Consider the following 56323-nt stretch of genomic DNA (forward strand, 5'->3'; position numbering starts at 1 on the left):
CCGTGGAAGCGCGCGTGGAAGCCGTGCAGCGCTTCAAGGCCGCACTCGAAACCCGCAAGGAGGCCTTGGCCGAAACGATTTGCCGCGAAACCGGCAAGCCGCGCTGGGAAGGTCTTGCCGAAGCGGGCTCGATGATCGGCAAAGTCGGCATCTCCATCGCCGCGCAGGCCGAGCGTGCGGGCGAGAAGCATACGGACATGCCCTTCGGCCAGGCCGTGCTGCGCCACCGCCCGCATGGGGTGATGGCCGTGCTGGGCCCGTTCAACTTCCCCGGCCACTTGCCCAACGGCCACATCGTCCCGGCCCTGCTCGCGGGCAACACGGTGGTGTTCAAGCCGAGCGAAATGACCCCGGCGACCGGCGCGGCGATGGCCGAATGCTGGGCGGAAGCGGGCCTGCCGGACGGCGTGTTCCAGATCCTGCAAGGCGCACGCGAAACCGGCGAGGCGCTGGTCTCCGGCCCGATCGACGGACTGCTCTTCACTGGCTCGGCGGCGGCAGGCGCGCATTTCCGCCGCATCTTCGCGGACCGGCCCGACGTGATCCTGGCGCTCGAACTGGGCGGCAACAATCCGCTCGTCGCATGGGACGGCGATGTGGACGAAGCCGCCGCCATCGTCGTCCAGTCCGCCTTCGTCACCACCGGCCAGCGCTGCTCCTGCGCGCGGCGGCTGATCGTGCCGGACAATGATTTCGGCACTGCACTCACCGCCGCCGTCGAGGAACTTGCCGGACGGCTGGCCATCGGTGCATGGAACGAGACGCCAGAACCCTACATCGGCCCGCTGATCTCCGATGCCGCCGCCACGTCGGCCATGGCCCGCGCCGAAGCGCTGGTGGAGCACGGCGCGAAAGTGATCCGCCCCTTCACCGGGATCGAGGGGCGCAGCGCCGCCTTCGTCACCCCGGCGCTGTTCGATGTCACCGGCGTGGGCGTGCCGGACGAGGAGATTTTCGCGCCCGTCCTGCAAGTGCGCCGCGTCGCGGATTTCGATGCTGCTCTCATGGCCGCGAACCACACCCGCTTTGGCCTCTCTGCGGGCCTGATCAGCGGTGACGACGGGCTATGGCAACGCTTCATCCACGAATGCCGTGCCGGGGTGGTCAACCGCAACCGGCCCACCACCGGTGCTGCCGGATCGATGCCGTTCGGCGGCCTGGGCGACAGCGGCAACCACCGCCCCAGCGCCTATTACGCGGCCGATTACTGTGCCTATCCCGTCGCCAGCTTCGAAGCCGCGAGCGCCGCAGGCAACACCGGCGCTCTTTCGGGAAAACTGCGCGCATGAGCGGCCTGACGCCCGAAGAACAGGCCCTCATCGCCCCCATCGAGCGCGCGCCGATTCTGGAGCGCACGTTGGAATGGGCCGCCATCAACAGCGGCACGACCCATCTCGATGGCCTCGCTGCCATGGCCGCGAAGCTGGCCGAGGCCTTCGCCGTGCTGCCGGGCGAAGTGCGCCTCGCCGAACCCGTGCCGGTGGAGAAAGCCGACAGCGAAGGCCACATGCGCGCCGTCGCCCATGGCCGCCATCTCGTCGTCTCGGTGCGCCCGGAGGCCGAACGCCGGGTGATCCTGACCGGCCACATGGACACGGTCTATGCCAAGGATCACCCCTTCCAGACCTGCGACTGGCTCGACGAGGACACCCTGCACGGCCCCGGCACGGCCGACATGAAAGGCGGCCTCTCGCTGATGCTGGCCGGTCTTGCCGCTTATGAACGCGGCAATCCCACGCTCGGCTACGACGTCCTCATCAACAGCGACGAGGAGACCGGCTCGCTCTCCTCCTCAGCGCTGATCGCGCAGCTCGCGCGCGGCAAGATGGCGGCGCTGACTTACGAACCTGCCCTGCCCGACGGCTCGATGGCCCGCGCGCGGCCCGGCTCGGGCAACTATGCCGCGATAATCCACGGCAAGTCCGCCCATGCGGGCCGCAATCCGCAGGACGGGCGCAATGCCGTCGTCGCGGCGGGCGATCTCGCCCTGAAACTGGCGGCCGGACGGCGCGAGGGGCTCTCGGTCAATCCGGCGCGGATCGAGGGCGGCGCGCCCAACAACACGGTGCCCGATCTCGCCATTCTCCATTTCAACCTGCGCCCGCGCACGCCGGAACTGGCCGAGGTGGCTCAGGCGATGATCGATGCCGCCATTGCCGAAGTGGCAGCGGAACACGACGTCTCGATCCACCTTACCGGCGGCGTATCGCGCCCGCCCAAACCGATCGGCTCCGAAACCGAGGCGCTCTACGGCCTCGTCTCGCAGGCCGCCGCCGACCTCGGGCAGGCGATGCGCTGGAAGGACACCGGCGGCGTGTGCGACGGCAACAACATCGCCGCCTGCGGCGTGCCGGTGCTAGACACCATGGGCGCGCTCGGCGGCTCCATCCACTCCCCGGACGAATTCCTGCTCGCCAGTTCGCTCGACGCCCGCGCACGGCTGACGGCCCTGGTCATGCACCGTCTGGACCGGCAGGGTATCACTCTATGAGCTTTCTCCTCAGAACCGCCCGCGAAAAAGACCTCGACGCGCTCTACCGCATGGCCAAGGGCACCGGCGGCGGCTTCACCAACCTGCCGCCCGACAAACCGACGCTGCAGGAGAAGCTGCACCGCGCCGCCATGGCCTTCGCCCGGCCCGAAGATACGCTGAACAATGATCTGTTCGTCTTCATCCTCGAAGACACCGAGACCGGCAAAGTGCGCGGCACCTGCCAGATCATGTCGCAAGTGGGCACCGAGCTGCCGTTCTACTCCTACCGCATCGGCCGCATCACCCAGCATTCCAAGGAACTGGACCGCACGTTCCGCGCCGAGATGCTCACTTTGTGCACCGATCTCGACGGATCGAGCGAAGTGGGCGGGCTCTATCTCGATCCTACCGAGCGCTCTTCGGGCGTGGGCAAGCTGCTGGCGCGCAGCCGCTACCTGTTCATCCGCGCCCACCGCGCCCGCTTCGCCGACCGCACCCTGGCCGAACTGCGCGGCGCGATCGACGATGCCGGCAACTCGCCGTTCTGGGACGGCCTTGCCGGGCGCTTCTTCGACATGAGCTTTCGCGATGCCGACGAATTCAACGCAAGGCACGGCAACCAGTTCATCGCCGATCTCATGCCCAAGCACCCGATCTACACCGCGCTGCTTTCCGAAGGCGCGCGGCAAGTCATGGGCCAGCCGCACTATTCGGGCCGCCCGGCAATGCGGATGCTGGAGAACGAGGGCTTCAAGTTCCAGAATTATATCGACATCTTCGACGGCGGCCCCTCGATGATGGCCGATACCGACCGCATCCGCACTGTCCGCGAAGCCAAGGATGCAACAGTGACGGCGCTGGTCTCAGCGGAAGACGACAGCCCTACGCACATCGTCTCCTGCGGCCGCCTTGCAGATTTCCGCGCCTGCCTGGGGCATGCACGCGAAACCGAAGGCGGCGTGGCGCTCGACGAGCAGGCGGCCGGACTGCTGGGCGTGAGTGCGGGCGATATCATCACTTACGCCCCGGCCTGAGGGGCCGTCTTTCCCACTTGCAACCGTCAATCGCGCACAGCGCCTGCCAGTTCGATCAGTTCCTCGGTGATCTGCTCTTGCCGCAGGCGGCGCGAGGTGGCGGTCAGTTCGTCGAGCTTGCGGCCGACATTTTCACGCGCGGCGATCATCGCGCGCATCCGGGCGTCGTTCTCGGCAGCGTAGGACAGAGTGACCGCCTCGCATAGCTCAGCGAAGACATATTCGTCGGTCAGCCGCGCCAGCAGCAGCGGAGCGGGCAAGTGCACCAGCGGCGGCTGCGTCAGATTGGCTGGAGAAAAACGCGCAAAATCGAAGGGAAACACGGTCTGGCGCGTCACCGTATACGGTGCCGCATGCGCCTCGTCGGGCCGGGCGCTGACGATCACGACACGGCTCGCCCTCCCCTCCTGAAGGCGTGAAAACAGCCTGTCCGCCAGACGGTTGGCCAGCGCCGCCAATTGATCCGCATGCCCTGCCATCGCCATGCAATCGACAGGTTCCAGCCCGCGCTCGCGCGCTGCCCCCACGCCCCGGCTGCCGACCATCAGCAAGTCGGCCCGCTCCATGCCTACGGTTTCGACCAGTGCCTGCACCGCATCCAGAACATGGGTATTGAAGGCACCGACAAAGCCCTGTTCGGCGCACAGAGCCACGATGAACAGGCGGCCGGTATCGCTCCCGTCGCTGCCGGGACCGGCGCCATCCTCCGTATAGAGCGCCAGGGCCTGCGCAATCGCGCTGCCGATGGTGTCTGCATATTCACGGATGCCCGCCAGCCGCGCATTGGCCTCGCGGCTGCGCACGGCGGCGATGCCGCGCATGGCGGAGATCACCGAGGAGAGCTGGCGAACGCTGTCGATCCGGTCTTCGACATCGCTCAGCCGCTCAGCCATGAGCGGCCCCCGTGAGCGAGCGAACGGCGTTTGCCAGCCGCTCCAGCGCGGCATCGTCAAGCGTTTCGTTCGCTTCGACCGCCGCCACCAGATCGCCCGCCGCACCATCAAGCGCAGCCCCGATCCGGGGCCGCAACGCGGCGATGGCATCGGGCTCCAGTGCATCGAGCACCCCGGCATCGAGCGCGGCCAGCAGCGCCACCTGATCGGCCTGCCGCATTGGGCTGAAACGCGGCTGAGCCAGCACCGCGCGGATGCGCTCGCCGCGTGTCAGTGTCGCCTTGAAGCGCGGATCGGAGACGCCGCCAAGGCGGGTGAACATCTCCAGTTCGAGGAACTGCGCATAGTCGAGCCTGATCCGCCCCGAGACCTGCCGCAGCGCCCGCTTCTGCGCCTTGCCGCCAACGCGGCTGACCGAAAGGCCGACATCGACCGCAGGCCGCTGGTTCGCGGCGAACAGGCGGCTGTCGAGCACGATCTGCCCATCGGTGATCGAGATCAGGTTGGTGGGGATATAGGCAGAGAGGTTGCCCGCGTCGGTCTCGGCAATCGGCAGCGCGGTGAGCGAGCCGCCGCCCAGTTCGGGCGAGAGCCGCGCGGCGCGTTCGAGCAGGCGGGCGTGAAGGTAGAAGATGTCCCCCGGATAGGCCTCGCGCCCCGGCGGTTCGCGCGTGAGCAGGGCGAGTTCGCGGTGGGTGGCGGCGTGGCGGGTGAGATCGTCGATCACGATCAGCGCGTGCTGGCCCTTGTCGCGGAAATATTCAGCCATGGTGAAGCCCGCGAAAGGGGCCAGCCATTGCAGCCCCGGCGCTTCGGCGGCGGAGGCGACCACGAAGATGCAGCGTTCGGGGGCTCCGTGGGCTTTCACCGCCTCGATCGCGCGGTCTATGGCGCTCGCCCGCTGGCCCACCGCGACATAGACGCAGAAGACGTCCGAGTTCTTCTGGTTGATGATCGCGTCGAGCGCGACAGAAGTCTTGCCGGTGGCGCGGTCGCCGATGATCAACTCACGCTGCCCGCGCCCGAGCGCGAAGAGGGCATCGACCACCAACACGCCCGTCTCGACCGGCTGCGAGACGAGATCGCGGTCAATGATCGCGGGCGCCGGGCGTTCGACTGGTAAGCGCCCGGCCTCCTCTATTGGATCGCCATCATCGAGCGGACGGCCCAGCGGATCGACCACCCGGCCCAGCAGCCCTTCCCCCACCGGCACGCGTACCACTTCGCCGGTGCCCGAAACGCGCATCCCCGCCTCGATTCCGGCGGCATTGTCGAGAATGACCGCACTGATCGCATCGGCATCAAGCGTGAGGGCAAGGCCCATCTCGCCGCCTTCGAAGCGCAGTTGCTCGTTGAGGCGGACATCGGGCAGGCCGGAAATGCGGGCAATGCCATCGGCCACTTCTTCTACCACGCCGAAAGTTTCGGCATGGGGGGTGAGATCGACTGTCTTCAGCCGCTCGCGGCCCTGCTCCAGCCAGCGGGTGCCGAGGTCCGCCGGGAAAGCCGCGTCATCCATCCTGCTTGTCCAGCCTGGCCGTCACGCGGTTCAGATCCGCACGCAAGTTGACATCGAGCACGGCCATGCCGCCGCTCAGCCGAAGCCCGGCGATCAGGGCGGGATCGCTATCGAAGGCCAGGGCAGCCTCATGCGCCAGCGCCCGTTCGATCGTGTCGCGCGCCATGTTCTTCTCCTCATCCGCCAGTGGGCGGGCGCTGACGAGCGAGGCCGGAGATGCACTGGTGGCAAGCGTTTCGCGCGTCGCTTCGGGCAGCGCGGCCAGCGCCTGTTCCAGTTCCGGCAGGAAGGCGGACAGCGGCAATTTCGCGCCCGGCCCTTCGAGCAGGCGGGCGGCCATGTCGGCGGCCAGTTCGTTGGCATGGCGGGTCATCTGCGCCTCGGCCTGCCCGCGCGCATGGGCGATGGCCATTTCGGCATCGGCGCGCTGCCGCTGGGCCTCGGCATGGGCCGCCTCGACAAGCTTGGCGCGCTGGCCTTCCGCCTCCTTGCGCGCGGCATCCAGCGCGGCTTCGCGGGCGGCCACAGTGCGTTCACGCTCAGCTTCCGCTTCGCGGATGGCCTCTGCCGCCTTGTCTTGCACCGCCTTGGCATCATCGAGCAGCGCGTTCGCCGCAGCCTGCCGGTCGGCCACGACTTTCGCCATGGGCCGGAAGAAGAACCGCCCCAGCAGCCAGAGCAGCACCACCAGATTGATGGTCTGCAGGCCGATGGTCCACCAGTCGATGCGCATGGGCCGCGCGCTCCCGCCTTACTTCACGAAAGGATTGGCGAAGAGCACCAGCAGCGCGACCACCAGACAGTAGATCGCCATGGTCTCGATCATGGCGAGCCCCACGAAGAGCGTGCGCGAGATCGTGCCCGCCGATTCCGGCTGGCGGGCAATGGCATCGAGCGCGGCGGCCACGGCCCGGCCTTCGCCCAGCCCCGGCCCCAGCGCCCCGAAGGACACGGCGATGGCCGCCGAAAGCACGCTGATTTCTTCAATTGTCATGGAGCACTCCGTTCAGGGGAACCGGCTTCGCGGCCTTCGCTGACCGCGGCGCCGATGAAGACGCAGCCAAGAATGGCAAAGATATAGGCCTGCACCGCGCCCGTCAGCAGATCGAGCGCCATCAACGGGATCGGCACCAGCAGCCCCGCAAGCGAGAGCATGATGCCGATCACGAAGACGCCGCTCATCACATTGCCGAACAGGCGGATGATCAGGCTGAATGTGCGGGTGATCTGCTCGACGAGGTTGAGCGGAATCATCACCCAGGTGGGCTGGGCGAAAGTCTTGAGATAACCGATGAAACCATTCGAGCGCACGCCATGGTAGAGCGTGGCCACGAAGACCATGAGCGCCAGCGCGGCATCGGTTTCGAGATGCGCAGTGGGCGGCTCCACCCCCGGCAGCGCGCCCGACCAGTTGGCGATCAGCACGAAGAGGAAGATCGTGCCGATCAGCACCCGGTACGGCGCCGGATCGGACTGCACGACATCGCGGATCTGATCGTCGAGCGCGCCCGTAACCAGTTCGGCAACCACCTGCACTTTGCCCGGACGCTGCTTCAGATGGCGCTTCAACAGGAGCGCACCAAGCACCATCACCGCCATGATCACCCATGTCGCCACCACCGGCTGGGTGACCGGCACCGGGCCGATGTGAAACATCGGTTCGACGATGAGCGGAGACTTCATGGTTCCCTCCGCGCGCGGCGCAGCACCACGGCGCGAGCGATAACGATGCCCAGCGCGCCCGCCAGCAGCGGGATCGCGCCCAATTTCACCAGCGCGAACAGCACTGCCGCCATCACCGCCATGCGCAGGAGATGCACGGCCACAGCGCGCCCGGTGCGCCCGTTCAGGTAATCCTCGCTCACCGAAGCCAGCGTGCCGAAATGCACGAACCCCAGCACCAGTCCCAGCAGCAGGGCGCCCACGGCTTCGATCCAGACGAGCGGTTCGGGCATCATGATACGTTCCTGTGCATCCAACGCCATGCCAGCACGAAGCCGATCACCGCGCCCAGCATCAGCGCCGGGGCGGAAAAGAAAATGCCGGTGCCGAAATGCCGGTCAAGCCAGCGCCCGGCCAGCAGGCATAGCAGGATCGGCAGCACCACCATCCAGCCCAGCACGCCGATCTGCGCGAAACGCGTGCCCAGCGAAGGCTCGGGATCGGCCCGCCCCGCCTTCTCCCGCTCCGAGGCCTGCCGCGCGGCTTCGGCCATGGGATCGAGATCGGCGGTCATGCCTGATGCTCCTCCAGAATGGCGTTCAGGCTCTCATCCCCGGTGCGCATCAGATAGCGCATAAGCTGGCGGACGGCGCGGGCATGTGACTGGGCCTGCTTGACGCGGGCCACCCGCTCGGCCTCTTCCTCGTTGGCGCGTTCAGCCTCGATTTCGGCTTCCAGCGCATGGAGATCGTCGCCCAGCAGCGCCCTGCGGCACGCGATGGCGACGTGGGTGCCGCCCGTTACCGACAGCACTCCGCCACGCACCGCGCAATAATGCCGCACACCCTCCTCATCCTCCCAGCGCACCAGCGAGGACGGCAGCACGGTCAGCAGATCGGTATGGCCGGGCAGCATGCCGAAGCTGCCGGATTCGTCCATCGCACGCACCTTGCGGGCCGCTTCATCAACCACCTCGCTTTCGGGCGTGGCGATGGTGAGGCGCAAGGTCCGTGTCATGCGGCCTGCACTCCCGCCGCCGCCTGTTCCTTGGCGCGCGCTTCCTCCAGCGTGCCGACCATGAACAGCGAGCTTTCGCGCCAGCCGTCACACTCGCCATCGAGGATCGCGCGGCAGCCCGCAATCGTATCCTCCGGCTTCACCGACTTGCCGGGCGTGCCGGTAAAAGCCTCCGTCACCACGAACGGCTGGGTGAGGAAGCGCTGCAACCGCCGCGCCCGCTCGACGATGCGGCGGTCCTCCACGCCCAGTTCCTCGATCCCGAGCAGCGAGACCACATCCTGCAACTCGCGGTAATGCTCGATAGTGCGGCGCACTTCGGTGGCGACGCGCACGTGCTCCTCGCCCAGAATATCCGGATCGAGCAGCACGGACGTCGAGGCGATCGGATCGATCGCGGGATACATGCCTTCCGCCGCCATCGAGCGCGACAGCACGATCATCGAATCCACATGCCCCGCGATCGTGGTGACGGCGGGATCGGTGAAATCGTCGGCAGGCACATAGACCGCCTGAATCGCGGTGATCGCCGCTCCGCCCACCGAGGCGATACGCTCTTCCAGACTGGCCACTTCGCTGGCCAGCGTCGGCTGGTATCCCACGCGCGAGGGCAGACGGCCGAGCAGGCCCGAAACTTCGGCGCCCGCCTGCACGAAGCGGAAAATGTTGTCCATCAGCAGCAGCACGTTCTGGTGCTTCTGGTCGCGGAAGTATTCGGCGATGGTCAGCGCCGTCATCGGCACCCGCCAGCGCGCGCCGGGCGGTTCGTTCATCTGGCCATAGACCAGCACGGTGCGCTCCAGAACGCCGGACTCGCTCATGTCGAGCAGCATCTCGTGCCCCTCGCGCGAGCGTTCGCCCACGCCCGCGAAAACGGAAATACCCTGATAGCCCGTCACCATGGCCTGGATCAGTTCCATCACCAGCACGGTCTTGCCGACGCCCGCCCCGCCGAACATCGCCGCCTTGCCCCCGCGCGAAAGCGGGGTGAGCAGATCAATCACCTTGATCCCGGTGGTGAAAGTGTCGATCGAACCGGTCTGTTCGGAGAGCGCGGGCGGCGCGCGGTGGATCGGCCAGCGCGGCACATCGTCCGGCAGCGGCGCGCCCTTGTCGCCCAAAGCGCCCGAAACTGTCAGCAGCCGCCCCAACACGGCATCGCCCACCGGCGTAGTCAGCGAGGCGCCCATGCGCCGGGCCTCATCCCCCCGGCGCAGCCCGGAAGTCGGCTCCAGCGCAATGGCGCGAACCGTGCGGGTATCGAGATGGGCCTGAACCTCCGCCAGGATCGCGGGCCCGCCGCGCTCCTCGATCATGACGGCTTCATCTATGGCGGGCAAGCCCCCTTCGGAAAAGGCAATATCGACCACCGCGCCGCGAACGGCTGCCACTGTTCCCAAGGCTTGGCTGTGATCGTGAGTCGATGTCACCGGCGAGTCCTCTGGCCGCAGTGGGATGGTCGGTGGTCCGGGCCATCCTGTCAACCGGCTGAAATCGTTCGCCATCCGCAATTCGCCGTATGCGGCCTTGAAGGGGCGGACTCCCCCGCACCGGGCAGGCAAAAAAATTTATCCCGGCATAGTGGATCGAAATGGCCCGTTCGTTTGCAGAGGGTGAGAACCACGGCCGTCCGGTAAGTCCGCTTCCCCTGTCTGGGCGCGGGCGCGCCGTGGGGCTCTTCAACAAAACGATGTTCCACGGGAGGAACAAACGAAAACGCAATCAGACAGTGATCACTTCGCCTCGATTGCGTGCCGTGAGGAGTATAGAATGAAGTTCAGCAAAACCCTGGCCCTCGCCGCATCTGCGGCAGCATTGTCCTATGCACAGGCCGCCCTGGCGCAGGATGCCGCAGGCACAGCGCCTGACGATGAAATCATCGTGACGGGCACGCGTGTGGAAGGCCGCTCGCGTCTCGACACGGCATCGCCGGTCGATGTCATCTCCGCAAAGAGCCTGCAACAGCAGGGCACTACCGAACTGGCCACGGCCCTGGCCGCAGTGACCCCTGCTATCGACTTCCCGCGCCCCGCGGTGACCGACGGCACCGACGCCATCCGCCCTGCCACGCTGCGCGGCATGTCCCCCGACCAGACGCTGGTGCTGATCAACGGCGTGCGCGGCCACACTTCGGCGCTGCTCAACGTCAACGGCTCGGTCGGCCGCGGCTCGGCCGCCGTCGACCTCAACTCCATTCCCTCCACCGCCTTGCAGTCCATCGAAGTCCTGCGCGACGGCGCTTCGGCGCAGTACGGCTCGGATGCCATTGCCGGCGTCGTCAACCTGCGCCTGCGCGAAGCCAGCTCGGGCGGCGGCGCGACGGTGACCTACGGCATTCACGACACCCAGGTCGATACCTCGCGCGGCAATCGCCATGTCACGGGCGAAAGCACGATCACGGCAGCAGGCTGGCAGGGCATGTCGCTCGGCAGCGATGGCTTTGTCACCCTTTCGGGCGAATATACCCACCGCAACCCCACCAGCCGCGGCGGCGAGGACCCGCGCCTTGATCCCCCGGCCGTCAACAGCCGCTTCGGCGATCCGGAGGTCGATTCCTACTCGGTCTACGTGAACACCGCGAAGCCCCTCGACGATATCTGGGAGCTTTACGGCTGGGGCGGCTATCAGAAGCGCAACAGCAAGTCTGCCGCCTTCCCGCGCACGCCGAGCCGCGTCGCCGACAACGGACTGTCTTCCATCTATCCGGACGGTTTCCTTCCGCTGATCAACACCAAGTCGGCCGATCTCACGCTCACCGGAGGGCTGCGCGGCGACATCAGCGACTGGCACCTGGATTTCAACGTCAGCTACGGCCGCAACAAGCTCAAGTACTACACCCGCAACTCGGCCAATTTCTCGCTGGGCACGGATACGCCGTTCGACTTCTACGACGGTTCGCTGACCTATGACCAGCTCGTCTGGGGCGCCGATGTCACCCGCCAGTTCGACGTGTTCCAGTCCCTCAACGTCGCCTTCGGCGTCGAAGGGCGGCGCGAAGGGTACAAGATCGGAGCCGGTGAAGAGAACAGCTACTTCGGCAGCGGCGCGCAGGGCTTCCCCGGCTTCACCCCGGACAACGTTGTTTCACGGCACCGGACCAACGCTTCGGCCTATGTCGACCTCGAAGCGCAAGTGACCGACAAGTTCCTGCTCGGCCTCGCCGGACGCGGAGAACGCTATTCGGACTTCGGCACCACCGGGACCGGCAAGATTTCCGCCCGCTACGACTTCACGCCCAGCTTCGCGATCCGCGGCACCGCCTCGACCGGTTTCCGCGCGCCTTCTCTGCAACAGCAATACTTCACCTCGGTGGCATCGGTCATCGTGGACAACGAAGTTGTCCTGACCGGCACGTTCCCGGCAACCTCAGGCGTATCTCAGGCGCTCGGCGGCAAGGCGCTCCAGCCTGAAAAATCGACGAACCTGTCTGCCGGGTTCGTGTTCCGTTCGGGCAACTTCGACCTCACCGTCGATGGGTATCGCATCCATGTCCGCGATCAGCTTGGTCTTTCCGAGAACATCCGTGTGGTGGACGGCATGACCGACCATGACGCAGAGTTCCTTGGCAACTTGCTGGCCGAGAACAACGCATCGGCCGCGCGGTTCTTCATCAATGGCCTGGCCACCACGACCAAGGGCATCGATGCCGTCGCCCACTACAAGCTCGTGACTGACAAGGCCGGCGTGTTCGACTTCACTCTGGCTGGCAACGTCAACGACGTGAAAGTCACCAAGGTGCCCGAAACGACAACGGTCACTTCGCAGCTCGACAACCCTCCCACGCTTTTCGCACGCAGCCGCATCAACACGATGGAAACCGGCACGCCGGGTGAGAAGGTATCGGGCTCGATCGTCTGGTCCGGGGACAAGCTCGGCGCGACGGCGCGCGTGACCTACTATGGCAATGTCATTCAGCCCGGCAGCACCGCGGCTGCGGACAACCGGACCGGCTCGCACGCGATTACCGATCTGGAACTGCGCTATGAAGGCAAGGAAGGTCTCGATCTGGCCATCGGCGCGAACAACCTGTTCGACGTCTATCCCGATGCCATTCCGGCCGAACGCAACTCGATCGGTCTGGTCAGCTTTCCGTTCTTCTCGCCATTCGGCTTCAACGGGCGCTATCTCTACGTCCGCGCGGGCCTGAGCTGGTAATGTGGCTCCCGGCGCCGGTGCTTGCCGCGAACGCAGGCACCGGCCGCGATAGCAGGCCTTGCCATGTCAGCATGATGACAAGGATGGGCTGTTATCGCCGGTGAATTCAGGACATGCCCGGCACGGCTTGCAAACCGCGCCGGGCACGTCTCTATACGGCTTTTCTCTAATATCCGGAGGTTGCCCTTGCGCCGACTGTCCCTGTTTGCCGGTGCCGCATCGCTGGCACTCGCATCCCTTAACGGTATCGCCCCCACCGCCACGGCTGCAAAGGCAGAGGCTCCGGCCCATCCGGAAAAACAATCCGGTTTCGCCCGCCATGCGATGGTAGCCGCCGCCAATCCTCTGGCGACGCAGACCGGCGTGGACATCCTTCGAAAAGGCGGCTCCGCCGTCGACGCGGCCGTGGCGATTCAGGCGGTTCTGGGCCTTGTCGAGCCGCAAAGCTCGGGCCTCGGCGGCGGCTCCTTCATGGTTTACTACGACGCCAAGACCCACAAGGTTACGGCCTACGACGGGCGAGAAAAGGCCCCGATGGGTGCGACCAAGCGCCTGTTCGTGGACGATAGCGGCAAGCCCCTCCCCTTCTTCGACGCGGTACTGGGCGGCATCTCCACGGGCGTGCCCGGCGCCATCGCCATGCTCGACATGGCACACCACGATCACGGCAAGCTGCCCTGGGCGGACTTGTTCAAGCCCGCCGAAAAGCTCGCCTCTGACGGTTTCATCGTCAGCCCCCGCCTTGCCGGGATGATCCGGCTCAAGCAGGCACCGCAACCTTCCGCGCCCGATGCCAAGCGCTATTTCACCAAGGCCGACGGCACCCCCTATGCCGCGGGGGACAGGCTGAAGAACCCGGCCTACGCCAGCACCCTGCAGCGCATCGGCAAATTCGGGGCCTCCGGCCTGCTGACCGGCCCCATTGCGCAGGATATCGTCAACCGCGTGCACGAGGGCCCGCGCCCCAGCACGCTGACACTGGCCGACCTAGCCGCCTATCGCCCGACCAAGCAGAGCGCATTGTGCGAGCCTTTCCTGACCTATGTCGTGTGCACCCCGCAGGCGCCCTCAGGCGGTCCGGGCCTGCAAATCGCGCTCGGCGTGCTCAACCAGACCGACATCGCCAAGCGCGGGCCGGACGATGCGAAAGCCTGGTTCGAATTCGGGCAGGCCAGCCGCCTCGCCTATGCCGACCGGGACCGCTACATCGGCGATCCTGCTTTCGTGAAAGTGCCGGTCAAGGGGCTGCTCGATCCCGCCTACCTCAAGAAACGCGCCGCGCTGATCGGCGAGAAGGCCGGGCCCATAACCTTCGGGATGCCGGAAGGCGCGCCCGATGTCGGGCCGGACGCCACGGCGGAGCCGGGCGGCACCAGCCACTTCGTGATCGTCGATGCGCAAGGCAATGTCGTCTCAATGACGACCACGGTCGAGAGCATCTTCGGATCGGGCCGCATGGTCGATGGCTTCTTCCTCAACAACCAGCTTACCGACTTCTCGTTCTCCCCCAACGACAAGGACGGAACGCCCGCCGCCAATGCCCCCGCCCCCGGCAAGCGCCCGCGTTCGAGCATGGCGCCCGCCATCGTGCTGACGCCGGGCGGCAAGTTCGTGGCGGCGGCCGGATCGCCCGGTGGCTCTTCGATCCAGGCCTATAACCTCAAGGTTCTGGTCGCCCTGCTCGGCTGGAAAATGAGCCCGCAAGCCGCCGTTTCACTGCCCAACCTCGTGGCCCGGGGCGACCGTTATAGTGCCGATCCCTTCCCCGAGCCGATCATGCAGGCACTTGCCGCACGCGACATGCCGCTGTCTACGGCACGCGGGGAGAACTCGGGCCTGCAGGCCATCATCGTCAAGAACGGCGGCTATGAAGGCGGCGCCGACCCCCGCCGCGAAGGCACAGCGCGCGGGTTCTGACGTCCGGTTTTGCCTCCGCACGCTATCCCCGGGCGCACCCGCGCACCGCCTGCTGCACCAGATCGGCAACGATCCGCGCCGCAGGCGAGCGGGTGCGGCCCGCCAGCGTGATCATGCAGATGCGGCTTTTCGCGAGAGCGCGGCCTTCCACGGCCAGCGCTTTCATCCGGCCTTCGGCGAGTTCCTGCCGCACGAAAGCCGGTGCTGTGATCCAGGTGCAATCGGTGGCGAGCGCCGTTTCCCGCAGGATATGAAAATTGTCGCAGATGAAGGCCCCAGCATCGGCCTTCCCCGTGGTCATCCCGACCGGACGGGCGGCGGGATAGGCAGCGAGGTCCTCGGGCGTAACCTGGTCCAGCCGCGCCAGAGGATGATCGCCGCGCACGACATGGGCGAGATCCAGCAAGGCGATTTCCTCGATAGCGATGCCCGAAGCATCGGCCACCTGCCAATCGGTGCCGATGATCATTTCGATCGAATCGTCGTACAGATCGGGAAGCAGGTCCACCGCCGGTTTTATGAGAGTGGCGATCTCCAGACTGGGACTGGCCGCCAGCAGACGGCTGCCTAGCCCCGGCAGAACCAGACTCGCGAGCAAAGGACCGATCCCGAACGCCACCCGCCCAGCCGCACCTTGCGCATAGAGGCGCACGTTGCGCGCGAATTCGTCCGATGCCCGGATCAGCGCGCGGGCCTCTCCCACCACGAATTCCCCAGCGGGCGTGACGGTCACCCCGCCGCGCCCGCGGTCGAACAGTTTGAGGCTGTGCCGGGCCTCGAACGCGGCAATGCTGCGGCTGAGCGCGGGCTGGGTAATGTTCTGCTGCTCGGCCGCGCGCGAAAAGCTCAAGGTATCGGCAACGGCGGCGATGTGGCGGAGACGGGTGATATCCATATCATGCATCAATAGCATGGAATGATGATTTCATATGCATTGGACGTTATGCTTTATAGACCTATCCTGTCTGCGACCGAGGTGGGAAGGATTTTCGTATGGGTATGCCGACATTCCGGCCGCTGAAACTGGCCGCTGCCGGACTCGCGATCGGGACCTGCACGCCCGCGATCGCGCAAGCGGACCGCACCGTCCTGCCCATCCCGCGCGCGCCATTCACCGGCACGATGGCGGACAACGTGCTCGACGCGACTCCTTCGCCGTCCGCGCCGGTGCGGGCGCCGCAGGGCGCGCCCAACGTGCTGCTGTTCATGTCCGACGATGTGGGCTTCGCGATGTCCAGCGCTTTCGGCGGCCCGGTGCCCACGCCCAATTTCGACCGGCTTGCGCGCACCGGCGAACGTTTCAACCGGTTCAACACCACCGGCATCTGCTCCCCCAGCCGCGCGGCGCTCCTGACCGGGCGCAATCACCACAACGCGGGCGTCGGCTGGCTGAGCGACCTTTCCACCGGCTTTCCCGGCTATAACGGCCGGATGCAGCCCGACACCGCCACGGTCGCCCAGATCCTGCGGCTCAACGGCTACAACACGGCGATGTTCGGCAAGCACCACAATATCCCGGCGCAGGAACGCAGCGAGGCTGGCCCCTTCGATGCCTGGCCGACGGGTCTGGGCTTCGAATACTTCTTCGGCTTCCCCAATGGCGATAGCGACCAGTATTCGCCCGAACTCTACCGCGGCATCTCCCGCGTCGGTCCCGGCGACGGGGAAGGCAAGATGCTGGATGAGCGCCTGGCCGATGATCTGATCCGCTGGGTTCACAACCAGCAGGCCGGCGCCCCCGGCAAGCCGTTCCTCGCCTATCTCGCCCCGGGATCGGCGCACGCGCCGCACCAGGTGCCGCCCGAATGGATCGCCCGCTTCAAGGGCCAGTTCGATCAGGGCTGGGACGCGATGCGCATCGAGACATGGCGCCGCCAGCTGTCCATGGGGATCATTCCCAAGGGCACCAAGCTGACGCCTCGCCCCACAGAAATCCCCGCGTGGGACACACTTTCTCCGCAGGAAAAGGCCTTTCACGCGCGCACCATGGAAGTCGCCGCCGCGCAGCTCGCCTTTCAGGATGCCCAGCTCGGCCGCGTGATCGACGAGCTGCAGCGCATGGGGCTGCTGAACAACACGCTGGTGGCCGTCGTGCTTGGCGATAACGGCGCCAGCGGCGAGGCCGGGCCCGAAGGCACGATCGACGAACTGCGCGGCATGGACCACATTCCCGAGCGCAAGGCCTGGATGCTCGCCAATATCGACAAGCTGGGCGGACCGGAGACTTACGAAAACTATTCGGTCGGCTGGGCCTGGGCGATGAACACCCCGTTCCGCTGGGTGAAACAATATGCTGACATGCTGGGCGGCATCCGCAACGGCATGATCCTGAACTGGGCCGGGCATGTCGCTGATCCGGGATCCATCTGCGGCGAATTCTCCCACCTGATCGACATTACCCCCACCATTCTCGACGCGGCCCGCCTGCCCGCCCCCAAGGAGGTTCTGGGCACCATGCAAAAGCCGATGGACGGGACCAGCCTGCTGCCCGCCCTGCAAACCTGCGAGGCGGACAAGCCGCGCACGCAGTATTTCGAGATCGGCGGCAAGATGGGCCTCTATCACGATGGCTGGTTCCTCAGCGGCGAGGATGGCCGCACGTCGTGGGAGAACGTGCCGCCGGGCGGCCCCAAGCCCAAAATCACCTGGACACTCTACAACCTCGACAAGGATTTCTCGCAGTCCACCGATCTCTCGGCCCAATATCCGAAGCGTCTGGAAACGATGAAGGCGCTGTTCCACAAGGAGGGCGAGAAGAACAACGTCTTCCCGATCGACCACCGCTTCGGCATGGCCCGCGCCATGGCTGTGATGCACCCAGACCCGCGCAAGCATTTCGATTTCTGGGGAAAGGACGTTTCGATCCCGGCGGTCGGCGGGCCGGTGCTGATGGCTCGCCCTTTCACACTCAAGGCCGATCTCAGACTGGACAGCGCGCAGGCCTCGGGCGCGGTGGTGGCGCTGGGAAGCTGGTTTGGCGGCTGGAGCCTCTATCTCGATCAGGGCCACCCAGCTTTCGTCTGGGCCCGGTCCACCGATCCGCAGGAGACGTTCAGGGTGGTGTCGGACAAGACCCTGCCGCAAGGCGCCAGCACGCTGACCCTGCGCTTCCAAACGCAGAAGCCCGGAGGCCCGGCACAGATCGTGCTGAACGCGGACGGGCAGGACTATGCGCGGCTGGACGTGCCGGTGAACTATTTCCAGCCTGCTGGGAATGGCGAGTCACTCGACGTCGGCCGCGACCTTGGCGTGCCGGTCACGAAATACCGCACGCCGCATGGCCAGATCGAGGGCGACGTACCGCACGTAACTATCGATTACCCCTGATCCCTCCGGGTCGCCAGCCATATGGTGGGGTGGCGGTGCCGCCGGACCAGCCAGTCCGGTGGCACCGCCGCATCGCCAACCCCGCGGTTGCCGCCGGTTTCAGGCCTTCAGCCGCTCCGCGTGCCAGGCCACGTGCCCGGCCATGAACGTGGAAATGAAGTAGTAGGAGTGGTCGTAGCCCTCCTGCATGCGGATCGTCGCGGACTGCCCCGCCTTTTCGCATGCCTCGGAGAGCAAGTGCGTCTTGAGCTGCTCTTCCAGGAAGCCATCGGCCGTGCCCTGATCGATCAGCATGTCCGGCACCCGCGCGCCATCCTCGATCAGCGCGCAGGCATCGTATTCGCGCCACGCGGCCCGCTCTCCGCCGATATAGCCGGTGAGCGCCTTCTCGCCCCAAGGGCACGACAGCGGCGAGACGATCGGCGAAAAGGCACTTACCGAGCGGAAGCGCCCGGCATTGCGCAGCGCGATCGTCAGCGCGCCGTGGCCGCCCATCGAATGGCCGGTAATGCCCTGCCGCGCCATGTCCGCCGGGAACTGCTGCGCGATCAGCGCGGGCAGTTCCGTCTCGATATAGGAGCGCATGCGGAAATGCTTCGCCCAGGGCTCCTGCGTGGCATCGGCGTAGAAGCCCGCGCCCTTGCCGAAATCGTAGCCTTCATCGTCGGGCACATCGTCGCCGCGCGGGCTGGTGTCCGGCGCCACGAAGATCACGCCATGCTGCGCGCAGGCGGCACGGAACTCGCCCTTCTCGGTCACATTGGCATGCGTGCAGGTGAGGCCCGAGAGATACCACAGCACCGGCAGCTTCGCCCCCGGCGCATGATCGGGCACGAAGACGGAGAAGGCCATCTCCGTCCCCGTCTCAGCCGACTGGTGCTTGTAAACGCCCTGCATGCCGCCGTGGCTGCGATTGGTGGATACGGTTTCCATCATGAGACCCTGTAATATCCGCAAAGCTTGTTGCCCGCCGGATCGCGCAGATAGGCGAGGTAGAGGACGCGGCCGTCGGGCGGACAGCGCTCGCCCGGCGGATCTTCGATGGACGTCCCGCCATTCGCGATGCCCGCGGCATGCCAGGCATCAACCTCGTCGCAAGACGCCGCCAGGAAGCCCAGCGTGCCGCCGTTCGCTCCATAAGCGGGCTCGCCGTCTCTCGGCCGGGAGATCAGGAACCGCCCGCCGTTATGCGCATAGGACAGCCAGCCGCGCGTATCGACCTGTCCCTCGGGAACGCCCAGCGCCCCCAGCGTCGCATCGTAAAAGCGCTTGGCCGCCGCGATATCGTCGGCTCCCAGCATGACATGGCTGAACATCGATACGTCCCGGCTCAGAATACCACGACGGAGCGGATCGACTTGCCCGCATGCATCAGATCGAAAGCGGTGTTGATCTCCTCCAGCCCCATGACGTGGGTAATCATCGGGTCGATCTGGATCTTGCCCTGCATGTACATGTCGACGATCTTGGGCACGTCGGTGCGGCCCTTGGCGCCGCCGAACGCGGTGCCGCGCCAGTTGCGGCCGGTCACGAGCTGGAACGGACGGGTGGAAATCTCCTTGCCCGCCTCGGCCACGCCGATGATGATCGAAGTGCCCCAGCCGCGGTGGCAGGCTTCCAGCGCGGTGCGCATCACTTCGGTGTTGCCGGTGGCATCGAAAGTGTAGTCCGCGCCGCCATCGGTCATCAGCACGATCTTGGCGACCACGTCCTCGCGGCTCATGCCCTTGGAATTGAGGAAGTCGGTCATGCCGAACTTGCGGCCCCATTCCTCGCGGTCGCCATTGATGTCGACGCCGATGATCTTGTTGGCCCCTGCAAGGCGCGCGCCCTGGATCACGTTGAGGCCGATGCCGCCGAGGCCGAAGACGACCACATTGTCACCCACCTGCACCTTGGCCGTGTTCACCACCGCGCCCACGCCCGTGGTGACGCCGCAGCCGATGTAGCACGAAGTCTGGAACGGCGCATCCTCGCGGATCTTGGCCACCGCGATCTCGGGCAGCACAGTGAAGTTCGAGAACGTCGAGCAGCCCATGTAGTGGAAGATCGTCTGGCCCTTGTAGCTGAAACGGCTGGTGCCGTCCGGCATCAGGCCCTGCCCCTGCGTCGCGCGGATCGCGGTGCACAAGTTGGTCTTGCCCGAAAGGCATGATTTACACTGGCGGCATTCCGGGGTGTAAAGCGGGATCACGTGATCATCCGGCTTCACCGAAGTGACGCCCGGCCCCACCTCGCGCACGATGCCGGCTCCTTCGTGGCCCAGGATCGAGGGGAAGATGCCTTCGGAATCGAAGCCGTCGAGCGTGTAGGCATCGGTATGGCAGATGCCCGTCGCCATGATCTCGACCAGAACCTCGCCCTCCTTGGGGCCTTCCAGATCGACTTCGACGATTTCGAGCGGCTTTTTGGCTTCGAAAGCTACGGCGGCGCGGGTCTTCATGGGGGTAACTCCTGTTAATCGCGGCCTGTCTATCGCGGGCCCGTTGTTGTGATAAAGGGGGGAAATTGCAACTCATTATGTCAACCAGGGGATAATGGATGAGTTCCTGGGACGGGATCGACGAATTCGCCGCCGTCGCCGCGGCCGGCACCTTTCGCGGCGGCGCATCGGCGCTGGGGGTTTCGACCACGCACATGAGCCGCGCGATCATGCGGCTGGAAGCGCGCCTGCAGACGCAACTGTTCCACCGCACCACCCGCTCGGTGCGGCTGACCGACACCGGCCGCGTATTCCTCGAACATTGCCAGCGCATGCTGACGGAGCGCGAGGAAGCCTTCGCCCTCGTCAACGAAAAAGGCGAACCGCAAGGCGAACTGCGCATCACCTGCTCGACAGCCATGGGCGAGCGTTTCATTGCCCCGATCCTGCGCCGTTTCGCCCGCGCTTATCCCCGGCTACAGGTCAACATCGACCTTACCAACCGCGTCGTCGACCTCGTGGCCGAAGGCTACGACATGGCGGTGCGCACCGGCCACCTGCCCGATTCCCGCCTGATCGGCACCCGCATCGCCAGCCGTTCGCTGGTGACTTGCGCCAGCCCGGCCTATCTCAAACGGCGCGGCGCCCCGCACACCCTGGCCGATCTCGAAGAGCATGATCTGCTGGCCGGAAACGCAGGCACATGGCATTTCAGCGTGGAGGGCAAGACCCAGACCTACCGCCCCCACAGCCGCTGGCGCTGCAACAGCGGCAGCGCGGTTCTGGAAGCCGCGCTGGACGATATGGGTCTATGCCAGCTCCCCGATTTCTACGTGCAGCGGACGCTGGCGGAGGGCGCGCTGGTTCCCGTCCTCACAGATCTGCAGCCCGCCGATGAACCGATCTGGGCCGTCTATCCGGAGCGGCGGCACCTGCAGCCGAAGATCTCGGAACTGGTGAGCGTGCTGCGCAAGGAACTGCCGGAGATGCTGGGGATGGGCGGGAAGGTTTAAGGGGACTGCAACGGCGGTAGCTTTGCGCCCATTTCGCCCCTTGAAGCCCGCCGCCAATATGCCCAAGAACGGACGCCCGAAACCGCCTCATTCTGCTCTATAAACTCAACCCGACTGGCCAATCATCTTCAGGATATCCATGCGCCCTCCCGGACAACCAAAATCAGCTCCAGCTTGGTATCGAGACCGAGGTCAATCCTACATTGAGAAGCAGTTTTCAGCTGAGCTCGGCGACTTGGCTGACCTAATCGAAAGCGAGCATTGGTTCGGAGACGCTGAAAAGCACGCGCGTTACCGGGTTGATTTCATCCTGAAGGATGCCCGGCTGATCATCGAGCTTGATGGTCACGCATATCATTCAACTAAAGAGCAACTTGAGAAAGACGCGATCCGACAGAGATATCTCACGCGGGCGGGCTATTCAGTCATCCGGTTCACGGGGCGGGAGATCAATCGTGACCCCGCTGCTTGCGTGCGCGAGGTGCGAGAGATGTACAAAGAGCGCATGCAACGTGCGCCAGCGAAGTATCGCGTGCTGTACATCGACTACCAATTTCTGATCCGCCAGATGTCGAAGGCGAAGCGATTCTATCAGAATCTCCATCCTGACAAGTCTCTGCAAATGCCCAGCCTAGATGTATTCATCACTCATGCTGTGGGCTGGCTGCACGAAAAATCCTTCATCACCGCGTTTGTGTTCGTCCCGCCGGAGGAGGAATACTACATCAAGCCATCGGACGGGCAAACGACGGAGTACGACAAGGGCGAGGTCCGGATCAATGTCATGGCGTATGACCTTTATTCAGCCGAACTTGGCGTCCACATGGAGAGCTACGCGCACCTGTTCGACGAATTTTATCTAGTAGCAGATGATCCCATCTACATTCTCCCACTCCGATCGGTGTTACCCGCTAAGCTCAGCGATCGCGTTCTCGGCGGTCAGAACTTCGAGTTTCTGGCGGGGGGGAAGCTTCTGCGAAAGGGAAACGACGAGACCACTTTCGTTGGAACAGATCTCGCAAAGGCCCGCTGGCAAGATGTCTGGTACCCGATTGGCACAGCAATGGGGCTTGAGCCCTATGAACTGTGACCCACCGTAGGTTGTTTTGCCAGCTAACCTCCCTGCCTGACACAGCAGTTCTGAACGGCAGCTATCTAGAAGACGTTGCCTCAATGCTGGCAGTCAGAAACCGGCCCCTTCCAGCCTTTCCATCTGCTCCTCCCCCTAATGAAAATCCCGCGATTGCGGCAGGATGCGCACATTGCGCGGATGGCGCGAGCGCTGGGCGGGCGCGGCGCCGGCCTTTCCGCCCACCGGCGAAGTCCCGTCCAGCCGCGCCAGCAGGGCCGAGCGGTCGGTCACGCGTTTGGCCATCAGGTGCACCACGCCCTCCTTGCTGCGCTGGACTTCGCCTGCGATCTCCGCCAGCCGGGCGGACATGACGGGGCGGCGCTGCTTCTCGAAGTCGCGGGCCCAGAGCAGCGCGTTGACCACGCCGGTCTCGTCCTCGATGGTAATGAACACGGCATTGCCCTTGCCCGGCCGCTGGCGCACCAGCACCACGCCCGCGCAGCGCACCCGCGCGCCGTCCTTCGCGGCGTTGACCTCGGCGCAGCTCAGCACGCCCTCGCCCGCCAGACGGCGGCGCAGGAACTGCATCGGGTGGCCTTTCAATGACAGACGGTGCGTCTGGTAATCGGCCACGACTTCCTCCGAAAGCGGCATCGCGGGCAGTGCGGCATCGGGCTCGGCGCCGAGTTCGGGGGCTTCCATCGCCGCGAACAGCGAGAGCTGTTTGGGCGGCAGGCGGCGCACGTCCCACCCGGCCTGACGGCGGCTCTGCCCCAGCGAGCCCAGCGCATCGGCATCGGCCAGCAGCGCCATGGCCCGGGCAGGCAGGCCGGTGCGGTTCGCCAGATCCTGCATATCGGTGAAGGCCCTCTCCCCGCACGCCTTGTGCAGCGCCTTCGCCCAGTCCTCGCGAAAGCCGCCGATCTGGCGCAGGCCCAGACGCAGCACGCGCTCGCCTTCCAGCGTATTGTCCCAGCGGCTGGTGTTCACATCGATCGGGCGGACTTCCACGCCATGCGCGCGGGCATCCTGCACCAGTTGCGACGGCGCATAGAACCCCATCGGCTGGCTGTTGAGCAGCCCACAGGCAAACACCGCCGGATAGTGGCACTTCAACCAGCTTGAGACATAGGCCAGCCAGGCGAAGGCCTGCGCGTGGCTTTCGGGAAAGCCGTAGTCGCCGAAGCCCTTGATCTGTTCGAAACAGCGCTCGGCGAAATCGCGCTGGTAGCCGCGCCGGACCATGCCCTCCACCAGCTTGTCCTGATAGTAATGCATGGTGCCGTTGCGGCGGAATGTCGCCATGGCCCGGCGCAGGCCATCGGCCTCGGGCGGAGTGAAGCCTGCCGCAACGATAGCAAGCTTCATCGCCTGCTCCTGAAACAACGGCACGCCCAAAGTCTTGCCCAGCACCGCGCGCAGTTCGTTTTCGTTGCCGGGTGGGCCGGGGAATTCCACCGCTTCCTCGCCATTGCGGCGGCGCAGGTAGGGGTGGACCATGCCGCCCTGAATGGGGCCGGGCCGCACGATCGCCACCTGGATCACCAGATCGTAGAGTTCCTTTGGCCGCAAACGCGGCAGCATCGACATCTGCGCCCGGCTTTCCACCTGAAACGTGCCCATGGAGTCCGCCTTCTGGAGCATCCGGTAGGTCGCCGCATCCTCGCGCGGGACCGTGGCCAGCACGAGATCGCCCAGCCCGTGTTCGCGCATCAGATCGAAGCTCTTGCGGATGCAGGTGAGCATCCCCAGCGCCAGCACGTCCACTTTCATCAGGCCCAGCGCCTCGATATCGTCCTTGTCCCATTCGATGAACGTGCGGTCGGGCATGGCGGCATTGTGGATCGGCACCAGTTCGTCCAGCCGCCCTTCGGTGAGCACGAAACCGCCGACGTGCTGCGAGAGGTGCCGTGGGAATTCCAGCAACCCGCTCACCAGATCGCGCAGCCGGGCGAGTTCCGGATTGGCGGCATCGAGCCCCGCTTCGGCCATGCGCGCCTCGGGCAGTTCGCCGCCGCCGTAGCTGCCCCAGATCGTGCCAGAGAGGCTGGCCGTCACATCGTCCGTCATCCCCAGCGCCTTACCCACTTCGCGGATGGCGCTGCGCTGGCGGTAGTGGATCACGGTCGCGGCGATCCCGGCGCGCTCACGGCCATAGCGCTGATAGATGTACTGGATCACTTCCTCGCGCCGTTCGTGCTCGAAATCGACATCGATATCGGGCGGCTCGTCACGCGCTTCGGAGAGGAAGCGGGTGAACAGCAATTGCTGCTCGACCGGATCGATCGGCGTAATGCCGAGGAAATAGCACACCAGCGAATTGGCCGCGCTGCCGCGCCCCTGGCACAGGATCGGCGGATCGAGCGAGCGGGCATAGGCCACGACATCGTGCACGGTGAGGAAATAGGGCGCGTATTGCCGGGCGCGGATCAGGCGGAATTCCTCCGCCAGCGTGCGGCGATAGGCCTCCGGCAGGCCATCGGGGAAATGCGCCCGGGCCTTGCTCTCGACCAGATGTTCCAGCCAGCCTTGCGGCGTGTGGCCGGGCGGGACGGGTTCGTGCGGGTATTCGTAACGCAAGTCCTCCAGCGTGAACCGGACGGCGCAGAGCAGCTCCGCCCCCGCCGCCAGTGCCTGCGGACAGCGGGCGAAGAGGCGCGCCATCTCGGCGGGGGGCTTGAGATGGCGCTCGGCATTGGCGGCGAGCTTGCGCCCGGCGGCCTGCACATGGGTGCCTTCGCGAATGCAGGTCATGACATCGTGGAGCGGGCGGCATTCGGGCGCGGCATAGAGCGCATCGTTGGTGGCGATCAGCCCCGTGCCCGTTTCGGCGGAAAGCGCGATGCGCCGCGCCAGTTCGCGCGCGTCGCGCCCGCCGCGCGGCATCGTGGCGGCGAGCCACAGGTGCGGGGCGGCTTCCTGCAGCGCCCCCAGCAGGTCCGGCGTGCCATTCATGGTGATCAGCGCCAGCCCTTCGGCATGGTCCAGCAGATCGGGCAGGCACAGCAGGCAATCGCCCTTCTCCGCGCGCCGGTTGCCGAGCGTGAGGAGGCGCGTGAGGCGGCCCCATCCGGCGCGGTCCACGGGATAGGCGACGATATCCGGCGTGCCGTCGGCGAAGACCAGCCGCGCGCCGGTGAGCAGGCGAAAGCCACTGTCGCGCACGCCCGGGGCTTTCCACGCGACATGCGCGCGCACCACGCCTGCCACCGTATTGCGATCGGCCACGCCGATACCCGCCATGCCCAGCGCGTGGGCGCGCGCCACCATCTCGCCGGGATGCGAGGCGCCGCGCAGGAAGCTGTAGGCGGTGGCCGCGACAGGCTCGATCACACTCATGCGAACAGGCATGCTCATGCGAAGAGCCCGTGCATGTACCAGCGCGGTTCGCCGGTTTCTTCGTAGAGGCCGTGGCGGAACACCCAATAGCGCCCCCCCTGCGCATCCTCGATGCGGTAGTAATCGCGGGTGAGCCCGGCGGCGCCCGGCACATGGCCCTGCGGCCGGTGCCACCATTCGGACGCGATCCGCTCGGGCCCTTCGGCGCGGACGATCTCGTGCACCTGCCCGCGCCAACGCAGGCGTTGCGGCGGGCCGTCGGGCACCCCGGCCATCGCCGTGACCGGCTGCGGCGGATCGAACAGGAACACAGGGCGGGGCAGCCCATCGCCCGCATCCGGCCATGGCGCCGGGGCCGCGTGCAGGGCGGGCAGGACTTGCTGCGCGGCCTCCGGAATATGCGTGTCGCAGGGGACCGAGCGCAGGACGCCGTGCTCTCCGAAGCGCGTAGTCAGCCGGTCGATCAGCACGGCGATGCTTTCCGCCTCGGCCACTTTGCCGCCGATTTCGGGCTGGGCGGGATGCAGCGGCTCGGTGCGGCTGGCGGCGAGGGCGATCGCATCGAAGCCGAAACCGGGATCGAGCGGATCGGCCAGCGCCTCGATCCGTTCGCCGAACAGCCGTGCGAGGCGCGCCGGATCGCGGCTGGGCAGGCTGGTCTCGACGCTGAGGCGCCGCCGCGCGCCGTCGGTCCGCTCCAGCCGGACGGTAAAGCGCCGCCCGCCCAGATGGCGCGCTTCCATCTGGCGGGAGAGATCGGCGAGCAAGTCCTCGATCACTTCCAGCACATAGTCGGTGCGGGCCACGGGTTCAGCAAAACGCGCTTCGGCGCGCAGCGGAGCGGAGGGGCGCCGCGGGGCCATGGGGCTGTCCTGCTCGCCCAAGACCGCGCGCAGTCTCGCCACGGTCTCCCCGCCGAAACGCGCGGCCAGCGCCGCCATTGGCCGCGTGGCCAGATCGCCCACGGTAACGAGCCCTGCCCGGCGCAGGCCGGATTGCGCCTCTTCGGGCAGTTCCAGCGCGGCGATGGGAAGCGCGCGGATGCGTTCCTCCTCGCTTCCAACCTCGTCATTCCCACGAAAGCGGGGAGTCATCTCCTGAGCCAACGGTTCGGCGAGACGCCGGGAGCTGGATTCCCGCCTTCGCGGGGATGACGAAGGTTGGGAGAGACTAGGCTTTGCCTCGTCATGGCGAGAGGCGGAGCCGCGCGGCAATCCAGAGTCGGCGCCAACCGCTCTGGATTGCTTCGGCCTGCGGCCTCGCAATGACGAAGAGGGGGACGCCTCCCCATCCCCATCCCCATACTGCGCCAGCGCGCGGGCGGCGGCGGCGTGGACGGCGAAGGCGTGGCGGGCGGTGTAGCCCGCTTCCGTTATCGCCGCCTGCGCCAGTGCCGCCTCGCCGCCGAACAGATGTGCGCAGGCGGTAATGTCGAGCATGATTCCATCGGGCGGGTCTGGCGCGGCCATCGGGGTGAAGCGCAGCATCCGCCCGGTCAGGCGTTCCAGTTCGCGGGCATCGGCTTCGCCGTCATGCGGCAAGCTCTTCAGATCGGGGCAGCGCGCCCGGGCATCGGCGAGCGTCATCCCCACGCTCAGGCCCAGACCGCTCGCCTGCGCGTCCACCGCCGCCAGCCGCAAGGCGTTGCCCGCCCGCTCCACCAGCACCACAGGCACGGACCAGTCCTGCCCCGACGCCTTGCGGACCCGCTCGCACGGGAACCACGGGAACCACAGCGCCAGATAGCGGCGCGGCATCGATGCGTCCGGCATGGAAGCCTCCCTTGTTCGCGTCCCACTCCAGCCGCCAGCGCATTCCGGACGGGCCGCCGCGCCGCCGCTCCAGCTCCACCTCGCAGGCGGGCAGGCCCGGCGCTCCGGCAAGCCAGGGCACGGAGGCCGCGGGACGCACGATCCAGCGGCTATGCGCAGCGCTGGATCGCGCCGCAGCCTTGCCGCGCAGCACCATGACCGCCACCCCGGACTTTTCGGCGGCGAGCACCAGACGGCGGCTGGCAGTCAGATCATAGCGCGGCAGATTGCCCCAGGTTTCCAGCACCACCGCCGCCAGCCCCGCGCAGCGCGCGGCATCGAGCCCGGCCTGCAGCAGGGCCGGTTCGTCCTTCGCCTCGACAATGAGCAGCCGGGCGGGATCGATCCCCAGCCCGGCCAGCCCCTCGCCATAGATCCGCAAGGGCAGCGGCGAACGCCGTGGACAGCGGGCCAGCAGCACTGGCCTGTCACTATCCCGCGCCAGCGCCGCCAGCGTAAACGCCATGGCCACGGCCAGCCCTGCGGCATCGGCATGGATTTCATGCAGATGCCCTGGCGCAGGCCACGGAAACGCCTCCTCCGGCGGTACGGGGGAGGCGGAATGAGAATGAGAGGCGGGACTCCGGAGCATGAGGAAACAGATCTCGAATCACTTCAATGTTCCTATTATGTTCCATTTATGGCTGTCATGTCCACAGCTCTCGATGCAGGCGGGATCCATGCGGCAGCCCAAAGAAAAGCCCTCTCCCCACGAAGGGGAGAGGGCCGAGAGAGGGGGAGCCTTTATGAGGCGGGGTGGGGGGAAAGCCCCCTCTCAAATTCCATCGCCGCTCTGCATGCGCAGGCGAAACGTCCTTACTTGTTCCCGGCGAGCCCAGCGTTGAGCCAAAGTGCGATCAGCGTCGCCAGAGCGCCCGAGAGCAGATAGGCGCCCGAAGCGATCAGACCGAAGTTGACCGACAGCAGCAACGCGGCCAGCGGAGCGAAGCCTGCGCCCAGCAGCCACGACAAGTCGCTGGTGAAGGCCGAACCGGTATAGCGGTGCTCGGTCGCGAAACCCGAGGCGACGACGCCCGAGGACTGGCCGAAGGCAAGGCCGAGCAGAATGAAGCCGATCACCATGAACACGATCTCGCCCACCGTCCCGGCATCGAGAAGCTGCGGCGCGAAGCCCGAGAACACGGCGATGCCCACCGCGCAGCCGCCCAGCAGGGTGCGGCGGCCGAAGTGGTCGGCCAGACGGCCCGAGGCAATCACCGCGACCACGCCGAACGCAGCAGCCACCGCCTCGATCAGCAAGAAGGTCGTCGGCGTCTCACGCGTGAAGAGAGAAACCCACGAGAGCGGGAACACCGTCACCATGTGGAACAGCGCGAAGCTGGCGAGCGGGGCCAGCGCGCCGATGAGGATCGTCTTCCACTCGGTGCGGATCGTGGTGGAAACGCTGACGGCCTGCAGGTCGCGGCTGCGGAACAAGTGATCGAATTCCTCGGTCACAACAATGCGCAGACGAGCGAAGAGCGCCACCACGTTGATCGCGAAAGCCACGAAGAAAGGATAGCGCCAGCCCCAGTCGAGGAAGTCGGCCGCCGAAAGCGACGTGACCATGTAGGCGAACAGCAGGCTGGCCACGATCAGGCCGAACGGCGCCCCGAGCTGCGGGATCATCGCATACCAGCCGCGCTTTTCCTCCGGCGCGTTGAGCGCGAGCAGCGAAGCGAGACCGTCCCAGGTGCCGCCGAGCGCGAAACCCTGCCCCAGCCGCAGCAGCGCGAGCAGCCAGATCGAGGTCGTGCCCGCATCGGCATAAGCGGGCAGGAAAGCGATCGCCGCTGTCGAGCCGCCCAGCATGAACAGCGCGATCGTCAGCTTGGTGCCGCGGCCATAGGCCCGGTCGATCGCCATGAACACCAGCGACCCCACCGGCCGGGCAATGAAGGCCAGCGAGAAGATCGCGAAGGAATAGAGCGTGCCCGTCAGCACATCGACGAAAGGGAAGAACAGCTTCGGAAACACCAGCACCGAGGCGATGGCATAGACGAAGAAGTCAAAAAACTCCGACGTGCGGCCGATGATGACACCGATCGCGATCTCCGCCGGGGAGACTTTGTGTTCCTCCTTGAAGATCGGCAAGCCCAGGGCTTCGCGGGTCTGGGTGGTACTGGTCATCTCGATGTCGCGGCCTTCGTAGTCTGGGTCCGCGCCCGCGCGCCGCGAAGGCGCACCGGCAACGGGCGAATCACAGTGCGGGCGCGCAAACACCCGACGTCACAGCGTGGCCCTATCGTCATTGATCGCGGTCAAGGGGATTGGACAAAATGTCCTATGTTCGCATTCGCAGCACGAGCCTACCCGCAGCGCCATGCGCCTAACCGATTCCCGCCCAAAGCCGCGCCGAATGCCTGCGCTGGCCCGAGTCCTGGCTGCCCTGTCACTGACGGGAGCCTTGTCCGCCTGCAACACGGTCGTCCTGAAACCGGCCGGTGATGTCGCACAGCAGCAGGGCGACCTTGTCGTCATGTCGACCGTGCTGATGCTGATCATCATCGTCCCGGTCATGGCCCTGACACTGTTCTTCGCGTGGAAATACCGCGCCTCGAACAAGAACGCGGAATACAAGCCGGACTGGGATCACTCGACCCAGCTCGAACTCGTCATCTGGGCGGCGCCGCTGCTCATCGTCATCTGCCTGGGCGCGCTGACCTGGGTGAGCACCCACCTGCTCGATCCCTACCGCACGATCGGCCGCATCGACGGCAAGACCCCGGTCCGGCACGATGCCAAGCCGCTCGAAGTCGATGTCGTCGCGCTCGACTGGAAATGGCTGTTCATCTACCCCGAGCAGGGCATCGCCACCGTCAACGAACTGGTCGTGCCCGCAGGCCGCCCGCTCGATTTCAAGATCACCGCATCGAGCGTGATGAACTCGTTCTACGTGCCCGCGATGGCGGGGCAGATCTATGCCATGCCCGGCATGCAGACGCGCCTCAACGCGGTGATGAACAAGACGGGTGACGATTTCGTCGGCTTCTCGGCCAACTATTCGGGCGCGGGCTTCTCGGGCATGCGTTTCAAGACCCGCTCGGTCACCGAAGCGCAGTTCGCCCAGTGGGCCGACGGCGTGAAGGCCGGGGCGAAGAACGCCGGAACGCTGGACGACGCCACGTACCTCCAGCTCGAAAAGCCGAGCGAGAACGTGCCCGCCACCTATTACGCCAAAGTCGCGCCGAACCTCTACGGCAAGATCCTCGACATGTGCGTCGAGCCCGGCAAGATGTGCATGAGCGAGATGATGGCGATCGACGCGCGCGGCGGCCTCGGCAAGGAAGGCATCCGCAACGTCTCGATGCTGGCTTACGACAAGCACGGGCGCGAGGCAGCGGCCGAGGCCAATGCCAACCCGGATGCGGCCGCCCGCCGCGAGCTGGCCTGGGTGCGCGCCCTGTGCGACCAGAAGCCCGGCCAGGCGCCCGACAACATCGTCAAGGCCCCCGCAAACCAGCGTTCGCTGACCGGCGCCGGTCTTTCCGCCCCGCAGTCCATTGCTTTTGACAAGGCTCTGGAAAAGCCGGCGCACTCCCTCCTGATTTCCCGGAACTGACCAGCATGGAAACCGTAGTTCACAATCATTGGAGCCCTCTGCTGGGCCGTCTGTGGTGGGATGCGATCCCACAGGAGCCCATCGTCTGGGCCACTTTCGCCGTGGTCGCGCTGGGCGGTATCGCCCTGCTGGCCGCGCTGACCTATTTCAAGGTCTGGGGCTATCTCTGGAAAGAGTGGTTCACGAGCGTCGATCACAAGAAGATCGGCATCATGTACATGGTGCTGGGCCTCGTCATGTTCGTGCGCGGCTTTGCCGATGCGCTGATGATGCGCCTGCAGCAGGCCTGGGCCTTCAATGGTTCCGAAGGCTATCTCAACGCGCACCACTTCGATCAGGTCTTCACCGCACACGGCGTGATCATGATCTTCTTCGCGGCGATGCCGTTCGTGACCGGTTTCATGAACTACGTGGTGCCGCTGCAGATCGGCGCGCGTGACGTCAGCTTCCCGTTCCTCAACAACTTCAGCTTCTGGATGACCGCTTCGGGCGCCGTCCTCGTCATGCTCTCGCTGTTCATCGGCGAATTCGGGCAGACCGGCTGGCTGGCCTATCCGCCGCTGTCGAACATCGCCTACAGCCCGTGGGTCGGTGTCGATTACTGGATCTGGGCCTTGCAGATCGCGGGCGTCGGCACGCTGCTTTCGGGCGTCAACCTGATCTGCACGATCGTGAAAATGCGCGCGCCCGGCATGGACATGATGAAGATGCCGATCTTCACCTGGACCGCGCTGTGCACCAACATCCTGATCGTCGCTGCCTTCCCGGTGCTGACTGCGGTGCTGTGCATGCTCACCGCCGACCGCTACCTCGGCTTCGACTTCTTCACGAACGATTTCGGCGGCAACGCCATGATGTACGTGAACCTGATCTGGATCTGGGGCCACCCCGAAGTCTACATCCTGATCCTGCCGATCTTCGGCGTGTTCTCGGAAGTGACCGCCACCTTCTGCGGCAAGCGCCTGTTCGGCTACAGCTCGATGGTCTACGCCTCGCTGGTCATCACCATCCTGTCCTACCTCGTGTGGCTGCACCACTTCTTCACGATGGGCTCGGGCGCCAGCGTCAATTCGTTCTTCGGCATCACCACGATGGTGATCTCGATCCCGACCGGCGCCAAGCTGTTCAACTGGCTGTTCACGATGTACCACGGCCGCATCCGCTTCGAACTGCCGATGATGTGGACGGTGGCCTTCATGCTCACCTTCACCATCGGCGGCATGACCGGCGTGCTGCTGGCCGTTCCCCCGGCGGACTTCGTGCTCCACAACTCGCTGTTCCTGATCGCGCACTTCCATAACGTGATCATCGGCGGCGTCGTCTTCGGCACCTTCGCGGGCATCAACTTCTGGTGGCCCAAGGCCTTTGGTTTCAAGCTGCACACCGGCCTCGGCAAAATCAGCTTCTGGAGCTGGGTCGTCGGCTTCTACCTTGCCTTCATGCCGCTCTATGTGCTCGGCCTGATGGGTGTGACCCGCCGCATGCGCGTGTTCGACGATCCGAGCCTGCAGATCTGGTTCATCGTTGCCGGCATCGGCGCGGCGCTGATCGCGGTGGGCATCGCCGCCTTCCTCGCCCAGGTCGGCTACTCGATCTGGAAGCGCGACGAGCTGGCCTGCGGCGGCGATCCGTGGGATGCCCGTTCGCTCGAATGGTCGACCACTTCGCCCCCACCCGCCTACAACTTCGCGTTCACCCCGGTGGTCCACGAGATCGACGCCTGGGACGACATGAAGCGTTGCGGCGTCCCCCGCCCCACCGGCGGCTTCCAGCCGATCCACATGCCCAAGAACACCGAAGCCGGTATTATCCTGGGCGGTATCGCCACGGTCTTCGGCTTCGCGATGATCTGGCATATCTGGTGGCTGGCGGGTCTCACTTTCGCCGGGATGATCGGCTATGCGATCTTCCACACCTTCAACTACAACCGCGACTACTTCATCCCCGCCGATGAAGTGACCGCGACCGAAGCGGCGGCTATCGGCCAGTTCGCGCCTGCGGGAGCCTGAGCCATGAACGCCACGACCATGGATACCATGAACACGCCTAAAGCCAGCCCGGAGCAGCTCACCGCAGCCTTCTACGAGCTGGAGCCGCATCACCATCCCGAAGGCGCCAGCACCATGCTGGGCTTCTGGATCTACCTGATGAGCGACTGCCTCATCTTCGCGATGCTGTTCGCGGCCTATGGCGTTCTCGGCGGCAACTATGCCGCCGGGCCCAGCCCCAAGGATCTGTTCGAGCTGCCGCTGGTGGCGCTGAACACAGCGATGCTGCTGTTCTCCTCGATCACGTATGGCTTCGCGATGCTGGCCATGGCGAAGAACCAGAAGGGCGCGACGATCGCCTGGCTGCTGATCACCGCGGTGTTCGGCGCCTGCTTCCTCGGGATCGAGCTGTTCGAATTCTCCAGCCTGATCCATGAGGGCGCAACGCCGATGCGCTCGGGCTTCCTCACCGCGTTCTTCTCGCTGGTGGGCACCCACGGCCTTCACGTGACCTTCGGCCTCGTCTGGCTGTTCACGCTGGTCACGCAGATCACCCGCAAGGGCCTGATCCAGGCCAACAAGCGCCGCCTCATGTGCCTCTCGCTGTTCTGGCACTTCCTCGACGTCATCTGGATCGGCGTCTTCACTTTCGTCTATCTCATGGGGATGCTGCGATGAGCGCTGCCGACCACCACGCCCACAACGATCATACCCACGATCACGATGATCACGGCGAAAGCCACGGCTCGCTGCGCGACTATGTGATCGGCTTCGTCCTCTCGGTCGTCCTCACCGCCATTCCATTCTGGCTGGTGATGAGCGGCGCGATTGCCGACAAGCAGGCCACCGCGCTCGTCATCATGGCTTTCGCGGTCGTGCAGATCGTGGTTCACATGATCTACTTCCTGCACATGAACACCAAGTCGGAGAACGGCTGGACGGTCATGGCGCTGATCTTCACGATCATCCTGGTGGTGATCGCGCTGTCCGGCTCGCTGTGGGTGATGTATCACCTCAACCACAACATGATGCCGATGACGGCCCACGATATGGGACAACTGCCCTGACCCGCCCCACCGGGGCACCCGACACCGCAGCAGCAGGGCGGCCCTGGGGGCTGACCCTGCTGTTGCTTTTTGCGCTCATCGCTTTCGTGGCGCTCGGCGTGTGGCAGGTGAAGCGCCTGCACTGGAAGCATGACCTGATCGCCCGCGTGAACGCCCGGGTCCATGCTGCCCCTGCCACCCTGCCCTCCGCCCGGCGGCTGGCCTCGGCCCCGGCCCATGCGCTCGATTATATGCGCGTGAAGGTCTCCGGCACTTATGCCGCACCGCAGACCGCGCTGGTGCGCGCGGCGACGGAACTCGGCACCGGCTACTGGGCGATGACACCGCTGCACATCGCCGACGGGCGGACCGTCTGGATCAATCGCGGCTTTCTCCCGGCAGGCACGACGGTTTTCGAAGCCGCCAGGACCACGCCTCCCGGTCCCGTTACCGTGACCGGCTTCGTGCGCGCCAGCGAGCCGGGCGGCAGCCTGCTCCAGTCCAACCGCCCGCAGGACGATCGCTGGTACTCGCGCGACGTTGCCGCACTCTCAAAGGCGAAGCGGTCCGGCCCCGCCGCCCCCGTCTTCATCGATGCCCAAACGGAAAACGCTGCCCGGCATGCCGCAGGAAAGCCCGCGCCGGTCCCCGGCCTCACCGTGATCCATTTCCCCGACAATCACCTGCAATACGCCCTGACATGGTTCGCCATGGCGGCCCTTTCGCTCGTGGCTATTGGCGTTGTGTGGCGCCGCAGGGCATAGGGATCAGGCATGATACGCCTGATCGCCCCCATCCCCCCTTCACGCAGCGAAAGCTGGCGCAATGTGCTGCTGCTGATGCAGTTGCGCTGGATCGCGGTATTCGGCCAGCTCGCCACGATCGTGGCGGTCGTACAGATCCTGGAAGTGCGCCTGCCGCTAATGCCGCTGCTGATGGCACCGCTGCTGCTCATCCTCATCAACCTGGCGACCGCCAGCCTGCTGCGGCGGCGCGAGCACTTCTCGCAAAGCGAACTGTTCAACGCCCTGCTGATCGACGTCGCCGCGCTGGGCTGGCAGCTCTATCACAGCGGCGGCGCGACCAATCCCTTCACCTTCCTGTTCCTGCTGCAGATCGTGATCGGCGCGGTCATCCTGACCCCGCGTTGGAGCTGGGCCATCGCCGTGCTCGCCAGCCTCTCCATGCTGCTGCTGAGCTTCGTCTACGTCCCGCTGGACCTGCCCGCCCGGCACGCTGCGCACCAGTTCGACCTCTACCGGCTCGGCAGCCTGTTCTGCTTCGTGCTGGCGGCCGTGCTGCTGGTGTTCTTCGTGGTGCGGCTGGAGCGCAACCGGCGCGAAAGCGACAAGGCGCTGGAAGCCCTGCGCCAGCAGGCAGCGGAAGAAGACCACATCATCCGCATGGGCCTGCTCGCCTCGGGCGCGGCGCATGAACTGGGCACGCCGCTCTCCTCGATCTCGGTGATCCTGGGTGACTGGGCACACTTGCCCGCCATCGCCGCCAATGCCGATTTCAGCGAGGATCTCGCCGACATGCGCACCCAGCTTGACCGCTGCAAGACTATCGTCAGCGGCATCCTGATGTCCGCGGGAGACTTGCGCGGAGAGAACCCCAGCGTCTCCAGCGTGCGGGCGCTCTTCGGTGACATCGCCAGCGAGTGGCAATCGCGCATGGACGGCGAACTGCGCGTCATCGATCGTTTCGGAGAAGATGTCGCAATCGTTGCCGACCCCGGACTGCGGCAAGTCATCGGCAATGTGATCGACAATGCGCAGGAAGTCTCCCCCGGCCTTGTGATCCTTGAAATCGCGCGCGAAAACGACGATCTTCTGATCACTGTCAGCGACGAAGGCCCCGGCTTCGCTCCGGAGATGCTGCCCCGCGCCGGCCAGCCCTATGCCTCCACCAAGGGGCGCGACGGCGGCGGCCTTGGCCTGTTCCTCGTCTTCAACGTAGTGCGCAAGCTGGGCGGGCAGATCACTGTCGAAAACCGCGAACCGCAGGGCGCAACAGTCAGGCTCACGCTGCCGCTGGCGTCGCTGGCCTATACGAAGGAGAAACCGGCATGAGCGAACCCGGCCGCACCCTGCTGATCGTCGAGGACGACGAGGCTTTCGCCCGCACGCTGCGCCGCTCGTTCGAACGGCGCGGCTATGCCGTATCCTCCGCCTCCTCCGCACAGGAAGCCGAAGCACGGGCCAAAGCGGCTGATTTCGACTATGCCGTTGTGGACCTCAAGCTGGGAGCCGACTCCGGACTGGCGGTGGTGCAGTCACTCCACGCCTTGCGGCCGGATACGCATATCGTGGTGCTCACCGGCTACGCCAGCATCGCCACCGCCGTGGAAGCGATCAAGCTGGGCGCCGCGCACTACCTCGCCAAACCTTCCAACACCGACGACATCGAAGCCGCCTTCGCGAGCACGCAGGGCGATCCCGGCGTACCCGTCGACGGGCGCAAAAGCTCGATCAAGACGCTGGAATGGGAATACATCCACAGCACGCTGGTGGAATGCGACTTCAACATCTCCGAAGCCGCCCGGCGGCTGGGGCTCCACCGCCGCACGCTGGCCCGCAAGCTGGAGAAGCGGCGGATCTGATTACCAGCGCAGCCAGCGCGAGATGACGTAACGCCCCACCAGCGCGCCAATCACAACCGGCGCCATGTGCCAGATGCCCAGGTGCGCGATGGAATCGTCCGCGCAGGCCATGCCGTTCGCCACCGAGCCGAGCGCACCCGAACCTATGCCCAGATAGAGCCCGGCCAGTTTCGGCGATACCGGCGCGCCCCGGCGCAGCCAGACGAAAAGGGCCGCCGCGATCAGCACCGATGCCGCCAGGCCCATGTACATGCAGTGGATCCCCTCCACATGCAGCAGGCCAACACCATCGGGGGCCGATGCGGCCAGCACTCCGGCCGCCGGCAGCACGCCTGCCATGGCGATGGCCCATTTCGGCCCTTCGTGCCCGGTTCCGACATGCGGCGAGGCCATCGCCACCACCGTCGTCACGCAGGACAGGCCGAGCACCAGCAGCAGTCCGTTCACGACCACGAAGTAAACGGAGAACTCTCCGCTCATCAGCCCGTGCCGCGCGCCCAGCAGGAACAGCGTCGCAATGATCGTCACGACAAAGGCGAGACCGGCCAAAGCCAGCCCCCTGCCCATCCGAAACGGCCGCACCGGTGCGGCATCGGCGGAGATCCGGTCGATCAGAGCCTGGGTTGGGTCGTCCATGGGTCAGCTTGCCTTCTCGATAATCGCGGCGAGCTTTCGGATGCCGCGATGAACATTCACTTTGATGAGCGACTGGCTCTGGCCAGACCGCTCGGATGCTTCGGCGACCGAGTATCCCTCGATCTTCACCAGTTCGATCGCTTCCGCCTGCGCCGGTGACAATTGGTCGAACAGACGGTCCAGGCTGATGCGCGCCATCACGGGCTCTTCGGCACTTTCCTCGCTCGCGGTGTCTTCCAGCAGTTCCTGGGTCTGCGTGCGGTATTCGGCGCGCAGGTAATCCACCCAGCGGTAGCGGGCGATAGCCGCCAGCCAGGGATAGAACGGGCGGTCGGGATCATAGGTAGAGCGCTTGGCGTGAACCGAAAGCAGCACTTCCTGCACCAGATCGTCCAGTTTTTCCAAGGCGATGCGCCTGCGGAAATAGCGCCGCAGCCACTTCGCTGCCTGTTCCAGCAGCACGGCATAGGCCTGCTTGTCGCCATTCTGCGCCGCGCGCATCAGGCGCATCATGGTTGCATCGTCCCCGTTCATCGCGGCATCACCCGTAACCCCACAGTATCGAGCGCGAACAGCCCTCCGCCGCGCACGATCAGCGTCAGCGCCATAGCGGTCCACAGAATATGCACGCTCCACCAGGCTTCGGGAAAGACGAAAACCTGAATGACCATCGTCATTCCCAGCAGGGCCAGCGCGGAAAGACGCGTGGCGGCCCCGGCAACCAGCAGAATGGGAAACAGAGTTTCCGCGGCCACGGCCATGTGGGCCGCGAATTCCGGGGGCAGCGGCACGGCGGAATAGTCGTTCTCGAACAAGTAATTCGTCGTGTCGCTCACCTGCAGCCAAGTTCCTTCCACGACCTTGCTCCGGCCCGACCGCCAGAACACGCCCGCCAGCGCCACCCGGACGAGCAGCAGGGCAATGCCCTCGATGACCCGGCCCTGTAAAACGCCGGTGATCCTTTGCCAAAGTGCCAGAACGCCCTGCATCCGCTTGCCCCCTGCCCTTCAGATCAGCGCTTGACCGGGGTCAGCGACCCGGTGCCCTTGGGCGTCTTGATCGAAGTGCACGAGCCCTTCTTCACCAGCTTCCAGGCATCGCCCTGATAGTCACGCACGGACGTGCCCGCGCAGCTGGTGCCGGGACCGGCGGCGCAATCGTTGTGCCCGGCCTTGGACACGCCATAGCACTTTTCCATCTGCGGCTTGTCAGCGGCTCCCGCAGGCTGAGCGGCAACCACGCCAGCCAGAGCAAGGCCCGCAAGCGCGGCAATCGAACGGTTCTGCATCGGTATCTCCTGAATTTGCGTCCCGGCACCGGCCGGGGATCACACCGTCATTCGGTCCGCCGCCCCCGCTGGTTACAGTCCGCAAAATTTTCACCGCGCTGTAACCCCGCTGCCCCTGCCTTCGAATGATGCCATGCCAGTCCGGCAAAACATGCCACTCGGGCAGAACACTTCAGGAGATTATCGATGTCGATTTCGCACAAGACCGCCTTCGCGGCGATCGCCGGAACCCTTGCCCTCTCGTCCGTCACCGCGTTCGCGGCCGCCGCTCCGGCCGGCAGCAGCGGCGCCGCGCTGGGCAAGGACGACACTGTGCACTGCTACGGCGTGAACGCCTGCAAGGGCCACGCAGACTGCAAGACCACCCAGCACGAATGCAAGGGCATGAACGAGTGCAAGGGCGAAGGCTTCAAGGCCATGGCAGCGGGCTCCTGCCTGACCAAGGGCGGCACGATCGGCGATCTCGGCTGATCTGACGTCCGGCGGCCTGGCTCCTTGTTCCCACCGCCCCCTGTAAAGGGGCCAGGCCGCCTCCTTTCCCGAACCACAGGAACCGCATGATGACGCATATCGAGCCCTTCGCAGGATTTGGCCTGGGCCTTCGCCGCCCGCACTATCACCACTTCCTGGAGGAGGAGGTCGAGCTCGATTTCGTCGAAGTCATTTCCGAAAACTTCATGGTGGACGGCGGCAATCCGCTGGCCGTTCTCGACGCGGTGCGCTGCAAGCACGAAGTGGTGCTGCACGGCGTCTCACTCTCCCCCGGATCGGCGCATGGCGTGGACCGGGACTATCTCGCCCGTCTCAAGACCCTGGCGGACCGGATCGAACCGCTCTGGATGTCGGATCACTTGTGCTGGACGCGCAGCAGCGCGCACAACAGCCACGATCTGCTGCCCCTGCCCTATACGGCCGAAGCGCTCGGCGTGATCTGCGATAACATCATGATCGCGCAGGACATCCTGCAACGTCCGCTGCTGCTGGAAAACCCCTCCAGCTACATGACCTTTCCCGAAGACGAGATGCGCGAATGGGAATTTCTCGCCCAGGTCACGCAGCGCACGAGCTGCTATCTGCTGCTCGATGTGAACAACATCTACGTCAGCGCCCATAACCACGGTTTCAGCGCTCAGGCCTACGTCGCCGGGTTGCCGCTGGATCGCGTGCGCCAGATCCACCTTGCCGGGCACACCCCCGGCGAAATCGCCATAGACACGCATGACCGCGAGGTCTGCGGCGGCGTCTGGGATCTGCTCGCCCATGTGCTCGGCCGCACCGGCCCCGCCGCGATCATGATCGAGCGCGACGATGCCATCCCCCCGCTCGCAGACTTGCTGGACGAACTGGCGATCGCCCGCCGCATCGCCGCTGAAGCCCGCCAGGAGGCCGCCGCGGCATGACTCTCGCCCAGCAGCAAAGCCGGTTCATCGAGGGCCTGATGTCGAACGATGCCTCCTTGCCCGAAGGCTGGCAGGCGCGCGAACGGGCAGGCTACGAAATCTACCGCAACGCCTACCGCGCGCGGCTGATCGATGCTCTCCACGAAACCTATCCGCGAACCGCCCGTCTGGCGGGAGAGGAAGCGTTTCAGGCCGCAGCGGCCCATCATCTGATCACCCATCCCCCTGCAAGCTGGACGCTCGACGATGCCGGGCTTGGCTTTGCGCAAACGCTCGAAACCCTGTTCCCCGCCGATCCGGACGTGGCCGAACTGGCCTGGATCGAATGGGCCATGCAGGACGCTTTCACGGCCCGCGATACCGGGCCGCTCGACGGAGCGGGCCTGGTTACAGCAACTGCCTCGTTCGGCGACCGGGACTGGCAGGACATGCGCTTTGCCTTCGTGCCCGGCCTTGCCGTGCGCCTCGTGCGCCATGACTGTCTCACGCTCTGGCAATGGCTCGGCGATAGCGCCTGCGGCCAGGAGATCGCCGCGGCCCGCGATCTTTCCCCTCTCCCCGAAACGGAAGGCTGCGTGGTCTGGCGCGAAGGTCTGCGCTCCACATTCACGATGACCAGCGCCGCCGAAGCCCAAGCACTCACGGCAATGGCGGACGGGGCCGGTTACGGCGCCGCCTGCGATCTGCTGACCAGTTTACTGGGAGAGGAACAGGCTCTGCAAATGGCAGGCGAGATGCTGGCGCGCTGGCTTGCCAACGGCTGGATCGAACGCCTGCTGGCGTAAAACGGCCCTTTCACGGCTCCTCCCGCGCTTCCAGATTTCGCTGCAGCGGTTACTGCCTGCCCAGGCAATTCTAGACACTTGTTGAAAATCCCCGGGTGTGCGATCCGGTTCGCGATAGCACGCAAAGTGCACAGGGAGGGATTTGATGCTTGTGAAACGGAGTTTTCTGGCGTGTTCGGTGCTTGCCTTGACCATGGCGGCCCTGTCTCCGGCCCAGGCGCAGGAGACCCGGGACACCAGCACTTCCAGCGAGAGCGCGGGCGGCGAGATCATCGTTACTGCCCGCAAGCGCAGCGAACGCCTGCTGGACGTGCCTGTGGCGGTGTCGGCGGTCTCCAGCGAGGATCTGGCCCGCTATGCCTCGAACTCGCTGAGCGCCATCAGCCAGCAGGTTCCGGCGCTGGTGATCGGGGAATCGACCAATCAGGTAGGCGGCTCGATCAACTTGCGCGGCGTCGGTTCGGGCATTTCCAATCCCTCCACCGAAACGGCCGTGACGATGAACTTCGATGGCGTGCCGATCAGCTACGGCAATGCCGTGCGCCTGGGCCAGATCGATATCCAGCGCGTGGAAGTGCTCAAGGGCCCGCAGGCGCTGTTTTACGGCAAGAACAGCCCGGGCGGCGTGATCTCTCTGGTATCCGCCGATCCGGGATCATTCTTCGAAGCGCGGCTGCGCACCGGGTATGAATTCCAGGCCGAACAGCGCTTTGCCGAAGCCATGGTCTCCGGCCCGCTGACCGATACCGTGGGGGCCCGCATCGTCGGTTATTATTCCAAGGAAGACGGCTGGTTCCGTAACATTGCCCAGCCGATCACCGGCGTGACGGCAGGCGCAGGCGCCAAGACGCTCAATGCCGAAGATGTCTTCGTGCGCGGCACGCTGACGTTCGAGCCCACGCCCGCCACCCGCATCAAGTTCAAGATCAACTACGGCCAGCGCGACCGTGACGGCGTGGGGCCCACCGGGCTGGCACAGATCGTCGAGTGCCCCAACGGCGGCGTCAGCGTGTTCGGCGCCACCGACTGCAAGCTCAACCGCACATTCTATGACGCGGCGCTGACGCCGGGCACGATCGCCAGCGACCCCTCGTTCAAGGACGGCGTGCCTTTCGTGAAGTCCAGCCAGTTCCTCACCTCGCTCAGCGTGGATCAGGACCTGTCGGATTCCTATGGGCTCTCCTCGGTCACGGGCTATTACCGGCTGCGCGAACAGTCGATCGATTCCTTCTCGTTCTCGAACATCCCTTACTACGGCGCCTCGAACGACGTGATCGCCAAGGGCTTCAGTCAGGAACTGCGCCTGACGTCCGACCTGGACGGGCCGCTCAACTTCATGATCGGCGGCTTCTTCCAGGATGCGACGTTCACGATCGGGCAGGCCTTCACGGTCGATTTCGGCACGCCGTTCCTCGTCGGCTCGACGTTCTACGACGTACACACCACCGCCTATTCGGGCTTCGCGCAAGTGCGCTACAAGCCGGTGGAGCAGATCGAGATCGCAGCGGGCGGGCGGCTTTCGCGCGAGGACAAGAAACTGACCGGCACCTCTTTCAGCCTGCCCTTCGAAGTGCTCGATCCCAAGAAGCACTACAACGATTTCTCGCCCGACATCACCATCACTTACAAGCCGGACAGCAACCTCACTGCCTATGCCGCCTATCGCGAGGGTTTCACTTCGGGCGGGTTCAACACGGTGCCGACCGCACTGCGCACATCCGCGAACACATCGCGGCCCGCGCTGGACCTGTCCTATGACCAGATGACGGCCAAAGGCTTTGAAGTTGGCCTCAAAGGCTATCTGGCCGAACGGCAGATGCTGTTCGATCTGGTTGGATACACGTATAAATACAACGATTTGCAGCTTTCCCGCTACGACAACGCCTCGTTCTCGCAACTTACGCAGAACGCGGGCGGGGCGCGCGTGCAGGGTGTGGAATTCAATCTCACCATGCAGCCGCATGCCATTCCCGGGCTGCAAGTGCGCACCAGCCTTGCCTACAACGATGCGCATTACACGAACTTCATCGGCGGCTGTTATAACGGGCAATCGATCTCGGATGGATGCAATCTCGCGCTCCGCGACCCGTCTCAGCCTGCCTCCGCCACCAATTACTACACCGCGCAGGACCAGAGCGGCCAGCAACTGGTGCGCGCGCCCGAGTGGACGTTCAGCGCCGGGTTCAATTATGACACAGAGTTCTCCGAAAATCTCGGCGGCGGCCTCAGCTTCGATATGAACCATTCCAGTTCGTACCTGACGCAGACCGAGGCGAGCCCGGCGACGCGCCAGAAATCCTACTGGCAGTTCAACGGGACGCTTTCGCTCAACGGCGGCAAGGACAAGCCGTGGGAACTGGCACTGGTCGGCCGCAACCTCACCAACCGGCTGATCCGCGTCACCGGCGCCGTCGTCGGTTCTACCGCCGGGCAATATGGCACTGCGGCCCCGCGCCAGGGCGACATTCTCGCTTCCGTGGGAGCGCCGCGTTCGGTGCTGCTGCAACTGACGGTGCGCAGTTCGCTGTTCGGGCGGTGAGAGAGGTTCTCAAGAACCGATCAATGTGAAATCCACTATTGCTGCGTGGATCGAGGGCCGTTTGAAACTACGGCGAATAGCCCTGCCCTCGACTTCCCGCTCATTCTGTTGGGTCCAAAGCCAGCTGCTATGCAGCCACCGCTCCCCTTGATATGGCGACTCGATGCGAACTGAACAGCTTCCGGAACACCCGGGGTGTTCCAGAGGGGCAGTAATGCGACGTTCGATAGCGATTTTAATGTTACTTTCGTCAGGCTGCGTGAGCAACAGCTACATGGGAATTCCGCTCGCGCCCGGTAAAGCGGATGCTGGCGTACAAGAACTCGCAAAGCAGGCGCGCAACGGCGACAAACAGGCTCAGTTCCGCTTAGGCCTGGAATTCGAGCGCGGTTGTTTTCTGCCGAAAAACACGCACCTCGCTGAGAGATTATACCAACGGTCAATGCATCGGGACAAGATGGTCGAGGTTCCTGTCTACTTACCCGGCACGAGCGGCAATGCCGGTAGCATCTATCCAATGACCGTCGGAAGGCAGAACCCCAGTGTTTCCAAGAGCCAAATGGAATTTGAGACGATACGGTCAATAGCTGAAGCTAGCGCACGGTGCCCTAATGACCAGTAGTCGAATTGTCAAAGCAGCCGCCGTGTGCCTACTTCTATTCCAAAGCGCGAATGCTTCTTCAGCGACGACGAGCGAAGCGCCGATCGATAAAGATCAGGCGCAATCTGCTGACAGATCAGTGGAATGGCTGTCGTCTTGTGAGGACTGTCCCGATTTTGTACCAGTGCCGGCGCCGCCCAAGGGGATGCGTAGAATAGCATATGCGGCTGTCTATGAATTGACGTGGTCTCAGTATCTGGCCTCTGTTGAGGATGGAGATTGCAAGTTTCCTCTTCATCATAAAGCGGATGGCAGCGATTTTTCGCCTGACGAACGCCGTAAGTTCAATCTGAATTGGACAGCAAGCAAGTTGCGTCTGAGCGATGTCGCCTGCTTCAAGGCCTGGCTTCAGAAACGCCTTCCTGCCGGCTATTCTGTAGATACGCCAACCGCTCAGGAGTGGATTTGGCTTGCGAAGGCCGGGAGTGATAGTCCGCAATTTTCGTCAGAAAGCGCTAATCTCCTACACACGAGAATAATTGACAGCGACCCCACCCCGCCCCGGGTTCCAGTTCCGGACAGAAATTTCGCTCTCACCTGTGGCCCAGTCGGCCGCATGCCGCCGAATGCATGGGGATTATTCGACATGTTTGGCCAGCATCATGAAATCACCAGTGGAATCCGGAAGAAAGGGCCGTCAGGACGAGTGCTGGTTGTTGAGTTACGCGGAGGTTCCTGCCTCACGTCGGCTGCAAAGGTTCTCATTGATACTCCGTCCAATGCAGTGATGGAGAGCGATGGGGACAGAGTTATCGCTGAATACGCCGTCCGCCTTATTATTCTTAAAAATAATTGAGAGAAGCTAGAAAAAGTAAGGGAAGAGAACATCCTCCCCCTCCCCCCTTTTTTTCACCAACCCTCAGAACTTGCGCACTTCGATCCCGTACTTGCGGATCGCATAGCCGATCTGGCGCGGTGTCAGGCCCAGCATGCGCGCGGCCTTGGCCTGGACCCAGCCGGTCGATTCCAGCGCCCGCATCAATTCGCGCTGCCCGATCTTGACGTTGTCAGCCGGGGCGTCCTCCGGAGCGTCCCGGTCAAACACGACATCCGCCTCCTCGTCCTCCCGTTCGGAATAAGTCCGCTCGGCGCGGGGCTGAACGATCGGGAACGGCGCCGACACTGCCGATTTCCACAAAGTCGCCGAAAGGCATTCGTCATTGCGGCAGGCAAAATCCCCCTCGCCAATGCGGTCTTCATGGGCAAGCGTAGCAGTGCGGCGGACGCAATTTTCCAGTTCCCGCACGTTACCGGGGAAATAACAGCTTTCCAGCACCCGCACCGCCGATGGCGAAAGCTGGTGCTCGGTATGGTGCTCCTCATCGAACCGGCGCAGGAATTCGCGCGCAAGCTGGGGAATATCTTCCCGCCGGTCGCGCAGCGCGGGCAGGCGCACCGACACCACATTGATACGGTAATAGAGGTCCGCGCGGAATTCGCCCTTGCTGACCATTTCCTCAAGATTGCGGTTGGTCGCGCAGACAAGGCGGACATCGACCTTGATCGTCTGCGTGCCGCCCACCCGCTCGAATTCGCCTTCCTGCAGGACGCGCAGCAGCTTGACCTGGAAGGCCGAACTGGTGTCGCCAATCTCATCGAGGAACAGGGTGCCGCCATCGGCCAGTTCGAAACGGCCCTTGCGCTGGGCGACCGCGCCGGTGAAGGCGCCCTTCTCATGCCCGAACAGCTCCGATTCCAGCACGGATTCGGGCAGCGCCGCACAGTTCAGCTTGATGAACGGCTTCTTGGCGCGCGGCGAGAAGTCATGCGTGGCCCGCGCGAACAGTTCCTTGCCCGTGCCGGATTCGCCGCGCAGCAGTACAGCCGAGTGGCTCCGGGCGACACGCCGGATCTGCTGCAAGGCGTTCTGCAGCGCCGGGCTCGTGCCCACGATCCCGATGTTGGAAGCCTTGCCCTTCTTGCTGCTTCCGGAACTGGACGGATTGTCGCGGATGAGTTCCTTTTCCAGCATCCGCTGCTGTTCCATCAGCCGCTCGCGATCCCGCTGCACCATTTCCAGCAGGCGCACGGTCTGGCCGATCAGATTGGCGACCATGGTGAGGAAGCGCACATCCTCGTCCGCGGCGTGATAGGTGGTGCTTTCGTCCCAGATCTGCTCGATCGTGAGCGTGCCCACCACATCGTTGCGGTCCTTGATCGGCACGCCGATGAAGGATGCGCGGCTATGCTTGGGTTCCGGCCCTTCAAAACTCCAGCCCGGGAAGAGCGAGCTTTTCTGCATATTCTGAACGACCACCGGCATGCCGGTGGTGAAAATGCGATCCACCGCCTGTTCGGGGATGCGCCCGAACCAGGCTCCCGCGCGTTCCTCGCGCCAGCCTATGCCCACGACATTGACCGGCGTACCGTCCTCGTCGAGCAGGGTCACAAGACCGTGACGCATATCCAGAAAGCTGGAAAGCAAGGTCAGTACATTGGCCAGCGTCGTTTCCAGCCGCCCGGGCACTGCGAGCACCTTGGAAATCTCGTACACACCGCGCAACGCCATATCGGCGCGCGTGTGGCTCGGCTGCGTGCTATATGTGTTCACGTATGATCCGGGCGGTAGGCCGTTCGAAGGGCTGATCACCTGACTGTCCATGGCGGAAACCTCTCTTCCGTCAGGACATCTTCTCCCCAGGTCCTTATCGAGGATCCCGATCGCCTGCCGGGATTCGGACGTTGGAATGGAAAAGTCTCAAATTTCCGCCGATTCGACAAGCAATGAGTGCATTTCTCCGTAATTGATAACGGCTCGCAAGTGTAATTCCGCGAAGTACCGCCCTCAACCGAACTTGTAGAGGACGCCGAAACCACCGCGCGGATAGTTCCATTCGACTTCACCGGTCTTGCGCGTGACGATCCGGCAAGTGCCGCATTCCAGGCACCCGTCTGCGGCGACCTCGACCTGGCCGCTTTCGCTCTTCGAGTAGCAGCCCGCCGGGCACAACGTGACCATCGACAACAGACTTGCCGAAGGCGTCGTGTGCGGCCTGACCTTGATGTGCGGACGTCCCGCATCGACCAGATAGCGGTTCTGGAACAGCTTCTCTTCCACTTTGGCGCGCGGCGCCGTCATTACGTCACTCATCTGCCTGCTCCTTTGTTTTATCGTATTACCAAGCGGTCAGCGCCAGGCGCGGACCACCCTGAAGGCATCGCCCATCATTCCCCACAGCGTGCGGGTCTCCCGGAAATTGCGGAAGATCGCCTTTTCCTTCGAAACCTTGTCGATCCCATCAACCCGGAACCAGGTCTGCATCGCCTGGCTGATCAGCTTGGGATAAGTGCCGAAGAAATTGCCCTTGTTCTTGTGCAACAGGTCCGGAATGCCCTTGTATTTCTTGAGGTCCTTCATGACGAAGGTCTGACCCAGGCGCTTCTCGTACTCGGCAAGGTTCGCTGCGGTCATCTCTTCCCGCTTGCGGGTGAGCGAGACCACCGTCTCCGCCGCGATACGGCCCGTGGTCATCGCCAGATTGGAACCCTCGCGGTGCACGGCGTTCACGAACTGCCCGGCATCGCCAACGACAATCCAGCCTGGTCCGGTGAGTTGCGGAATCGCCTTGTAACCGCCTTCGGGAATAAGGTGCGCGGCGTATTCCTTGCACTCCGATCCTTCCAGCAGCGGCTTGATCGACGGATGGTTCTTGAAGGCTTCGAGCAGTTCGTTCGGGCTGGAATCGCTTTCCGCGAAGTCGGACACGATGCAGCCGATGCCGACCGAAATCGATTCCTCGTTGGTGTAGAGGAAGCCGGTTCCGGTCATGCCCTTGGTGATCGTGCCCATCGCCTCGATCACCACGCCTTCGTTGCCGGTGAGGTTGAAACGCGCCTCGATCGTCTCGCGCGGCAGGAAGTGCATTTCCTTCACCGCCAGCGCCACGCTTTCGGGGGCGACTTCGTTGCGCAGGCCCGAACGCTGGCCCACCAGCCCGTTCACGCCTTCGGCCAGAACCACGACATTGGCCATGATCGGCGCGCCCTGGCGATCGGTGCGCACGCCAATGACCTTGCCCGAGAGATCCTTGACCAGTTCAGTCACGGTGGTCTCGTAAAGCACCAGCGCGCCCGCTTCCTTCACCTTGGAGGAGAACCACTTGTCGAACTGCGCGCGCAGGATCGTGTAGCGGTTCGGCTTCTCCTCGTTGAAGTCGTCCGAACGGTAGTGCATGCCGGTGTGCGACTTGTCGTCCATCGTCCACATGCGCTGTTCGATCACATGGCGTTCCAGCGGCGCTTCGTCGCGGAATTCGGGGATGATCTTCTCCAGCGCATCGGCATAGAGGATCGCGCCCTGCACGTTCTTCGAGCCTGCATATTCGCCGCGCTCGATCTGCAGGACATTGAGCCCTTCCTTGGCCATCGTATAGGCAGCGGCATTGCCCGAGGGGCCTGCCCCCACGACGATGGCATCGAACGGTTTGCTGAATTCGCCCATGGGTTCCTCCTCAGCTTGCGAGACGGTTGACGCGCAGCCGCGCCGCGAAGGCGTCGGTCAGCGCGGGCAGCAGGGTGACGGCATCGGCCACGATGCCCAGATGCGCGAATTCGAAGATCGGCGCATTGGGATCGGTGTTGATAGCGACGATGAGATCGGCGCCTTCCACCCCGACGCGATGCTGGATCGCACCCGAAATACCGGCGGCGATATAGAGCTTGGGCCGGATGGTCTTGCCGGTCTGGCCGATCTGGCGATCCGACGTGATCCAGCCTTTCTGCACCAGCGGGCGCGAGCCGCCGTATTCGGCGCCCAGCACTTCGGCCAGTTCCTTCACAAGCTGGAAGTTTTCGGCAGAACCAAGCCCCAGACCGCCCGCCACAACGATATCGGCATAAGGCAGGTTCGCCTTGTCGGTATCGCGGTCGGCAATGAAGTCGAGCACTTTGGTGATGATATCTTCTTCGACCAGCTTGGGATCGAACTCGATGATCTTGCCGGTGCGGCCCTCTTCGCGATCCGGCATGGCCAGCACGCGCGGGCGCACCGTTGCCATTTGCGGGCGGTAGTTCAGCGTGAAGATCGTGCAGAGCAGCGATCCGCCGAACGTCGGGCGCGTCGCGGCCAGCGAGCCTTCGTCGTCGATGGCGAGTTCGGTGCAATCGGCGGTCAGGCCGGTCTGCAGCGTCGTCGCCACGGAGCCCGCCAGATCGCGGCCCAGATTGGTCGCGCCCAGCAGCAGGATTTCCGGCTTGTAGGTGTTGACCAGATCGGTGAGCACTTTGGTCGAGGTCTCGTTGCGATAGTGCTTCAGCGCCGGGTCCTGCACGATGTAGACGCAGTCCGCGCCATATTCGAAGCAGGCACTCGCCGCCGCGTCGAGGCTGGCCCGGTCGTCGCCCATGACGACAGCGCCCAGTTCCACGCCGCGCTTGTCCGCCAGCTTGCGGCCCTCGCCCAGCAGCTCGAACGACACCGAGTGGACTTCACCATGCTCGATCTCCACCGCCACCCAGACGTGTTTGTACGCCTTGAAGTGCTCGGGCAGTTCCTTCTTGGTATTGGCCCTGCCGCCTCCGGCGGGAGCGGGTTTCTTCTCCTCGGCCATGAGCCTTTCTCCTTCAGACGTAGTGATGCGCGGCCTGTTCGAGCAATTCCTGCTCGACAGCCGGTGCTTTTGCGAAAATCGCCTCGACCAGCGCCGCGGCCTTGGCATCGGCTTTGCCTTCGGTCTCGACGATCTCGGCCTTGTCGGTGCGGGCGGTGGGCGCGAAGACCTTCTTCACGATGGTCGGCGAGCCGCGCAGGCCGCACTTGGTCAGATCCTCGATGCCGACAGCGGCGGCATTCCAGGTCACGACATCGGCGCGCGCCGCGATCAGCGCGTTCTCGATCGAGCCGCGGCGCATCTCGTTGCTCGCCTCCAGCATGGTGACAAGCACCGGCAGCCGGGTTTCCAGCACCTGCAGCCCGCCCTCGGCGCGGCGCTCCACCTTGATCGTGCCTGCCTCCGTGTCGGTCTCGACGATGCGGGCGATATAAGTAAGCTGGTTGTAATCGAGCCGCTTGGCGATGCCCGGGCCGACCTGGGCGGTATCGCCATCGATGGTCTGCTTGCCGGTGAAGACGATCTCCGGCTTGCCGAACTCTTCGGCCACTTTCTTCAGCGCCATGGACAGGGCGTAGCTCGTCGCCAGCGTGTCCGATCCGGCGAAATAGCGGTCGGTCAGCAGCACCGCGCGGTCGGCACCGAAGGTCAGCGCCTTGCGCAGCGATTCCGCGGCTGTCGGCGGCCCCATGGTCAGCACGGTCACTGTCGCGCCGAAGCGGTCCTTCAGCCGCAGCGCCTCTTCCAGCGCGAACAGGTCATAGGGGTTGATGATCGTCGGGACGCCCTGGCGCATGATCGTGTTCGTGACCGGGTGGACACGGATCTGCGCGCTGTCGGGGACCTGCTTGATGCATACGACGATATGCATGGTCACTCTCCTGAGGGTGCAGGCTCGCCTGCGGATGTGGTCTGGCCGGACAGCTCCGCGAGCGGCACGAACGGACGGTTCGGTTCCGGCTTGGGTTCGATGGCTTCCTTGTGGACCTTGAAGACGCGTTCCTCGATCGGCGAGGACTGGACGAAGTCTTCGTAGGCCTGCGCCAGATGCTCGCGGCACAGCGTCAGCAGCGCGGTTTCGTCGGCACTGGCCAGCGCGCCTTCCACTTCGCTGCCGCGCAGGTACTGGCCCATGCGCCGCATGATGTGCAGCCGCGCCACGTGCACTACGGAAGGCTCGTAAGGCACGCCGAGGAAGGTGAAGAAATCCTCCGCGCTCGACAGGTTCTGCAGATCGTCAAGCAGGCTCATGGGTATCCTCCCCGCAATCGGGTTTGCGGCCCTCACGGTGGGCGTTCTCTCGATGGGCCCCCTCTCGATGGGCCAGGCGCATTTCCAGAAAATCGATCCGGTCGAGCAGTTCGGAAATCGCCTCGCCCACCGGATCGGGCATCAGATGATGGTCGAGGTCGATCCGCCCGCCGATGCGGCGGCGCTCGGACGCCGCGCGGACCAGACGGCCGGGAATGCCCACCACGGTCATTGCCGGGGGAACCGGATCGACGACCACGCTGTTGGCCCCGACGCGCGCGCCCTTGCCCACGGTGATCGGCCCCAGGATCTTGGCACCGCAGCCTACCAGCACGCCGTCTTCCAGCGTCGGGTGGCGCTTGCCGGGAGACCAGCTCGTGCCGCCCAGCGTCACGCCGTGATAGAGCGTCACGTCGTCCCCGATCTCGGCCGTCTCGCCGATCACGACGCCCGCGCCGTGATCGATGAAGAAGCGCCGCCCGATCATCGCGCCCGGGTGAATGTCGATATGGGTCAGCAGCCGCGCGAACCACGACAGAAACCGCGCAGGAAACCGCAGTTTCGCGCGCCACAGCCGATGGGCGATACGGTGCCAGACGATGGCGTGGATGCCCGGGTAGGTCAGCACGACTTCGAGCCGGTTGTTGGCGGCCGGATCGCGCGCGGCCACGCAGCCGATATCCTCGCGCAGCATGGCGAAAAGCGAAAGACGGCGCGGCGGCGTGCTGGGCACGACCTGATCGATCAGCGACGAATAGGGCATCACACGATCCCTTCCGCCACGTCCGAACGACTGTAGATCAGCGCGAGTTCGGACAGTTCGACTGGCTGTTTGGTGCTGAGCGCACGGGCGCGAACATCGGCCAGAATGCGTTCCAGCCGTTGCTGGTCCGCCTCCAGCCCGATCGAGCGCAGGCTGGAACTGATCGCCGCGCGCCCGGAATGGCGCCCCAGCAGAATCCGCCGCTCGCGCCCGAAACGGGCCGGATCAAGCGCTTCATACGTGCCCGCGTCGCGCAGCAGGCCGGAAACGTGAATGCCCGATTCGTGCGAGAAGGCCAGCGAACCGACGATCGGCTTGTTATCCGGGATCGGACGGCAGGCTGCCTGCGCGACGATCTCCGCCAGATGCGCAAGCTGCATGAGATCGACGCCGGTGGCGCAGCCCAGCGTCTCGCTCAGCCCCGCGACGACTTCCTCCAGCGGAGCATTGCCCGCCCGCTCGCCCAGCCCCAGCACGCAGACGCTGACATGGCTCGCCCCGCCGCGCACCGCGGCCAGCGTATTGGCGGTGGCGAGGCCAAGATCGTCATGGCCATGGAATTCCAGCTCGATATCGGTTTCCCGCGCCAGTTCGCGAAACAGATCGCAAGTGCCGAACGGATCGAGCACGCCCAGCGTATCGGCGAAGCGGAAACGATGCCCGCCCGCTTCCTCGATGGCGACAACTACACGCTTGAGGAAATCGGTATCGGCCCGGCTGGCATCCTCGCCCCCGATCGAGACGCGCAGCCCGCGATCGAGCGCGTAACCCACCATCTCCCCGATCCGCGCCAGCACGTCCGCCCGGCCGGTGCCGAACTTGGTGCGGATCTGGCGGTCGGAGACGGGGACCGAGAGGTGGACGCGCGAAACGCCGGTGCGGGCCGCCGCGTCGATATCGCTGCGGGTGGCCCGGCACCAGGGGATGATCTCGGCGGCCTGCGCCTGCGCGGCCATGGCCGCGATCGCCTCGACATCTTCCGGCCCCATCGCGGGCGTGCCGGCCTCGATCTCGTCCACCCCGGCCGCTTCGAGCGCGGCCGCGATCGCCAGCTTTTCCGCGAAGCTGAAAGCAACACCCGGAGACTGCTCGCCGTCGCGCAGCGTGCTGTCGTTAACGATGACGCGGGGCTGATAGGCAAGCATGGTCCGGTTCCTCCTCAAACGACAGGGTCAGGCATAAGACGGGTTGGCGGCGTGGTTCTCGCGCTCGCGCCAGAACGGTGACATCTCGCGCAGCTTGCCGATGATCCCCGGCAGCACTTCAAGCACGCGGTCGACATCGGCATCGCCGTTTTCGCGGCTCAGCGAAAAGCGGATCGCCCCGAGCGCGGCCGTGTAAGGCACGTCCATCGCGCGCAGCACGTGGCTCGGCTCCATCGATCCGGACGTGCAGGCCGAACCGGAACTGGCCGCCAGGCCTTCACGGTTCATGTTCGTCAGGATCGCCTCGCCCTCGACATATTCGAACACGACATTGGCGGTGTTGGGCAGGCGGTTTTCCGGGTCTCCGGTTACGAAGCAGTTGCCGATCCGCTGGAGCACCCCCTGTTCGAGCCGGTCGCGCAGCGCGGCAACGCGGGTCCGTTCGTCAGCCATGTGTTCGAGCGCGAGTTCGGCCGCCTTGCCGAGGCCCACGATCGCGGGCGCATTCTCGGTGCCCCCGCGCCGTCCGCGCTCCTGATGCCCGCCGCGGATCAGCGGGCGCACGCGGATGCCTTTGCGGACATAGAGCGCGCCGATCCCTTTGGGCCCATGCAGCTTGTGGCCGGAGAGCGAAAGCATGTCGACGGCGCTTTCGGCCAGATTGACCGGCACTTTGCCCACCGCCTGCACCGCATCGGTGTGAAACAACGCCCCCGCCTCATGCGCCAGAGCCGCCAGTTCCTCGACCGGGAAGATCGTGCCGGTCTCATTGTTGGCCCACATGATCGAGACGATCGCCGTCTTGGGGCCAAGCGCCTGACGATAGGCCTCCATATCGAGACGCCCCCGGGAATCGACACCGATCAGGCGGACCTTGGCCCGTCCGGTCTTTTCCAGATGATCCGCCAGATTGAGGATCGCCGGATGCTCGACAGCGGACGTCACAATCTCGTCGCGCCCCTCCTGCGTTTCGAGAGCGGAGAGCAGGGCCATGTTGTCCGCCTCGGTCCCGCCCGAGGTATAGACGATCTCGTGGTCGAACTTGGCCCCTAGAAGCCCCTGGAGCTGCTTGCGCGCCCGGGACACCGCCGCGCCCACCTCGGCCCCGAACATATGCGTGGAAGACGCATTGCCGAACTGCTCCGAGAAATAGGGGAGCATCGCCTCAACGGCCGCCGGATCGCACCGGGTAGTGGCGTTGTTGTCGAGATAGACGGGCGCGGGTTCCATGGCGGGTTCCTCGGGCGGTCAGCGATCAGCAGCCAGGCATCAGTGCACGGGTGCCGCGGGGATCACGATCAGCGGCATGCCCACCGCCTTAACGAGCCGCGCCTGCACGCCGCCAAGCGTCGCGCTCGACAGCTGGCAGCCGATGCAGGCGCCGGTAAGCTTCACCGTCACCCGGTTGCCATCGACATCGATCAGCTGGCAGTCGCCGCCGTCGCGCTGAAGCAGGGGCCGGATCTCCTCGATCGTCTCTTCGATCAGGCGGATCTTCTGCAGGGTGGTGAGCGGTGCCTTCTCCACAGTCTCTTTCTCTGCAGTTTCGGCTTGCACGCTTTGCACGGTTTGCATGACCTTCTTCTCCTTTTACCTGGCGCGGGGCGGTTCCGGCCGCTCCATCAACCGAACGACTTGCCGCACGAGCAACTGTTCGTGGCGTTGGGGTTTTCGAACGTGAAACCCGATCCTTCGAGCGCGACCACGAAATCGATCGTAGTGCCCGCCAGCAGCGGCTGGCTGACCGGGTCGATGAAGACCGAAACCCCGCCACTGCTGATCACGGCGTCTTCGTCTTCGGGCGAGCCGACGAGGCCCATCATGTACTTGTACCCGGCGCAACCGCCGGCCTCGACCTGGATGCGCAGACCGGCAGGCGATGATTCCGCCTTGTCGATGGCGCTGCGGACGGCGTTCACGGCACTGTCAGTCAGGACGATCATGGCGCTGCTCCTGGCATATCCTGTTTTCGCGAAAGCCTGTGCAGCAAGCAGCGTGCCAAGTCCCCGAACGGCCCGTTTCCCGCGACCTTCGCCCGCTACGTGTCAGCTTTGTCACAAAGGCCCGGGCGCTTTTTGTTGCAATGCACACACTGGCAGGCGCGCAATCGCAACAAAGCCGCCTGCAACGTAAAACGGCCCGCTTCTTGCGTCCCTTGCGCGCGCATCACCACCAGGAGACAACCATGTCTACAGTCACTGCCGCCGCGCTCGAAGATACCGCGTTCGGAACGCTTGCCAGCCAGCACCGCCTGTTGAACGCGGTACTCAAGGAGCCGCTGCCGGAAGCCGGCACGTTCGGCTTTCGCGGCGACATCGCCCTTGCCTTTCAGGATCAGGTCGCCGACGAGGCCCGCCCGCCCGCTTACTCGATCGAACAGATCCTCTCCGTCGCCGATGCCGCCACCGGCAAGATTCCGGTTCTCGCGGGCTATCTCCACAACTTCGCCTGGCTCAAGGATGCCGGTGAAGTTCTGGCGGATTTCCTCGTTCCCGAAGGCACTTACGTTTTCTTCGTCAACAACATCGACTTTCTGAAGAAGTACACGGTCGCCCTGCCCGGCGGCGTGACCGCGAAGATCCTGCCGCTCGATGAATCAACGGTGTGGAAGGAAACGCTCGACCTCGTCGGCCTCGACAAGAACGACCTGAAGAAGATGAACGGCGCCCAGAAACTCGAACACGTGCTCAACACGCTCAAAGCAACGGCGATGCCTTTTCCCGAACTCAGCTACGAGGACGGCGTTGCGACGATGGAGCCAGTGCGCAACCGTAACGAGAACCGTCCGGTCTGACCCTATCCGCGGCGGCGCAGCGAAAAGCCGTGCCGCCGCGGATCAGTGCGCCTGCATACCCCATTTGCGGAGCCGCTCCAGCCATCTCACGCGATGCCTCTCGGGCCCTGAAACCGAGCCGATGATGGCATAGCGGACAGGATGGAACCCCAGCAGTTCCAGAATGTTACGCTTGAAATTCTTGACCCCGTGAGCCCGGTAGTAAAGCGTGTAGACCGGCGCTGGCATCCCCACCGTGGCGACCACACGGGCCGAGCGTCCCTTCAGCAAGCCCTTGGGAAAACCGTGTTCCTTCGGCGTAAAGGCGAACCCCGGGCGCCCCACCTGCTCCAGAAAGGCCTTGAAATGGGCAGGCAGGTCTCCCAGCCACAGCGGAAAGAACACCGCGACATGTTCCGCCCAGACAATCGCTTCCTGTGCAGAGAGGATGCCGGGAGGAATATCTCCGGCCTTGAACTGCTCTTCCGAGCGGATGAGCGGAAAAGCCAGTGACGCGACATCGAGCCGCCGGACCGTATGCCCGCCGTCACCCGCCCCCTCAGCATAGGCATCCGCCGCCGCATGCAGAAAATGCCGCGCCGGATCGGGATGCCCGTTCAGGACCAGAATGCGAGTCATGATGCGATGCTACCTCCGCTGTCATGCCGTGCGATGACAGGG

At 64.8% G+C, this 56323-nt stretch carries 54 protein-coding genes (1 of these 54 only partly in view); 22 read left to right on the top strand and 32 right to left on the bottom strand.

Annotated features, from left to right (window positions below; all coding sequences use genetic code 11):
- The 3 genes in view from astD to MTR66_RS02110 are tightly spaced (each overlapping or abutting the next) and all read left to right on the top strand, a layout consistent with a single transcriptional unit that may run on beyond the window.
- Positions 1-1289: the 3' portion of a succinylglutamate-semialdehyde dehydrogenase gene (astD, locus tag MTR66_RS02100; RefSeq protein WP_243917976.1), read on the top strand. Its footprint begins 124 nt before the window's first position; 1289 of the gene's 1413 nt are visible here — the last part of the coding sequence; its start codon lies beyond the left edge, outside the window; the stop codon is at positions 1287-1289.
- The gene (locus MTR66_RS02105) at positions 1286-2491 is read left to right on the top strand and encodes a hydrolase (protein ID WP_243917475.1); all 1206 of its coding nucleotides are present in this window, start codon (positions 1286-1288) and stop codon (positions 2489-2491) included. The genes astD and MTR66_RS02105 overlap by 4 nt, the downstream gene beginning before the upstream one ends.
- Positions 2488-3507, top strand: a complete 1020-nt coding sequence (locus MTR66_RS02110) for an arginine N-succinyltransferase (RefSeq protein ID WP_243917477.1) — start codon at positions 2488-2490, stop codon at positions 3505-3507. Before MTR66_RS02105 ends, MTR66_RS02110 begins: the two co-directional genes overlap by 4 nt.
- A 26-nt stretch (positions 3508-3533) precedes the next feature.
- On the opposite strand, the gene MTR66_RS02115 is transcribed toward MTR66_RS02110, so the two are convergent.
- Genes MTR66_RS02115 through atpD form a run of 9 tightly spaced genes read right to left on the bottom strand, consistent with a single transcriptional unit; the run spans position 3534 to position 10028 of the window.
- Positions 3534-4400 (bottom strand): F0F1 ATP synthase subunit gamma, encoded by an 867-nt coding sequence (locus MTR66_RS02115; RefSeq protein ID WP_243917479.1) that lies wholly within the window; start codon positions 4398-4400, stop codon positions 3534-3536.
- The gene (locus MTR66_RS02120; protein WP_243917480.1) at positions 4393-5919 is read right to left on the bottom strand and encodes a F0F1 ATP synthase subunit alpha; all 1527 of its coding nucleotides are present in this window, start codon (positions 5917-5919) and stop codon (positions 4393-4395) included. The genes MTR66_RS02115 and MTR66_RS02120 overlap by 8 nt, the downstream gene beginning before the upstream one ends.
- Positions 5912-6652 (bottom strand): F0F1 ATP synthase subunit delta, encoded by a 741-nt coding sequence (locus tag MTR66_RS02125; RefSeq protein WP_243917481.1) that lies wholly within the window; start codon positions 6650-6652, stop codon positions 5912-5914. The genes MTR66_RS02120 and MTR66_RS02125 overlap by 8 nt, the downstream gene beginning before the upstream one ends.
- Before the next feature lie 18 nt (positions 6653-6670).
- Entirely contained in the window at positions 6671-6913 is a 243-nt protein-coding gene (locus MTR66_RS02130; protein WP_243917482.1) for a F0F1 ATP synthase subunit C, read from the bottom strand.
- Positions 6910-7602, bottom strand: coding sequence for a F0F1 ATP synthase subunit A (locus MTR66_RS02135; protein ID WP_243917483.1), 693 nt, complete (start codon positions 7600-7602; stop codon positions 6910-6912). The genes MTR66_RS02130 and MTR66_RS02135 overlap by 4 nt, the downstream gene beginning before the upstream one ends.
- Positions 7599-7877, bottom strand: coding sequence for an N-ATPase subunit AtpR (locus MTR66_RS02140; RefSeq protein ID WP_243917484.1), 279 nt, complete (start codon positions 7875-7877; stop codon positions 7599-7601). The genes MTR66_RS02135 and MTR66_RS02140 overlap by 4 nt, the downstream gene beginning before the upstream one ends.
- Positions 7874-8155 (bottom strand): AtpZ/AtpI family protein, encoded by a 282-nt coding sequence (locus MTR66_RS02145; RefSeq protein ID WP_243917485.1) that lies wholly within the window; start codon positions 8153-8155, stop codon positions 7874-7876. Before MTR66_RS02145 ends, MTR66_RS02140 begins: the two co-directional genes overlap by 4 nt.
- Positions 8152-8598, bottom strand: coding sequence for a F0F1 ATP synthase subunit epsilon (locus MTR66_RS02150; RefSeq protein ID WP_243917486.1), 447 nt, complete (start codon positions 8596-8598; stop codon positions 8152-8154). Before MTR66_RS02150 ends, MTR66_RS02145 begins: the two co-directional genes overlap by 4 nt.
- Positions 8595-10028 (bottom strand): F0F1 ATP synthase subunit beta, encoded by a 1434-nt coding sequence (atpD, locus tag MTR66_RS02155; RefSeq protein ID WP_243917489.1) that lies wholly within the window; start codon positions 10026-10028, stop codon positions 8595-8597. The genes MTR66_RS02150 and atpD overlap by 4 nt, the downstream gene beginning before the upstream one ends.
- 340 nt (positions 10029-10368) lie before the next feature.
- On the opposite strand from atpD, the gene MTR66_RS02160 reads away from it, so the two are divergent.
- Both MTR66_RS02160 and ggt read left to right on the top strand, forming a co-directional pair.
- Positions 10369-12753: a TonB-dependent receptor plug domain-containing protein gene (locus MTR66_RS02160; protein ID WP_243917491.1), complete on the top strand. Its 2385-nt coding sequence runs from the start codon at positions 10369-10371 to the stop codon at positions 12751-12753.
- A 186-nt stretch (positions 12754-12939) separates the two neighbouring features.
- Positions 12940-14670, top strand: a complete 1731-nt coding sequence (gene ggt / locus MTR66_RS02165; protein WP_407673018.1) for a gamma-glutamyltransferase — start codon at positions 12940-12942, stop codon at positions 14668-14670.
- Between the two features lie 22 nt (positions 14671-14692).
- Here ggt and MTR66_RS02170 read toward each other — a convergent pair whose 3' ends face one another.
- Positions 14693-15565 carry a LysR family transcriptional regulator gene (locus MTR66_RS02170; RefSeq protein ID WP_243917493.1) on the bottom strand — a complete coding sequence of 291 codons (873 nt, stop codon included), beginning with the start codon at positions 15563-15565 and terminating at the stop codon, positions 14693-14695.
- 98 nt (positions 15566-15663) lie between these two features.
- Between MTR66_RS02170 and MTR66_RS02175 the strand changes: the two genes are divergently transcribed.
- The gene (locus tag MTR66_RS02175; RefSeq protein ID WP_243917495.1) at positions 15664-17997 is read left to right on the top strand and encodes an arylsulfatase; all 2334 of its coding nucleotides are present in this window, start codon (positions 15664-15666) and stop codon (positions 17995-17997) included.
- A 99-nt stretch (positions 17998-18096) separates the two neighbouring features.
- Here MTR66_RS02175 and fghA read toward each other — a convergent pair whose 3' ends face one another.
- Genes fghA through MTR66_RS02190 form a run of 3 tightly spaced genes read right to left on the bottom strand, consistent with a single transcriptional unit; the run spans position 18097 to position 20440 of the window.
- Positions 18097-18930, bottom strand: coding sequence for an S-formylglutathione hydrolase (gene fghA, locus MTR66_RS02180; protein WP_243917498.1), 834 nt, complete (start codon positions 18928-18930; stop codon positions 18097-18099).
- A complete protein-coding gene (locus tag MTR66_RS02185; protein ID WP_243917500.1) occupies positions 18930-19313 on the bottom strand; it encodes a VOC family protein in 384 nt (127 codons plus the stop codon). The genes fghA and MTR66_RS02185 overlap by 1 nt, the downstream gene beginning before the upstream one ends.
- 14 nt (positions 19314-19327) lie before the next feature.
- Positions 19328-20440, bottom strand: a complete 1113-nt coding sequence (locus MTR66_RS02190; RefSeq protein WP_243917502.1) for an S-(hydroxymethyl)glutathione dehydrogenase/class III alcohol dehydrogenase — start codon at positions 20438-20440, stop codon at positions 19328-19330.
- Positions 20441-20538: 98 nt separating this feature from the next.
- On the opposite strand from MTR66_RS02190, the gene MTR66_RS02195 reads away from it, so the two are divergent.
- Together MTR66_RS02195 and MTR66_RS02200 are read left to right on the top strand one after the other, a co-directional pair.
- Positions 20539-21432, top strand: coding sequence for a LysR substrate-binding domain-containing protein (locus tag MTR66_RS02195; protein WP_243917504.1), 894 nt, complete (start codon positions 20539-20541; stop codon positions 21430-21432).
- Between the two features lie 235 nt (positions 21433-21667).
- Positions 21668-22522: an endonuclease domain-containing protein gene (locus MTR66_RS02200; protein ID WP_243917506.1), complete on the top strand. Its 855-nt coding sequence runs from the start codon at positions 21668-21670 to the stop codon at positions 22520-22522.
- Between the two features lie 135 nt (positions 22523-22657).
- On the opposite strand, the gene MTR66_RS02205 is transcribed toward MTR66_RS02200, so the two are convergent.
- The 3 genes from MTR66_RS02205 to MTR66_RS02220 all read right to left on the bottom strand — a co-directional run bounded on the left by MTR66_RS02205 (position 22658) and on the right by MTR66_RS02220 (position 29784).
- Entirely contained in the window at positions 22658-25855 is a 3198-nt protein-coding gene (locus tag MTR66_RS02205; RefSeq protein WP_407673021.1) for an error-prone DNA polymerase, read from the bottom strand.
- Positions 25856-25857: 2 nt separating this feature from the next.
- The gene (locus MTR66_RS02210; protein ID WP_407673019.1) at positions 25858-27615 is read right to left on the bottom strand and encodes a Y-family DNA polymerase; all 1758 of its coding nucleotides are present in this window, start codon (positions 27613-27615) and stop codon (positions 25858-25860) included.
- Positions 27616-28470: 855 nt separating this feature from the next.
- Positions 28471-29784: an MFS transporter gene (locus MTR66_RS02220; protein ID WP_243917513.1), complete on the bottom strand. Its 1314-nt coding sequence runs from the start codon at positions 29782-29784 to the stop codon at positions 28471-28473.
- A gap of 229 nt (positions 29785-30013) precedes the next feature.
- Between MTR66_RS02220 and cyoA the strand changes: the two genes are divergently transcribed.
- The 7 genes from cyoA to MTR66_RS02255 all read left to right on the top strand — a co-directional run bounded on the left by cyoA (position 30014) and on the right by MTR66_RS02255 (position 36852).
- Positions 30014-31216: a ubiquinol oxidase subunit II gene (cyoA, locus tag MTR66_RS02225; RefSeq protein WP_243917515.1), complete on the top strand. Its 1203-nt coding sequence runs from the start codon at positions 30014-30016 to the stop codon at positions 31214-31216.
- 5 nt (positions 31217-31221) lie between these two features.
- Positions 31222-33225: a cytochrome o ubiquinol oxidase subunit I gene (gene cyoB / locus MTR66_RS02230; RefSeq protein WP_243917517.1), complete on the top strand. Its 2004-nt coding sequence runs from the start codon at positions 31222-31224 to the stop codon at positions 33223-33225.
- Between the two features lie 27 nt (positions 33226-33252).
- On the top strand, positions 33253-33882 hold the full coding sequence (gene cyoC, locus MTR66_RS02235) for a cytochrome o ubiquinol oxidase subunit III (protein WP_456094035.1): 630 nt from the start codon (positions 33253-33255) through the stop codon (positions 33880-33882).
- Complete coding sequence (gene cyoD, locus MTR66_RS02240) at positions 33879-34271, top strand: cytochrome o ubiquinol oxidase subunit IV (protein WP_243917521.1); 393 nt, start codon at positions 33879-33881, stop codon at positions 34269-34271. The genes cyoC and cyoD overlap by 4 nt, the downstream gene beginning before the upstream one ends.
- 62 nt (positions 34272-34333) lie before the next feature.
- Entirely contained in the window at positions 34334-35014 is a 681-nt protein-coding gene (locus tag MTR66_RS02245; protein ID WP_243917523.1) for an SURF1 family protein, read from the top strand.
- A gap of 9 nt (positions 35015-35023) precedes the next feature.
- A complete protein-coding gene (locus MTR66_RS02250) occupies positions 35024-36322 on the top strand; it encodes an ATP-binding protein (protein WP_243917525.1) in 1299 nt (432 codons plus the stop codon).
- A complete protein-coding gene (locus MTR66_RS02255) occupies positions 36319-36852 on the top strand; it encodes a response regulator transcription factor (RefSeq protein ID WP_243917526.1) in 534 nt (177 codons plus the stop codon). The genes MTR66_RS02250 and MTR66_RS02255 overlap by 4 nt, the downstream gene beginning before the upstream one ends.
- Here MTR66_RS02255 and MTR66_RS02260 read toward each other — a convergent pair whose 3' ends face one another.
- Genes MTR66_RS02260 through MTR66_RS02275 form a run of 4 tightly spaced genes read right to left on the bottom strand, consistent with a single transcriptional unit; the run spans position 36853 to position 38776 of the window.
- Positions 36853-37488, bottom strand: coding sequence for an NrsF family protein (locus tag MTR66_RS02260; RefSeq protein ID WP_243917527.1), 636 nt, complete (start codon positions 37486-37488; stop codon positions 36853-36855).
- Positions 37489-37491: 3 nt separating this feature from the next.
- Positions 37492-38022 (bottom strand): sigma-70 family RNA polymerase sigma factor, encoded by a 531-nt coding sequence (locus MTR66_RS02265; protein ID WP_243917528.1) that lies wholly within the window; start codon positions 38020-38022, stop codon positions 37492-37494.
- Entirely contained in the window at positions 38019-38477 is a 459-nt protein-coding gene (locus MTR66_RS02270) for a DoxX family protein (RefSeq protein ID WP_243917529.1), read from the bottom strand. Before MTR66_RS02270 ends, MTR66_RS02265 begins: the two co-directional genes overlap by 4 nt.
- 23 nt (positions 38478-38500) lie before the next feature.
- Positions 38501-38776, bottom strand: coding sequence for a BufA1 family periplasmic bufferin-type metallophore (locus MTR66_RS02275; RefSeq protein WP_243917530.1), 276 nt, complete (start codon positions 38774-38776; stop codon positions 38501-38503).
- A gap of 186 nt (positions 38777-38962) precedes the next feature.
- On the opposite strand from MTR66_RS02275, the gene bufA2 reads away from it, so the two are divergent.
- From bufA2 to MTR66_RS02305, 6 genes are all read left to right on the top strand, one after another.
- Positions 38963-39247 (top strand): BufA2 family periplasmic bufferin-type metallophore, encoded by a 285-nt coding sequence (bufA2, locus tag MTR66_RS02280; RefSeq protein ID WP_243917531.1) that lies wholly within the window; start codon positions 38963-38965, stop codon positions 39245-39247.
- An 89-nt stretch (positions 39248-39336) separates the two neighbouring features.
- Positions 39337-40176 carry an MNIO family bufferin maturase gene (bufB, locus tag MTR66_RS02285; RefSeq protein WP_243917533.1) on the top strand — a complete coding sequence of 280 codons (840 nt, stop codon included), beginning with the start codon at positions 39337-39339 and terminating at the stop codon, positions 40174-40176.
- Positions 40173-40961, top strand: coding sequence for an HvfC/BufC N-terminal domain-containing protein (locus MTR66_RS02290; protein WP_243917534.1), 789 nt, complete (start codon positions 40173-40175; stop codon positions 40959-40961). The genes bufB and MTR66_RS02290 overlap by 4 nt, the downstream gene beginning before the upstream one ends.
- Before the next feature lie 193 nt (positions 40962-41154).
- The gene (locus tag MTR66_RS02295) at positions 41155-43500 is read left to right on the top strand and encodes a TonB-dependent receptor (protein ID WP_243917535.1); all 2346 of its coding nucleotides are present in this window, start codon (positions 41155-41157) and stop codon (positions 43498-43500) included.
- A gap of 214 nt (positions 43501-43714) precedes the next feature.
- Entirely contained in the window at positions 43715-44122 is a 408-nt protein-coding gene (locus MTR66_RS02300) for an SEL1-like repeat protein (RefSeq protein ID WP_243917536.1), read from the top strand.
- Positions 44112-44957: an SUMF1/EgtB/PvdO family nonheme iron enzyme gene (locus MTR66_RS02305; protein WP_243917537.1), complete on the top strand. Its 846-nt coding sequence runs from the start codon at positions 44112-44114 to the stop codon at positions 44955-44957. Before MTR66_RS02300 ends, MTR66_RS02305 begins: the two co-directional genes overlap by 11 nt.
- 63 nt (positions 44958-45020) lie before the next feature.
- Here MTR66_RS02305 and nifA read toward each other — a convergent pair whose 3' ends face one another.
- From nifA to MTR66_RS02360, 11 genes are all read right to left on the bottom strand, one after another.
- Positions 45021-46670, bottom strand: a complete 1650-nt coding sequence (gene nifA, locus MTR66_RS02310) for a nif-specific transcriptional activator NifA (RefSeq protein WP_268740203.1) — start codon at positions 46668-46670, stop codon at positions 45021-45023.
- A gap of 276 nt (positions 46671-46946) precedes the next feature.
- The gene (locus MTR66_RS02315) at positions 46947-47252 is read right to left on the bottom strand and encodes a ferredoxin family protein (RefSeq protein ID WP_243917540.1); all 306 of its coding nucleotides are present in this window, start codon (positions 47250-47252) and stop codon (positions 46947-46949) included.
- A gap of 36 nt (positions 47253-47288) precedes the next feature.
- Positions 47289-48602 (bottom strand): FAD-dependent oxidoreductase, encoded by a 1314-nt coding sequence (locus tag MTR66_RS02320; RefSeq protein WP_243917542.1) that lies wholly within the window; start codon positions 48600-48602, stop codon positions 47289-47291.
- Between the two features lie 10 nt (positions 48603-48612).
- Entirely contained in the window at positions 48613-49710 is a 1098-nt protein-coding gene (locus tag MTR66_RS02325; protein WP_243917544.1) for an electron transfer flavoprotein subunit alpha/FixB family protein, read from the bottom strand.
- Positions 49711-49723: 13 nt separating this feature from the next.
- A complete protein-coding gene (locus MTR66_RS02330) occupies positions 49724-50581 on the bottom strand; it encodes an electron transfer flavoprotein subunit beta/FixA family protein (protein WP_243917546.1) in 858 nt (285 codons plus the stop codon).
- A gap of 2 nt (positions 50582-50583) precedes the next feature.
- Positions 50584-50961 carry a nitrogenase stabilizing/protective protein NifW gene (gene nifW, locus MTR66_RS02335; RefSeq protein WP_243917548.1) on the bottom strand — a complete coding sequence of 126 codons (378 nt, stop codon included), beginning with the start codon at positions 50959-50961 and terminating at the stop codon, positions 50584-50586.
- Positions 50948-51655 carry a serine O-acetyltransferase gene (cysE, locus tag MTR66_RS02340; RefSeq protein ID WP_243917982.1) on the bottom strand — a complete coding sequence of 236 codons (708 nt, stop codon included), beginning with the start codon at positions 51653-51655 and terminating at the stop codon, positions 50948-50950. Before cysE ends, nifW begins: the two co-directional genes overlap by 14 nt.
- Before the next feature lie 68 nt (positions 51656-51723).
- A complete protein-coding gene (gene nifV, locus MTR66_RS02345) occupies positions 51724-52869 on the bottom strand; it encodes a homocitrate synthase (RefSeq protein ID WP_243917550.1) in 1146 nt (381 codons plus the stop codon).
- 27 nt (positions 52870-52896) lie between these two features.
- Positions 52897-54099, bottom strand: coding sequence for a cysteine desulfurase NifS (gene nifS / locus MTR66_RS02350; protein ID WP_243917552.1), 1203 nt, complete (start codon positions 54097-54099; stop codon positions 52897-52899).
- A gap of 39 nt (positions 54100-54138) precedes the next feature.
- Positions 54139-54444 carry a NifU family protein gene (locus tag MTR66_RS02355; protein WP_243917554.1) on the bottom strand — a complete coding sequence of 102 codons (306 nt, stop codon included), beginning with the start codon at positions 54442-54444 and terminating at the stop codon, positions 54139-54141.
- Between the two features lie 47 nt (positions 54445-54491).
- Positions 54492-54812: a HesB/IscA family protein gene (locus MTR66_RS02360; RefSeq protein ID WP_243917556.1), complete on the bottom strand. Its 321-nt coding sequence runs from the start codon at positions 54810-54812 to the stop codon at positions 54492-54494.
- A gap of 242 nt (positions 54813-55054) precedes the next feature.
- On the opposite strand from MTR66_RS02360, the gene MTR66_RS02365 reads away from it, so the two are divergent.
- The gene (locus MTR66_RS02365) at positions 55055-55663 is read left to right on the top strand and encodes a hypothetical protein (protein WP_243917558.1); all 609 of its coding nucleotides are present in this window, start codon (positions 55055-55057) and stop codon (positions 55661-55663) included.
- A gap of 42 nt (positions 55664-55705) precedes the next feature.
- Here MTR66_RS02365 and MTR66_RS02370 read toward each other — a convergent pair whose 3' ends face one another.
- Positions 55706-56281 (bottom strand): NAD(P)H-dependent oxidoreductase, encoded by a 576-nt coding sequence (locus MTR66_RS02370; protein ID WP_243917559.1) that lies wholly within the window; start codon positions 56279-56281, stop codon positions 55706-55708.
- Between the last annotated feature and the right edge of the window lie 42 nt (positions 56282-56323).

It is taken from the genome of Novosphingobium beihaiense, assembly GCF_022832375.1.
GTDB classification, from domain to species: domain Bacteria; phylum Pseudomonadota; class Alphaproteobacteria; order Sphingomonadales; family Sphingomonadaceae; genus Novosphingobium; species Novosphingobium beihaiensis.

Bases quoted from the DNA above. Each gene is read 5' to 3' on its own strand.
- MTR66_RS02105 (WP_243917475.1), top strand. From the start codon at position 1,286: ATGAGCGGCCTGACGCCCGAAGAACAGGCCCTCATCGCCCCCATCGAG.
- MTR66_RS02110 (WP_243917477.1), top strand. From the start codon at position 2,488: ATGAGCTTTCTCCTCAGAACCGCCCGCGAAAAAGACCTCGACGCGCTC.
- MTR66_RS02115 (WP_243917479.1), bottom strand. From the start codon at position 4,400: ATGGCTGAGCGGCTGAGCGATGTCGAAGACCGGATCGACAGCGTTCGC.
- MTR66_RS02120 (WP_243917480.1), bottom strand. From the start codon at position 5,919: ATGGATGACGCGGCTTTCCCGGCGGACCTCGGCACCCGCTGGCTGGAG.
- MTR66_RS02125 (WP_243917481.1), bottom strand. From the start codon at position 6,652: ATGCGCATCGACTGGTGGACCATCGGCCTGCAGACCATCAATCTGGTG.
- MTR66_RS02130 (WP_243917482.1), bottom strand. From the start codon at position 6,913: ATGACAATTGAAGAAATCAGCGTGCTTTCGGCGGCCATCGCCGTGTCC.
- MTR66_RS02135 (WP_243917483.1), bottom strand. From the start codon at position 7,602: ATGAAGTCTCCGCTCATCGTCGAACCGATGTTTCACATCGGCCCGGTG.
- MTR66_RS02140 (WP_243917484.1), bottom strand. From the start codon at position 7,877: ATGATGCCCGAACCGCTCGTCTGGATCGAAGCCGTGGGCGCCCTGCTG.
- MTR66_RS02145 (WP_243917485.1), bottom strand. From the start codon at position 8,155: ATGACCGCCGATCTCGATCCCATGGCCGAAGCCGCGCGGCAGGCCTCG.
- MTR66_RS02150 (WP_243917486.1), bottom strand. From the start codon at position 8,598: ATGACACGGACCTTGCGCCTCACCATCGCCACGCCCGAAAGCGAGGTG.
- MTR66_RS02160 (WP_243917491.1), top strand. From the start codon at position 10,369: ATGAAGTTCAGCAAAACCCTGGCCCTCGCCGCATCTGCGGCAGCATTG.
- MTR66_RS02170 (WP_243917493.1), bottom strand. From the start codon at position 15,565: ATGGATATCACCCGTCTCCGCCACATCGCCGCCGTTGCCGATACCTTG.
- MTR66_RS02175 (WP_243917495.1), top strand. From the start codon at position 15,664: ATGGGTATGCCGACATTCCGGCCGCTGAAACTGGCCGCTGCCGGACTC.
- fghA (WP_243917498.1), bottom strand. From the start codon at position 18,930: ATGGAAACCGTATCCACCAATCGCAGCCACGGCGGCATGCAGGGCGTT.
- MTR66_RS02185 (WP_243917500.1), bottom strand. From the start codon at position 19,313: ATGTTCAGCCATGTCATGCTGGGAGCCGACGATATCGCGGCGGCCAAG.
- MTR66_RS02190 (WP_243917502.1), bottom strand. From the start codon at position 20,440: ATGAAGACCCGCGCCGCCGTAGCTTTCGAAGCCAAAAAGCCGCTCGAA.
- MTR66_RS02195 (WP_243917504.1), top strand. From the start codon at position 20,539: ATGAGTTCCTGGGACGGGATCGACGAATTCGCCGCCGTCGCCGCGGCC.
- MTR66_RS02205 (WP_407673021.1), bottom strand. From the start codon at position 25,855: ATGCCTGTTCGCATGAGTGTGATCGAGCCTGTCGCGGCCACCGCCTAC.
- MTR66_RS02210 (WP_407673019.1), bottom strand. From the start codon at position 27,615: ATGCCGGACGCATCGATGCCGCGCCGCTATCTGGCGCTGTGGTTCCCG.
- MTR66_RS02220 (WP_243917513.1), bottom strand. From the start codon at position 29,784: ATGACCAGTACCACCCAGACCCGCGAAGCCCTGGGCTTGCCGATCTTC.
- cyoA (WP_243917515.1), top strand. From the start codon at position 30,014: ATGCCTGCGCTGGCCCGAGTCCTGGCTGCCCTGTCACTGACGGGAGCC.
- cyoB (WP_243917517.1), top strand. From the start codon at position 31,222: ATGGAAACCGTAGTTCACAATCATTGGAGCCCTCTGCTGGGCCGTCTG.
- cyoC (WP_456094035.1), top strand. From the start codon at position 33,253: ATGAACACGCCTAAAGCCAGCCCGGAGCAGCTCACCGCAGCCTTCTAC.
- cyoD (WP_243917521.1), top strand. From the start codon at position 33,879: ATGAGCGCTGCCGACCACCACGCCCACAACGATCATACCCACGATCAC.
- MTR66_RS02250 (WP_243917525.1), top strand. From the start codon at position 35,024: ATGATACGCCTGATCGCCCCCATCCCCCCTTCACGCAGCGAAAGCTGG.
- MTR66_RS02255 (WP_243917526.1), top strand. From the start codon at position 36,319: ATGAGCGAACCCGGCCGCACCCTGCTGATCGTCGAGGACGACGAGGCT.
- MTR66_RS02260 (WP_243917527.1), bottom strand. From the start codon at position 37,488: ATGGACGACCCAACCCAGGCTCTGATCGACCGGATCTCCGCCGATGCC.
- MTR66_RS02265 (WP_243917528.1), bottom strand. From the start codon at position 38,022: ATGAACGGGGACGATGCAACCATGATGCGCCTGATGCGCGCGGCGCAG.
- MTR66_RS02270 (WP_243917529.1), bottom strand. From the start codon at position 38,477: ATGCAGGGCGTTCTGGCACTTTGGCAAAGGATCACCGGCGTTTTACAG.
- MTR66_RS02275 (WP_243917530.1), bottom strand. From the start codon at position 38,776: ATGCAGAACCGTTCGATTGCCGCGCTTGCGGGCCTTGCTCTGGCTGGC.
- bufA2 (WP_243917531.1), top strand. From the start codon at position 38,963: ATGTCGATTTCGCACAAGACCGCCTTCGCGGCGATCGCCGGAACCCTT.
- bufB (WP_243917533.1), top strand. From the start codon at position 39,337: ATGACGCATATCGAGCCCTTCGCAGGATTTGGCCTGGGCCTTCGCCGC.
- MTR66_RS02290 (WP_243917534.1), top strand. From the start codon at position 40,173: ATGACTCTCGCCCAGCAGCAAAGCCGGTTCATCGAGGGCCTGATGTCG.
- MTR66_RS02295 (WP_243917535.1), top strand. From the start codon at position 41,155: ATGGCGGCCCTGTCTCCGGCCCAGGCGCAGGAGACCCGGGACACCAGC.
- MTR66_RS02300 (WP_243917536.1), top strand. From the start codon at position 43,715: ATGCGACGTTCGATAGCGATTTTAATGTTACTTTCGTCAGGCTGCGTG.
- MTR66_RS02305 (WP_243917537.1), top strand. From the start codon at position 44,112: ATGACCAGTAGTCGAATTGTCAAAGCAGCCGCCGTGTGCCTACTTCTA.
- nifA (WP_268740203.1), bottom strand. From the start codon at position 46,670: ATGGCGTTGCGCGGTGTGTACGAGATTTCCAAGGTGCTCGCAGTGCCC.
- MTR66_RS02315 (WP_243917540.1), bottom strand. From the start codon at position 47,252: ATGAGTGACGTAATGACGGCGCCGCGCGCCAAAGTGGAAGAGAAGCTG.
- MTR66_RS02320 (WP_243917542.1), bottom strand. From the start codon at position 48,602: ATGGGCGAATTCAGCAAACCGTTCGATGCCATCGTCGTGGGGGCAGGC.
- MTR66_RS02325 (WP_243917544.1), bottom strand. From the start codon at position 49,710: ATGGCCGAGGAGAAGAAACCCGCTCCCGCCGGAGGCGGCAGGGCCAAT.
- MTR66_RS02330 (WP_243917546.1), bottom strand. From the start codon at position 50,581: ATGCATATCGTCGTATGCATCAAGCAGGTCCCCGACAGCGCGCAGATC.
- nifW (WP_243917548.1), bottom strand. From the start codon at position 50,961: ATGAGCCTGCTTGACGATCTGCAGAACCTGTCGAGCGCGGAGGATTTC.
- cysE (WP_243917982.1), bottom strand. From the start codon at position 51,655: ATGCTGCGCGAGGATATCGGCTGCGTGGCCGCGCGCGATCCGGCCGCC.
- nifV (WP_243917550.1), bottom strand. From the start codon at position 52,869: ATGCTTGCCTATCAGCCCCGCGTCATCGTTAACGACAGCACGCTGCGC.
- nifS (WP_243917552.1), bottom strand. From the start codon at position 54,099: ATGGAACCCGCGCCCGTCTATCTCGACAACAACGCCACTACCCGGTGC.
- MTR66_RS02355 (WP_243917554.1), bottom strand. From the start codon at position 54,444: ATGCAAACCGTGCAAAGCGTGCAAGCCGAAACTGCAGAGAAAGAGACT.
- MTR66_RS02360 (WP_243917556.1), bottom strand. From the start codon at position 54,812: ATGATCGTCCTGACTGACAGTGCCGTGAACGCCGTCCGCAGCGCCATC.
- MTR66_RS02365 (WP_243917558.1), top strand. From the start codon at position 55,055: ATGTCTACAGTCACTGCCGCCGCGCTCGAAGATACCGCGTTCGGAACG.
- MTR66_RS02370 (WP_243917559.1), bottom strand. From the start codon at position 56,281: ATGACTCGCATTCTGGTCCTGAACGGGCATCCCGATCCGGCGCGGCAT.